Consider the following 51,471-nt stretch of genomic DNA (forward strand, 5'->3'; position numbering starts at 1 on the left):
GCTGGCAGGCGGTTCCACTCGGGAGAAGAGCGTCCGCCCGCCAGCCTCTCGCAGAGCAGCCCGATGGCGAGCAGCATGCCGGTATAGCCCGTTGAGCTCGCGCCATTGTCGGAACCGGACCCCGTCGGAAGGACGGCGCCGGTGAGTTCGGCAAGCGGGTTCTCGCTGCCTCTGCAGATCGCAATCTTCGGCGTGGAAGGCCGGAGCCGCATCACGTCTGAGATTTCACGGCTCTGACCCGATGCCGACAGGGCCACGAAGGCGCCGGCGGCGCTATCTAGCGCTTCGTAGAGATCGGTCGGGCAATAGGGAAAGGATGGGATGCCCAGCGCGCGAAGGTAAACGGCGCCCGCCATGGCGGCCTGATAGCTGGCGCCGATACCGGCAAAGCCTACTGTCTTGCCGGCGAATCCGCTGATATCGAGCCTGGCGAGCGCCTCGCGCACGACGCTCAGGCCTTCCGCCAGGCTTTCCGGCTGGCGGGCAACCGCGTTTCTGTAACCAATGCGTTCCATTTCCGCTTCCTCTGTCTATCCAATCGGTTCAGCCGAGCAGGCGGCGCGCGAGCGCCAGCGCGCCGTTGACCGGGGCTGCGCGCAGCAGGGTGATTTCGCTCTTCGGAGAGACTTCCGCCATCGCCCGGCGAAAGGCCTCGAACAGGCTCGGCTGCTCGACAACGACACCGCCGCCGATGACGACGTGACTGGCGTCCGCACCGCGGCTGATCAGAATGCCGACAAGGCGGGCGAGGGCGGCGGCACCGTCCTCGATCACCCTCGATGCGAGTGGCGATTTCTGCGAGGCAGCGTCGAATACGGCATCGGCATAGCTGCCCCAGACGGCCGCGCCGCGCGTCTCGTTGAGCAGGCGGCCGATCTTCGTCGCATCGTCGGTCTGCAGCTTCGACATCAGACCGGCGACAAGCGGATCACCGCTCTCGCCGAGATCGATCGACTTGCGGATCGCCCGGGCGGCTTCCCTGACGAGCGCTGCGGCACTGCCTTCGTCGCCGAGGATCCAGCCCCAACCACCGGCAACCAGCATCTCGCCTTCGCCGTTGCGTGCAACGGCAATCGACCCGGTGCCGGAGACGACCCCGATACCTGCCTCGAAGCCTGCTGCGGGAACCAGCAGTTCGGAATCGTTGACGACCTTGATCTTGCCGGTGAGGTGAGCGCCGAGGTCGCTTTCCATCTGCGTGCAATGTGGACCGGTATCGCAGCCATGGGCACCGACAGCGATAGCGGCAGGTTCTGCCTTCGCCGTTTCCGTGATCAGCGCTGCGAGTACGGCAGCATCGGCGGGCCGGTCCCATGTTCGCCAGTCCGAGGTGGGCACAACCGTATCAGCAACCACATTGCCGTCTTCGCTGACGAGCAGATGCGTCTTTGTGCCGCCGATATCGATGCCTGCGATCAGGCCGCTTTTCGCCATAGAATATATGCCTTCTGCATGAAGTTCGGTGGGCTAAAAAATATAGTTAGGCAGCTTTACAAACTATCTAGCCAAAAGGCAAGAACTATGATTTGTTAATGATCGTGAACACGCCCTAGAAAACGAAAAGGGGAGCGTAATGAGAGTGAGATCGATAGCAGGGCTGCTGACCGCAGCGACAATTGCCTGGGGGCTTTCCGCTCCCTTCACCTATGCCACGGACATTTCCTTCTGGACCTGGCGCCAAGAAGACAAGGCGGCCTACAACGAGCTGTTTGCCGACTTCACCAAGGAAAATCCGGATATCCACGTGAAGTTCGAATCCTTCCCGGACGAGAACTATCCGACGATCGTCTCGACGGCGCTGGCCGGCGGCAAGGGCGGCGATGTCATCCACACGCATGCGTATGGATGGCTCGAGCAGTTCGTGAAGTCAGGCTATTTCGTCAAGCAGGACAGCTCCAACATGCCGTCGCTGGCAAACATGTCGGCCGATGCGCTCCTGTCAGGCACGTACCGTGCCGACGGTCAGGTCTATTCGTTGCCCTTCGCCTCGCAGACCCTCGGCCTCTTCATCAACAAGGACGTCTTCGAAAAGGCCGGTCTCAAGGCGCCCACCACCTGGGATGAGTTCATCACTGTTTCCAAGGCGCTGAAGGAAAAGGGCATCATTCCGCTCGCCAACGGCCTTGGCACCAGCTGGTTCAACGAAATGTTCGTTGCCTCCTTCACCGGCCCGCTGCTCGGCCAGGATTTCGTCTCCGACCTGAAGAGCGGCAAGGCGACCTTCAAGGATCCGCGCTACATCGCTGCGCTCAACAAGCTGCTCGAACTGCGCGATTACATGTCGCCAGGCTTCGAAGGCATCGATTACGATACCGCGGGCCAGCTCTTCGTCAGCGGCCGTGCGGCCATGCTTGCCGGCGGCAGCTTCGACATCTCCACCTACAAGGGCGAAAACCCGCAGATCAACATGGACTTCATTGCACCGCCGGCTGCAAAGGCAGGCGATGTTCCCCAGGCAACGAAGTTCTATGACGGCGGCTATGCGGTCAACGCAGCATCGCCGAACAAGGAAGCCGCTCTCAAGCTGGTCGCCTGGATGGGCACCAAGGAATTCGGCGACAAGTTCACCGCGCTCCTCGGCAACATCTCGCCGATCAAGGGCGTCGTCGTGAAGGACCCGCTGCTGGCAGAAGTCGCCAAGCTCAACGAGACCGCGATGCCGCATATCAACGTCGTCTATTTCCGCTTCCAGAAGCCCACGGGTTCCGAGTTGCTGCAGAACGACATTACGAAGATGATGTCCGGCAGCATGACGCCGGATCAGCTTGGCGCCGATCTGACTGATGGTCTCGCCAAGTGGTACAAGCCTTTCCAGGGGAAATGACATGAACAATGACCGGCGCCGCACGACGACTTTTCTGCCGCAGCGCCGGTCCTTGTGGATCTGCTTTCTGCTCTTCCCGGCGATGGCCGTGATGACGCTCTTCGTCGTCTGGCCATTGCTCTCCGCCCTGCGTTTTGCCTTCTATGATTTCAACGGCTTGCTGCCGTCGAACTTCATCGGCCTGGAGAACTTCCGCAAAGTCCTCTTCGAGGAGCCCTATAGCGACTGGACCTACAATGCCTTCTGGCACAATGTTATCGTCTTCGTCTCTCTGATGATCTTCGAAAACGGCACGGCTTTCCTCATCGCCTTCGGGCTGTTGAAGGGGTTGCCCGGCCATCGCATCCACCAAGTCATCGTCTTTCTTCCTGTGGTGCTGTCTTCCGTCATCGTCGGCTTTCTCTGGAAGCTGTTCCTGCATCCGCTTTTCGGTATCGTGAACGGCGCGCTGGCGCTGATCCACATCCAGGGACCGGCATGGCTCGGCAATGAGAACACGGCACTCGGCAGCATTATCTTTGCCAATATCTGGCATTGGCTGGGTTTCCCGACGCTGGTGCTGCTGGCCGGCATGCAGCGGATTTCCGCCGAGGTGATTGAGGCGGCGCGGCTCGATGGGGCAGGGGATTATGTTCTCCTGCGCCGCATCATCTGGCCGCTGATCGCCCCCAGCGTCACGATCGTCTGCATCCTGACCTTCATCGGCAGCTTCAACTGGTTCGAGATCCCCTATGTCATGGCGGGGCTGACAGGATCGCCCGGCGGATCGACCGATGTGCTCGGCCTCTATTTCTATCGCACGGCCTTCGGCAGCGTCACCAACGGTATCCAGGATTTCGGCCAGGGCAGCGCGCTCGCCGTCCTGATGTTCCTGTTCGTCGCCGGCTTCTCCTTCGTGGCGCTGCGATTCCTGCGCCGCCGTGAAATCCAGCTCTAGGCCGCCCTTTGTCAGTTTCGGGAAACGACATGAAGAATTCCAACGAGTGGATCAAGAACGGCTTCATTCAGGCGGTGCTGGTGCTGAACGCACTCATCATGCTCTACCCGCTTGTCGTCATGGTACTTTCCTCATTCAAGAAGAATGCGGAGATCTTCACCTCGCCCTTTGCCCTGCCGCAGAGCTTCGGCTTCGACAATCTGCAGAAGGTCTGGGAGCAGACAAATTTCATTCGCTACATGCTGAATTCCTTCGGCGTGACGGCGGCCTCGATCGTCCTCATCCTGACCTTCGGCACGATGGCCGCCTATGCGATCGCCCGCTATGAATTTCGCCTCGGCAGCGCTGTGCTGATGTTCTTCATCAGCGGCATGACGGTGCCATTGAAGCTGGCGATCATCCCGCTCTTCATCCAGCTCGATACGCTGCATCTGGTCGATACCTATGCCGGCCTCGTCCTTGTCTATGTCGCCATGGGCCTGCCGTCGGCGGTGTTCATCATGACGGGTTTCCTGCGCACGCTGCCGCGCGAGCTGGAAGAGTCCGCGCGTATCGATGGCGCCAGTGAATTGCGGATCATGCTGAAGATCATGCTGCCGCTCGCGCGCCCAGCCATGGTGATCGTTGCAATCCAGAATGCGGTGCCGATCTGGAACGACTTCTTCTTCCCGCTGATCCTGATCACCTCGGACAATCTGAAGACATTGCCGCAGGGCCTCACGGTCTTCATCGGCGAGTTCACCACCGATTGGGGCGTGATGTTCACCGGCCTGACGCTGGCCGCATTGCCGATCACGCTTCTCTACATCGTGCTTTCCAAGCAATTCATCGCCGGCATCACCCAGGGCGCCGTCAAGTAATTCCAGGAGATTGGACCCGAATGAGCTCCGTGCAAATCCGCAGCGTCAGCAAGAGCTACGCCCAGACCAACGTCATCAAGGATGTGTCCGTCGATATTCCGGATGGCGAATTCGTCATCCTCGTCGGCCCCTCCGGCTGCGGAAAGTCGACGCTTCTGCGGATGATCGCCGGACTTGAGGATATCAGCGGCGGCGAGATCGCGATCGGCGGCAACGTCATCAACGACGTCGCACCGAAATCCCGGGACATCGCCATGGTGTTTCAGAACTATGCGCTCTATCCGCATATGACGATCCGGGAAAACATGGAGTTTGCGCTTCAGCTGAAAAAGGTCCCGAAATCCGAGATTGATGGCAAAGTGATGCGCGCCGCCGAAATCCTCGGGCTTCAGGATCTCCTGGCGCGCTATCCACGCCAGCTGTCCGGCGGCCAGCGCCAGCGCGTTGCCATGGGCCGCGCCATCGTTCGCGATCCCAAGGTGTTTCTGTTCGACGAGCCGCTTTCGAACCTCGATGCCAAGCTCCGTGTCCAGATGCGTGCCGAAATCAAGGCGCTGCATCAGCGGTTGAAGACCACCACAGTCTATGTCACCCATGATCAGGTCGAGGCGATGACCATGGCGGACCGCATCGTCGTCATGCGCGCAGGCATCGTCGAGCAGGCGGGAACGCCGCTGGAGCTCTACGACAATCCCGCCAACATCTTCGTGGCGCAGTTCATCGGCTCGCCGGCGATGAATATCATCGAGGGGACGGTTGCTGGCGGTGCATTCGAGAGCCTCGACGGCATCAGCTTTCCGCTGCCTGCGAATGCGCCAGCCGAGGGAAGCAGGATCCACTATGGCATCCGGCCGGAGCATATCGTCCTGTCGGACAAGGGCGTGGCCGGTATCGTCCATCTCGTCGAGCCGACCGGCGCCAGCACCGAGGTGATCGTCAGCGTCGGCAAGCATCAAGTCGTCGTCCAGGCACATGAGCGGCTCGTCGTGCAGCCCGGTCAGCAGGTCCATCTGGCCTACGATCCTGCAAAGGTCTGCCTGTTCGACGAGGGCGAGCAGCGCATCCGGATCTAGGAGCAGGCCATGACCAGCAGGAAAACTGTCATCATCACCGGCGCCGGATCCGGTATCGGCGCGGCAACGGCGATCGCCTTTGCCCGCAGCGGCTATGACGTTGCCGTCAATTACAGCCGCAACAGGACAGGCGCGGAAGACGTGGTCCGCCAATGCCTGGAAGCGGGAGCCGACGCGATCGCCATCGCCGGTGATATTGCCGGGGATGAGGATTGCCGGCGGATCGCGGACGAAACGATCCGGCGCTTCGGCAGGATCGACGCGCTCGTCAACAATGCCGGCGTTACGCGCCAGGCCGCAGCCGGAGATCTCGATGCCTCCAACGCTGCAGATTTCGAAGCGATCTTCCGCGTCAATGTCAGCGGCACCTTTCAGATGATCCGCGCCGCCGTCCCCTATCTGCAGAAGGCGCCGCTGGGGTCGATCGTCAACGTCTCGTCGGACTCGGCCATCTCCGGCTCCGGTTCATCGCTGGCCTACGCCGCCTCGAAAGGGGCCGTCAACACGATGACCCGCGGCCTTGCGCGGACACTGGCGCCGCATATCCGCGTCAACGCCGTCTGCCCCGGCTTCGTCGATACTTCCTGGGCGCTGTCCTGGCTCAGCGAAGATGCCTACCGTGAGTTCAAGGCCGGGCTGATTGCCGCAGCACCGCTGAAGAGCATTCCTGAGGCATCCGATATTGCCGATGCGATCCTCTGGCTGACGGACCGCGCCTCGCGGATGACCGGGCAGTGCCTTGTCATCGATAGCGGGGCGAGCCTCGTAGAGTAAGTTCGGCAGATCAGGCGCCGCGGACAGTCTGCGTGAATGTCGCCAACACTTGTGCACGCAATCTTGTTTCCGCATATGCTCGCGACAAACTTGCTGCCGGATGGATCTGCATATGCGTGGCGACAGAGCCAACTCACTGAAGTTGAAGATCGGCTTCCTGCTGGCGCGAAATTTTACGCTGAGCGCCTTTTCCCTGTTCGTCGATACGCTGCGGCTGGGCAGCGATCAGCGCGACAATTCCGGGAGAATTGCCTGCGATTGGCTGGTCATGAGCGCCGACAAGCATTTCGTGACGTCGAGCTCGGGCGTACCCGTGCCACCAAACGCGTCGCTGAAACCACCCGCCGAGTTCGACTATATCGTGGTCGTCGGCGGCCGGATCAACGAGAAGGTCGAGGCGCTCGATAGCGCCGCTGTCTCCTATGTCGTCAATGCCGCGCGTGCGGGCGTCCCGGTGATCGGCCTCTGCACCGGCAGTTTCATTCTGGCGGAGGCGGGTCTTCTCCAGGGAAAGAAGGCCTGTGTCAGCTGGCTGCACCATGGCGAGTTTCGCGAGCGCTTCCCGGACATCTCCGTGACGTCGCACGAGCTGTTCGTCGAGGACGGAAATGTCATCACCTGTGCGGGCGGCAGCAGCGCGGCGGATCTGGCGGCGTTTTTGCTCAACAGGCATGTCGGAGAGTTCGCCGAGAAGAACGCGCTCGAAATTCTGCAGATCGCCAGACGGCGGGACGCCAACGAGATGCAGCCCCGCAATCCGATCGGGCAGGGCAGCATCGACGATGCGAGAGTCGAAAAGGCGCTGCTGACGATGGAGCAGCATATCGAAGATCTGCTCGATATCGAGGACATCGCATCGCAGAGCGGGCTATCGCGCCGCCAGCTCGAGCGCTCGTTCCGGGCGGCGATCGGCACCTCTCCTGCCTCCGCCTATCTGATCGTCCGGCTGGACGCGGCGATGCGGCTGGTGAAGACCACGAAGATTCCGCTCGCCGAGATCGCCATTCGCGCCGGCTTTCAGAATTCCTCGCATTTCATCAGAAAGTTCAGGGAGCGTTTCGAGGCACCTCCGGCCACCGTCCGGAAGAATATCAAGCTGCGCGGACTGAGCGGCTGAACCTGCGGCAATAAAGCCTGAGGAACAGGCTGTATCTTCGATGGCTGATAAACCGGCCGTCAATAAATCCATGTCAGATTTCCGTCATCCCATAGCCGGGATGGAGGAACATGATGCCGTCGCCGTCCCCGGTCAGGAAACGATCAAGCCGAACGGATACCGTCGAGGTCGATCGCATCGATCTTGCGAGCGACGTCTACCATCTCAAGAAGGTCTTCGACAGCTGCTCCAAGGCTGCCCGCATCGGCGCCTGGGAATGCAGCCTTGCCGATGAGCGCCTGTGGTGGACCGACATGGTCTACGAGCTCTTCGATGTCGATCCGGGAACGCCTTTGGTGCGCGATGAGATCGTGACCATGTATTCTGCCGAGACGCTCAGTGAGTTGAAGCGGCTTCGAAGTGCCGCCATCGAGCAGCTCGGCAGCTTTTCGCTCGACGCCGAGGTGATCACCCGAAAGGGAAATCGCCGCTGGATCAGGATCACGGCGCGGGTCGAATCCGAAAACGGCAAGGCGGTGCGGATTTTCGGGCTGAAGCAGGACGTGACGCTCGAGATCATGATGCTGAAGGAAATCCGCCATCGTGCCGATTTCGATCATCTGACGGGACTGGCGACCCGCTTCAGGTTCCATGAGCGCCTCGATACCCTCGTCGGGTCCGGGCTGGCGACCGATTGCGCGCTGCTGCTGGTCGATCTCGACGGCTTCAAACGCGTCAACGACAGCCTCGGCCACCGAGTCGGCGATTCCTGCCTGATCGAGGCGGCGCGCCGGCTGAATTTTGCCGCCGAAGGTGCTGACCTCGTATCCCGAATTGGCGGCGACGAATTCGCCCTCATTTACGGTAGCGCCTCGATCCAGCAGGTGGAGACCGCGGCAAACCGCATCGTCGCCGCCATGCAGTGGAATGCGGGGGACGATATCGCGCTCGGCGCTTCGATCGGCGTCGCATGGGCCGGATCGGGATCCACCTCGGCCTCGCTTTACGAGGAAGCGGACCGGGCGATGTATCGCGCCAAGGCGTCGGGACGAAATCGCTTCGTCGTCCACCAGCCGCCCAGTCTCGACGCCGCCTGATCGCCTAAGATCGCTGTCCGCCTGTACTCTCGCGCACGATCAGCTTGAAGCCGAGATCGATCTGCTCGGCGCCATGGGCGGTGCTGGCGTTGACGGCCGCCAGAACTTTTTCAGCGGCGAGCCTGCCGGTCTCGTAGCGTCTCGATGCGATGGACGATAGCGAAGGGGAGGCGCAGGCTGCAAATTCCAGGTCGTGGAAGCCGATGATCGAGATGTCGCTCGGGATCCGGATATTGTGTTTCCGGCACTCCTGCATGGCGCCAAGCGCAAGGTTGTCGTCGGTGCAAAAGATCGCCTCGGGAATGTTGCCGCGTTCGAACATCTCGGCGCAGAGTGCCGAGCCAAGCGCGATGGAGCTGTGGCGGGGTTTCTGCGTCACGAGCTCGAGGCTTTGATAGTCCGCCTCCTTCATCGCCAGATGGTATCCATCGAAACGCGACTGGGAGCGGTGATCGAGATTGCCGCTGAGGAATGCAATGCGCTGGAAACCGCGCTCGATGAGGTGGCGTGTTGCCGCCCAGCCGGCTTTCTCCTGCGACATGCCGATATTGATGTCGATGGGATCGTCGGAGAGCTCGAATGTCTCGACGACGGGCATATTGGCATGGGCAAGCAGTTGCCGCGCATGTGCCGTGTGGTGAATGCCGGCCATGATGATCGCCTCGACCCGCTGGCCGAGCAGCGCCTTGACGGCATTTTCCTCCTCGAGTTCCGAATAGCGGCTATTGACGACAATGACCTGAAAGCCGGCGCCGACGAGGACTTCATGCAAGGCAAACAGATACTCGGCAAAGATCACGTTGTAGAGCGTCGGCACGATGACGCCGATCGCGTGAGTACGGGCAGAGGCGAGCCGGCTTGCGGCGATATTCGGCACGTAGCCGAGCTCCTTCACCGCGGCGTTGACACGCATGCGCAGGCCCTCGGAGACGGCATCGGGCTTGCGCAGTACCCGTGACACGGTAATCGGGCTGACGCCCGCGAGACTTGCAACATCGTCCAATGTCACGCGTCGCATAAAGTAATTCTCCGGTATGATATATTTCTCTATGTGAAGTCAGAATATCTATAGTTATGCCATAGTTGACAGCGCTAGCAAATAGAATTTGACAGCGCTGTCAACTATGTTACCTTTTTGCCGTTCCGGATATGGATGGGAATGGAGCCTTCCGGATCAAGCATGCCAATCAGATCATACTGGAGAGGCGGCTTCGATCCGCCTCGTGGAGGAGGACATTCATGCCCAAGTCGTTGAAAGCGAAGTCCATCCGGCTCGCTGGCCTTGCCGCGCCCATGCTGGCTCTTTTTTGCAGTGCTGCCTATGCGGAGCCGAAAGTCGTCTCCGGTCCGGCCGCCGATCCGCAATGCATGACGCCATGGGCGTCCGATACGCAATTCCTGCAGTTCCCCAAGAAAGAAGGCCCGTACCGCATCGCGCTGGCGAACGGCTATATCGCCAATACCTGGCGCATTCAGATGGTGCAGACGGCGAAAGCCTATGCCGCACAGCCTGACGTCAAGGCAAAGCTCAAGGAGTTCAAGGTCGTCTCGACCGGTGAGGACGTGCCGGCACAGATCTCGGCGATCAACAACTTCATTGACGCAGGTTATGACGCCGTCGTCGTCGATGCGCAGAACCCGACGGCCTTTGGCCCGGTCATCAAGCGCGCCAAGGAGGCCGGCGTCGTCCTGGTTGCCTTCGACAATACGCTCGACAGCAAGGACGCGATCAACGTCAACGTCGACCAGAAGGGTCTCGGGGTCATCTGGGGCGATTGGCTGGTCAAGCATATGCCTCAGGGCGGCAAGGTTCTGGAGGTCCGCGGCGTTGCCGGTACATCTGTCGATACCGACCGCCACGATGGCATCAAGGAAACGCTCGCCGCATCCGGCAAGAAGTTTGACGTGACCGAAGTGGTCGGCAAATGGGACGACGGCGTCGCGCAGAAGGCCACGGCCGACGCAATTGCCACCAACGGCCCGTTCGACGGGATTACCGCCCAGGGCGGTGATACCGGCGTCGTCCAGGCGATGATCGATGCCAAGCATCCCTTCGTGCCGTTTGGTGGCGAAACCGAAAACGGCTTCCGCAAGCTCTGCGCTGCCCATGCAGGCGATGGCCTGAAATGCACGTCGGCGGGCACCGGTCCGGCCCAGGTTGCGGTCGCCATCAAGACGGCGATTGCTGCTCTTGAGGGGCAGGTGATCCCGCAGGCGATCAAGCTGCCGACGGCGCTCGTGTCCGATCCTGATTTCAAGGAAGGCCAGGATTACTATCCGAAGGAATCCGACAATTTCTTCGTCGGTAATGCCTTCCCCACCTGCGGCATCAATTTCACCGCCCAGGAAATCATGGGGCAGAGCAAGGAAAACCAGTAAGCGGTCCAATTTGCCATATTGACTGCGGGCGTTCGCGCCCGCAGCCTTGCTGTTGCTGCGACCGCGGGAGGTGGACGCATGAATTTGCCTGAACCGTTTTTCCGGATGGACGGCATATCGAAGCGATATGGCGGTGTGATCGCGCTGAAGGATGCGAGCATCGCCATCCGGCCCGGCGCCATCCATGCCGTCCTTGGCGAAAACGGTGCCGGAAAATCGACGCTGATCAAGATCATGGCAGGTGCCGTCGCACCCGATGAAGGGCGCATGCTGCTCGACGGCGGCGAGGTCTCCTTCACCAGTCCGGCTGCAGCAACGGCCGCCGGTATTGTCTGCGTCTTTCAGGAACTCTCGCTGATCCCGGACCTGTCGGTTGCCGACAATATCGTCATCAGTAACCCTCCTTTGCGCTTCGGCCTGATTGACCGGCGCCGGCAAAGGGTGATCGCCGAAGAAGCGCTGGCGCGGGCCGGCGCATCCGACATTCATCCCTCGTCGCTGGTCAAGGACCTGCCGCTGTCGCGCCGCCAGATGGTGGAGATTGCCAAGGCGCTGGCCCGCAAGCCCAGGCTGATGATCCTGGACGAAGCGACGTCGGCCCTGACCCAATCGGATGTCGAGAAGGTTTTCGGCGTGTTGAAGCGGCTGCGTTCGGAAGGCATGGCACTCGTTTACATCTCCCATCGCATGCACGAGATTGCAGCGCTCGCCGACGATTGCACGGTGTTTCGCAATGGCCGCAGCATCGAATCCTATCCGGCCGGCACCAAGACCGATCAGCAGGTGGTCGAACTGATGATCGGCCGCGAATACACCAATGTCTTTCCGCCGAAGCCTGCAAAACCGGCCGATCGCGCCCCGGTGCTCTCCTGCCGCGGGCTTTCCTGGGGAGACAGGCTGTCAAATATCAGCTTCGACATTCGACCCGGCGAGATCATCGGCTTCGGCGGGTTGGACGGGCAGGGGCAGCGCGAACTGCTGCTGGCGCTGTTCGGCGTGCTTCGCGACACCAAGGGCAGTATCGAGGTTGCCGGTCAGCCTTTGGCGTTGAAGAGCCCGAAACAGGCAAAATCGGGCGGCACCTCGATTGCGCTGATCCCTGAGGATCGCAAGACGGAAGGGCTGATGCTGCCGATGACCGTGCGCGAAAACCTGTCGATTGCCGCACTCGGCAGCGTCTCCAGACATGGCGTCATTGATCGCAGTGCCGAGCAGGCGAGGATCGACGAACTCCTGAAGCTCCTGGCAATCAAGGCCGCAACGATCGACATGCCGGTGGGGGCGCTGTCCGGCGGCAACCAGCAGAAGGTTGTCATCGCCAAATGGCTGATGAACCGCCCGAAGATCATCCTGCTCAACGATCCGACGCGCGGCATCGACGTCGGCACCAAACAGGAAATCTATGCGCTGCTGCGCGAGCTTGCCGATGATGGCGCGGCGATCATCTTCTACTCGACCGACTACGATGAGCTGATCGGCTGCTGCGACCGTGTTCTGGTCATGTATGACGGCAGCGTCATACGCTCGCTCGAAGGTGAAGAGATCAACGAGCATGAACTGATCGCCAGTGCACTGAATATCAATCTGCAGGCCGTCGAACAAAGGATCGGGCAATGAGCGCGAAGTCTCCAAGCGACTGGCGGTTCTGGTATGTTCAGCACAAGGGCACGCTGTTGGCCGCGGCACTGTTCCTCGTCATGTTCGTGATCTATGTCAGCAACCATCCGGCCGGCTTCACGCCGAATGTCGTCCAGACGGCGTCGAACAAGGCAACGCTGCTTGCTTTTGTCGCCATGGCGCAGTGCTTCGTGGTCATCACCGCGGGCATCGATCTCTCGGCCGGCATGATCCTGATCCTTTGCAATTGCCTTGCGTCGTGGCTGGTCGTCGGCACACCGCTGCAAACAGGTCTTGGCATTGTCGCGGTGCTGCTGACCGGCCTTGCCTGCGGCCTGCTCAATGGCCTGATCATCATTTTCGGCAGGCTGCAGCCGATCGTCACGACGATCGCGACGAGTGCGATCTTCTTCGGCCTCGCCTTGCTGCTGCGGCCGACGCCGGGAGGATCGGTGAACGAGGATCTGGCCGATGCCTTCACCTCCAAGCTGTTCGGCATCTTTCCAACCAGCCTGATTGTCCTGGCATTGACGATCCTGATCATCTGGGTACCGTTCAGCCGGTCGGTGCTTGGCCGCGCGGCCTATGCAGCGGGTTCGTCCGAAAACGCCGCCTATATGTCGGGCATGCCGATCAAGCGGGCCAAGCTGGCAGCCTATGCGCTGGCCGGGCTCTTATCGGCGATCGGCGGCCTATACCTGACCTTTTTCTCCTATACCGGCGAGGCGGCGTTTGCGAGCGGCAACGCCTATACGCTCTATTCGATTGCCGCCGTGGTGCTTGGCGGCGTGTCGCTGGCCGGCGGCAAGGGCAGCGCCATCGGCGCGGTGTTCGGTGCCCTGGCTTTCCGCACGATCGGCGACCTGCTGTTCGTCTTCGACCTCGATCCGCTTTGGCAGCCCCTTTTCCAGGGGATCGTGCTGATGGCGGCGATCAGCATCGGCTGCATCGGGCTCGCCCGTGTTCGCAACCGGCTGGAGTGGTTCCAATGAGTGAGGATGCATCCTACATGCGCCAGTCGATCATCCCGGTCCGTCTTCGCAGCGTCGATCCGGCCGTCGCCATCGCCTTCGGCTGCATCATTCTGCTGCTGCTCGGCGGCTCGATCTACTCATCGAATTTCCTGTCTCCCGACTACCTGTTGCAGCAGCTGAAGGTCGCCTCGTTTCTTGGAGTGATCGCGACGGGAATGATGATGGTGATCCTGCTCGGCCAGATCGACCTCTCGGTGCCATGGGTGGTGACGGCGGGCGCGATGATGGCCTGTGCGGCAACGGCCTATGGTACGGCGGGCTCGATCGTTGCGATCCCGTTCGGTATCCTCTGTGGTGCTGCAATTGGCGCCTTCAACGGTGCAGCGGTTGCCTATCTGCGTATTCCATCGATGATCATCACGCTCGCGACCAATGCCGTCGTCCAGGGTCTGATGGTCGTCTATACCGGCGGTTTCGCGCCGCAGGACGCGGCCTCTCCAGCGATGCGCTTTCTTGCGACCGGCTACCTCATTCCGGCCATTCCAAACGGCGTGCTCGTCTGGCTCGTCACCGGCATTCTCACCGTTTTCCTCTTGACGCGGACGACATTTGGCCGCTCGCTCTACGCCATAGGCAACCGTGAACGGGCCGCCTACATGTCCGGCATCGATACCCGCCGGATCACGCTCCTCGCCTTTGTCATATCGGGTGCACTGAGCGCGCTCGGCGGCGTGCTGCTTGCCGGATATGCGTCGAAGGCCTCGCAATCGATGGGAGATGCCTATCTGCTGCCGTCGATTGCCGCTGTCGTTCTTGGCGGCACCCATGTGCTGGGCGGCAAGGGCTCATATCTCGGGACGGTTGCAGGCGTGATCCTGATTACCCTGTTGCAATCGATCCTCTCCGTCATGCAGATCGAGGAAGCCGGACGGCAGCTGATTTACGGCACGGTCATCGTCTGCATGCTGCTGCTCTATGGACGCCAGAAGCTTGCCTGATGCAGCGCGGGCCGCGATCCTAACCGAATTTGGTATCAAACCGCGCTTGCAAATCCATGCAGGCGGAATAGACTAACCCCATGACATCGCTCAGACAGTGACCACGGATGTACTGGCACAAGGCTGAAGCGATAAAGGAAGGTCGGTGCGATTGTTCGCCCGGCCTTTTCTTTTGGACGGGAGTGATCCGCATCTCAGATGGCTGACCGCCGACAGGTGTTGAGCAGGCATCTGAAACAGGTCGCGGCAGACTCAAAAATGCCATGTTGAATGGCAAGACCGGAGACAGGCGCGCTCGACTCATCCTTGCGCCTCGTTGCGGTGAAGATTGCGTGCAATCGGTGCCGGGCCCCATCAACGCTCAGAAAGTCACTGATGTCCAAGAAATCCTCCGGCGGGTTGTTCGCCGCTGCTGCCGTCGCAATTACCATGCTTTCGGCACCCGGCGCGTATGCTGCCGAGTCTCTGGCGCGCGTGGTTGCCGACGGCAATCCCTGGGAAATGTATGTCGTCAAGCGCCGGGTATCGAACATCCTGGTTTTCAAACCGGATGGCGGCGGAACGATCAGCGACAGCATGGTCAGCATTCACCCGACCTGGAAAGCCGTGGCGGACGGGATCTGCATCAGGACCGAGCCGCAGGCTGCGGAAAAATGCCTGATGCTGAAGCGGACCAAGGAGGGCATTGAGGCGTCTCAAGGCGGCAAGGCGGTCTTCATATTGAAGCGCTGATATCTTCACCCGTCTTCGCCAGGCGCGCCTGTGTGGCCAGCGCGTCGGCGCGAACATTGCCGGCGATGCCGGAATGCGCCTTGCACCAGTTGACGGTGATCTGGTCGTTCTGCTGAAGCTCGATATCAAGGGATTGCCACAGCGCGCGATCGGCAATCGCCCGCTTTCTGCGGCGGCTGTCAGGCTCGATCTTCTTCCAGCCGTTGCTTCTCCAGATGAAGCGCCATCGATTGCAACCCTCCAGCACATAGCGGGAGTCGGTCAGGATGACGGCCTGCCGGTTAGCGGCATGGGCGTTGAGCCATCGAGCGGCGTTCAGGATTGCGGTCAGTTCGACTGCATTATTCCCTGGAGCAGCCGGGAAGCGCCCGGCGCTTGCAAGCACCTCGACCTCATCCGCATAGACGACGACGGCCCATCCCGCGTGGGCAGAACCGGGCTCGAAGGAGCCATCCGTGAAGATCATCAGCGGTTCGTGACTCTGGGGAATATCCAGCTGGCTGTTCTCCGGTCCGCTCATAAGGTTCGTCGTCATGGCTGCCAGCCTTGATGCCTTTCCGGCAAGCGGTCAACTGGCCGCTGTTGAGGGAAGCGCCGGTTGACACCGGCCAGCACGACACCTAGCTACGTTTGAAAGTGTCCCGAACATGCGCCGGATGGCGCAGGAGATTAAAGTGGCGAAAAAGGCCAAGGAACCGAAGCTTGAACATTCGGAGTTGTCAGGTGAATTCACCGAAGATGGTGTCACCGTGCTTGTGGACATTTTCCGGACCCAGGGCAGCCAGGAAGACTGGACGATGGAAGTCGTGACCCAGTCGGAAGACCTGATCCGCTGGGACGAACCGTTCGAGACCGACCGCGATGCGTTCGACGAATTCCTGGCGACCATCGCCCGCGATGGGATCGCGTCCTTCCTTGAGGACTCGGAGCCGGCCGTCCACTAGCGAGCCGGTTTCAGCGTTTCTCGTCCGGTCGATCAGGATTCGGGAAAGGGCTTTCAACCCGACGATGTAAGACTTCATTAACCAGGCTCGGATAGGAATTGTTAACCGTCCCGCCGGCGAATGGCGGGTGCTCGCTAGCGTCGGCCGACCTGATGAAATCACTGCTTCCGGCATTCTCCCGCCGTCTAGGCCTGTTCACGGCGCTGGCTTCCGTGGCGCTGCCTGTGCACGGCCTTGCCCAATCGGCGTGGTCGGGCAGCTCGGACAACGAATTCAGTAATAGTTCGAACTGGACGCCTGCCGCGCCCGGAGCAGCCGACACCGCTGTCGTCAACACCGGATCTCCGCAGGTCACCAATGGCGTTTCTGTTGGAACGCTCGATGTCGGCGGCGGCAACGTCACCATTACCAATACGGGCGTGCTGAATACGACGAACGGCACCACGATCAGCTCGGGTAGCGTCAGCATCAATACGGGCGGGGTGCTGAACTCGAATGTCAGCCTGGATGGCGGCGCGCTTTCGGTCGATGGCGACCTCAACGGCCGCCTGATGCTCAACAATGGCAATGTGACGGTCAATGGCACGCTCGACAGCGCCGTGGTCGGAACGGCCACCGCATTGACCAACAATGGCGGGATGGATGCCGTCGATGTTTCCGCGGGCGGGACGTTCGTCAACAACAATGGCGCCACCACCCAGACGGTCACCAATGCCGGGACGGCTTCGAATGCCGGGACGATCGGCACTCTGACGAATACGGCGGGCAATTTCACCAACAACACCGGCGGCACGGTGACCGGGAAAACCACGGTTTCCGGCGGCACGATCACCAACAATTTCGTCATCACCGACGCGGACGTTGCCGCCGTTGCCGCCTTCGTCAACAACAATGGAGCCACGGCTGGTGCGATCCGGAATTCCGGCACGCTGACCAATGCCGGAACGATCGGCTCCGTTCAGAACGACGCCGGGTCGTTCACCAACAATTTCGGCGGCGTAGTTACCGGCGGCACCAACGTCTCGGGTGGTACGGTGACAAACAATGCCACCCTTCACAACGTCAATGTCGGTGCAGATGGCACGTTCACAAATGCCAGCGGCGCGGCGGCCGGCGCCGTCACCAATGCCGGTAACACATCGAATGCCGGTACGATCGATGCCCTGACCAACACCGGCGGCACTTTCACCAACAATGCCGGCGGGACGGTGACCGGTAAGACGACTGTTACAGGCGGGACCGTCACCAACAATTTTGTCATCACCGATGCGGATGTCGCTGCGGTCGCCGCCTTCGTCAACAACAGCGGCGCAACTGCCGGTGCGATCAAGAATTCGGGCACTGTGACCAATGCGGGCACGGTCGCCTCGCTTCAGAACGACGGCGGCACGTTCACGAACAACGGCGGTGGTGCAGTCACGGGGGCGACGACCGTGAACGGCGGCAGCGTCGTCAACAACGCAACGCTCGATGACGTTGCTGTCGGGGCAGCAGGCACTTTCACCAACAATAGCGGCGCGGTCGCAGGCGCCGTCACGAACGCTGGCAACGCCTCGAACGACGGCACTATCGCGTCACTCGTCAACAGCGGAGGCACGTTTGCCAACACTGGGATGATCAGCGGGCCGGCAACGGTGTCCGGCGGCGCGCTCGTTAATGACGGAACGATATCCGGCGCGGTCGATATTTTCGGCGGCGGCCTTTTGTCCGGCAGCGGCGCCGTCGGTGGCCTGACGGTGAATTCGGGTGGCATCCTTTCGCCTGGCCCCGGGATTGCAACGCTTGCGGTAACGGGCGGACTGACGTTTCGGTCCGGTTCGACCTATCAGGTCGATATTGATGCTAGCGGCGCTGCCGACAAGGTTGACGCGACGGGCGCCGTTGATATCCAGGGCGGCACGCTGGATATAAGGGCGGCGAGCGGCAATTAAGGGCTGGCGACCGATTACACGATCCTCAGCGCCGGCAACATCACCGGCACCTTCGATGACGTCACGAGCAACTTCGCCTTCCTGTCGCCGACGTTGACCTACGGCACGACCGCCATCGACATGCAGCTCGATCGCAACAGCGTGCAGTTCGCCGATGTCGCGGAGACGGCGAACGGCCGTTCCACAGCGGCTGCTGTCGAGGCCCTGGGTTCGGGAAATGGTGTCTATGACGCCGTTCTGCCGCTGGATATCAGCACCGCCAACAGCGCCTTCTCACAGGTAAGCGGCGAGGTTCACGCCTCGCTCAAAAGCGCTTTGCTGTGGGAAAGCCGCTTTGCCCTCGATGCGATTATCGAGGAAGTGGCATCGCGCGCCGATCAACAGCACGACCAGGCAACATTCTGGAGTGCGGGCTTCCTGTCTTCGAACAGCTGGCAGGACGATGGCAATGCCGCCGGTATCGACACCACGACATCAGGCATCTTCGCAGGCGGCGACGTGCCGGTTTCGGATCACTGGCGTCTCGGCGGGATGGCCGGTTACAGCCACGATGCCCTCGATCAGGCGGATACGGATTCCTATCACGGCGGTCTTTATGCCGCGGGCGATTTCGGTCCCCTCGACCTCGTCGGTGGGGCTATCTATTCTCACAACGACGCATCGACCCAGCGCGACATCGCCTTCGGCACCTTTGCCGATCAGCTGACCGCCGACTATGCCAGCGCCACGAGCCAGGTTTTCGCCGGCATCTCCTGGACGCAGGAGCTGGATGCCATCAAGCTGCAGCCCTTCGCCAACCTTGCCTATGTCAATCTGGATACCGACGGCTTCCGCGAGAGCGGCGGTGCGGCGGCCTTGTCGGCTACGGACGGCGACGACGCGATCGTTGCCTCAACGATCGGCCTGCGCTGGTCGGCGGACTGGCCGCAGGGCGATCTCCCGGTGACGGTCTCCGGCATGTTCGGCTGGCGGCATCTCGCCGGCGACATCACGCCCTATTCGAGCCTGGCCTTTGCAGGCGGCTCGCCGTTCGTCATCGAAGGGGTCGAGATGCCCCAGGATTCCCTGCTGGTGAGGTTCGGCCTCTCCGCAGCACTCACCAAATCCACCTGGCTGACGCTCAGCTATTCCGGCGAGTTCGGCAAGGGCCTGCAATCCAGTACGGTACAGGCGAGACTGGTTGCGAATTTCTAGGAGGGGCCGCACCTCCTGATACGCCCGATAAAATCCGCCGGATTGCAAAACCGGTCTTGAGCCGCCGCGTGCCGAAGACTACCGTCCGAACCGTCGAAAACGCTGAGAGAATGACCATGGCAAACCGCTCGTATTACTCCCCTCCCGGTGGCCTTCCGCCGCAGACCGATCTGCTCTCCGGCAAGGCGGTTTTTACCACGGCATATGCGGTCATCCCGCGGGGCGTGATGACGGATATCGTCACCAGCTATCTGCCACACTGGTCAAAGACCCGTGCCTGGATCATCGCGCGGCCGATGACCGGTTTCTCCGAGACCTTCTCGCAATATATCATGGAAGTGGCGCCCGGCGGCGGCAGCACCAAGCCGGAAAACGAGCCACGGGCCGAGACGGCGATCTTCGTTGTGTCCGGGACATTGGCGATCGGACACGAAGGACGCGTCCATCAGCTTCGCGCCGGATCCTTCGCCTATCTGCCTGCCGGCAGCACATGGACGCTGCAAAACGACGGCGCGGAGCTTGCGACGTTCCATTGGATCAGAAAGGCATTCCAGCCTGTCGAGGGATTGGAGGCGCCACCTGCCATCTTCACCCATGAGGACCAGCACGAACCGGGTGCAATGCCCGGCACGGATGGCAAATGGGCGACGACGCGCTTCATCGATCCCGCCGACATCCGCTACGACATGCATGTGACCATCGTCACCTTCGAACCGGGCGCCGTGATCCCCTTCATGGAAACCCATGTCATGGAGCATGGTCTCTATGTTCTCGAAGGCCGGGCCGTCTACCGCCTCAATCAGGATTGGGTGGAAGTCGAGGCCGGCGATTTCATGTGGCTGCGCGCATTTTGCCCGCAGGCCTGCTATGCAGGCGGCCCCGGCCGCTTCCGCTACCTGCTCTACAAGGACGTCAACCGGCACGCACCGCTGTTCTAGAGGACGTCTTGCGGGCGCGACCCAAATTGTCCCGCCGGCGTGAAACCTTTTGATTTTTGCGCCGTTGTCGGCTCATGACCGAAGCAGAACTGAAACCGAAATCGGTCGACGGCGCCAAACCGGATGGCGCCGCGAAATCGCCTCAGGGCGTGGGGCCGGTTGTCGAGGCTCCACCGCCGCCGGATGCCGTTGAATCCGATCCGGGACTGACGCCAGAAGAAGCCGAGCATGCGCGCAAGCGCTATCTGCTGCGGCGGTTCTGGATCAGCGCCCGCGGCTATTGGGGCCGTCACGGCGACCGGTCGTCATGGCCGTGCTCCATCGGCCTCTTGGCGATGATCATCCTCAATGTCGGCCTCCAGTACGGGATCAACCTCTGGAACCGGCATATTTTCGACGCGATCGAGAAGCGCGATGCGGGCACCATCTATTATCTGAGCGCGGTATTCCTGCCGCTGGTGCTTGCAAGTGTCGCACTCGTCACGGCGCAGGTCTCCGTTCGCATGATGATGCAGCGGCGTTGGCGCTCGTGGCTGACATCGGCCGTCATCCAGCGCTGGCTGGCGAATGGCCGTTATTACCAACTGAACCTGATCGGCGGCGATCACGCAAATCCGGAAGCCCGCATTTCCGAGGATCTGCGGATCGCGACGGAATCGCCGGTCGATTTCGTTGCCGGCGTGCTCGTGGCATTTCTGTCCGCCTCGACCTTCATCGTGGTGCTGTGGACCATCGGCGGTGCGCTGACGCTTCCGGTTGCAGGCTCGATGATCACCATCCCGGGCTTTCTGGTCATTGCCGCCGTGCTCTATGCGGGCATCACCTCCACGTCGATCGCCATTATCGGACGCAGTTTCGTTGCCGTCTCCGAGGTCAAGAACCAGGCAGAGGCCGAGTTTCGCTATCTGCTGACGCATGTGCGGGAAAACGGGGAAAGCATCGCTTTGCTCGGCGGCGAAGAAGAGGAGCGTAACGACGTCGACCGCACTTTCGGCAAGGTTCTGAAGCAATGGGCACTGCTTGCGGGCCAGCATATGCGTACGACACTGGTATCGCAGGGATCGAGCCTCATCGCACCCGTTGTTCCTATCCTGCTCTGCGCTCCGAAATTTCTCGACGGCAGCATGACGCTTGGCGAGGTGATGCAGGCGGCCTCAGCCTTCACCATTGTGCAGGCGGCATTCGGCTGGCTGGTCGACAACTATCCGCGGCTGGCGGACTGGAATGCCAGCGCCCGGCGTATCGCCTCGCTGATGATGTCGCTCGACGGGCTCGAGCGCGCCGAGAACAACGATTCGATCGGCCGCATCCAGCGCGGTGAAACCGAGGGGAATGCCATTCTGAGCCTGAACGAGCTCTCGGTGTCGCTCGATGACGGGACGTCTGTCGTCAAGGAAACGCAGGTCGATATCGAGCCCGGCGAGCGCGTTCTGATTGCCGGCGAATCAGGCTCGGGCAAGAGCACGCTCGTCAGGGCGATTGCCGGCCTCTGGCCGTGGGGGCGCGGCAGCGTCAATTTTCGCGCCGGCAGCCGGTTGTTCATGTTGCCGCAGCGGCCTTACATCCCCTCCGGGACGCTGCGCCGGGCAACGGCCTATCCGCGTGCCGCGGATGACTGGACGGTGGAGGAAATCCTGGCGGCGCTGGAGGCGGTCGGGCTCGGCTATCTCGGCGAGAAGATCGAGGAAGATGCGCCCTGGGACCAGACACTGTCGGGTGGCGAGAAGCAGAGGCTGGCCTTCGCGCGCTTGCTGCTGCACAATCCCGATATCATCGTGCTGGACGAGGCGACGTCGGCTCTGGACGAGAAAAGCCAGGAGCAGATGATGGAAACCGTGATCCGCGAATTGCCGAAGGTCACGATCGTTAGTGTCGCGCACCGGGTCGAGCTGGAGGCATTTCACAGCCGCAAGATCACACTGGAGCGCCGCGACGGGGGCGCCAAGCTTGTCAGCGATATCGATCTGATCCCGCGGCAGAAGAGGCCGAAATCGCTGCTGCGGCGCAGCGCCTCGGCACTGCTCAACACGAAGCGACACTCCGGCCACAAGAACGGCGGCCGGAACTAAACTTGCTGGAGCAAGCCATGACGCGCTGCGGCTATCTGCGGGCAGCGAGTCATGCATCGATTATCAGGATGACGCCTTGGCGACGCCGCCGGAAACGAGGCGTCCTTTGTGGAACGTTGCGCTGCGCGGCGACACGCGGGCGACGGCCTCTGCGGAGCAGCTGGCGCTGGCAAGCGTGAAGCCCGCTTCGTCGCCGGCCTTCGGCCAGGCGCGCTTTCCATCGGCATCGAGCGGCAGGATGCCGCCGGTCGAAATGGCAAGCGACCGCGACAGGTGATACTCGTCGGAACCGCGATACAGCTGAGCGTAGAGATAGGCCTTCTCCAGCATGTCCCCGCTGCCGAATGGCGACCAGTGGTCGATGACGCTGTCGGTTCCGGTCATGACGAAGACGCCGGCCTTGCTGAGTTGCGGCAAGGGCATCATCAATCCGCCGATCGGCACTGTGGAGGCGATGGTCATGCCGTTTGCGGCCAGCCGCGCAGCAGTTTCGTCAAGCGCTTCCGGGGAAAGCGTCGTCAGCGCGAAGGCATGGCTGATGGTCACCTTGTCCTTCAGCACAGGGTTCTTCTCGACAGTGTCGATCATGTAGTTGATCGCGGCGACACCGGCCGGGCTCGTCTCATGCAGGTGAATATCAACGCCCTTGCCGCTGTCGATCGCAATCTGGAACATCGCATCGAGCGACTCTTCCATGGCGCTGTCGACATTCGTCGGGTCGAGACCGCCGACATAGGCGGCGCCCATCTGCATCGCCTCGCGCATGAGGCCATCGACCTTCGAGTGCAGCAGGCCATGCTGGGGGAAGGCAACGATCTCGCAATCGAAGCTGTCCTTGTGCTTTTCCAGCGCGAGTTTCAGGTGTTCCAGGCTCTTCAGGCCGCTGACCGGATCGATATTGCAGTGGCTGCGGGCGACCGTGCTGCCCTTGGATTGGATCAGCGCAATCAGACCTTCGGCCCGCTGCTCGGATGTCGGCAGCAATTGCGGCAGCAGTTTTTCCTCAAGCGCGATCATGTCCATGATCGTCTTGCCCTGCCGGGGTAGAGGCGCCTTCCACAGACCGCCGTAGAAGGTCTTGTCGAGATGGATATGCATGTCGCGCATCTTCGGCAGCGCAAGCTGGCCATTGGCCTGATAGACAGGGACGCCAGCGGGAAGCGTAGCACCGGCTGCATGCAGGGCGGCAATCTTGCCGTCCTTGATTTCAAGCGTATTCAGAGATGTGCGGGTTCCAGTGACGATATCGCCGTCGCGTTCGAAACCGTCTTCGAGGCGAACATCCGTCAGCAGGTAGTGGTTCTCGGTGATAGCCGTGACATCCGCTTCGCTGGCGCAATCGGCAGCAGCGGCCTCGCGGCTCATGCCGCCTGTCAGGCCAGCAAGCGCTGCGGCTGTCGTCATCTGTCCGGTTCGGCTCAGGAAGGCTCTGCGGCTTTGCGATACGGCATTTTGCATGATCGTCTCCTCATCGTCGTGCATGAAATGGATGGGGCACTTTAGGAAATGACGCGGCGCGATGGCAGCGACATATGACAATGGTGACTATTCGATTTGTGAATGATCAGCCGCGCTTCAGGCCGCAAAAGGAAATGAGACGCTCGGCGAGATCGAGGGCCAGCGGCGAGGCGGTGTCGCGGTAAAACAGCGCGAGTTCGAAATTCTCGATCGGCGGCAGACCCTCGGTGGTACCCAGCACGCGATGCCCCTGAAGCCGGCAGGTTGCCGGCAGGAGACTGACGCCAAGGCCAGCGGCAGAGGCTGCGGCAAGCGCCGCGAGCCCGCCGCTGCTATAGCCGACGCGCCACCTGAGGCCGAGGCCTTCAAGCGTCTCGCACAGTTCTTCGCGGTAAAGGCCATTCACCGGAAAGACAGCGATCGGCACCGGGGATTGTTCGATCGCCGGATACTTTTCGCTGTCGAACCAGAGCAGCGGCTCGGCACGCGCGGCCCGGGGCAGATGCACGCGCACCTGCTTGACGAGCACCAGATCCAGTTCCTCCAGCAGATAGGCCCGGTGAAGTTCGCGGCTGAGGCCGCTTGAGACATCCAGCCGCAGATGCGGATGCTCGCGCTTGAATTCGGCGAGAAGGTCGATAGTCGGTACCGTCAGATCCTCAGGCATGCCGAGGCGCAAGATGCCATCCCTCCACGGCCCCGTCAACGCGTCATGCGCCTCCTCGTTGAGCGCGATGATGCGGCGCGCATAGCTCAGCAGCTTGATGCCTTCTTCGGTCAGCCGCACCTCATGCGACGTCCGCTCAAGCAGCGCTTTTCCCAGCAGCTCTTCCAGCCGCCGGATCTGCTGGCTGATGGTCGATTGCGACAGCGAGACGCGATCGGCGGCGCGGGTGAAACTGCTGGTCTCGCAAACCGCGACAAAGCTGATCAGCAATTGCGGGCTGAACATCGGATAGCGTGTCATTTTCTCGCTGTCTCAACCATCGCCGACTCCTGTCTGCCGGCAATTATATACGGGAATGCCGGGCTCGGGTCAGTGCAGGCGGGATCCGGCAGGCCGCCGATTGACCGCAAGCCTGAGAACGCTGATCAAACGCGCGGCCGATCTCATGACTTCGAATGCGATATCAGGGTCGCCGCCGGCGATATCGTCGGCCAGGCGCCGCAGCGTCTGCGACACATCGGTGATGAGCGCACCCATCTGGGCGCGGTCTTCGTCCCGGAGGCCGGCAAGCAGGCTGAGGAGCGTATCGGCAAAGTTCAGCAACGCCGTGGTCGCCTGCGCCGGGGTGAGTGTCGAATGAGATATCTGCGTCATGGGCTCGCTTTCACGGGTTAGGTGTCGCGAGCTAAAGCGATTTCAAGGTTGTACCGTGACGAAGACGCCCCCTGCTTCAAAGTGCCCGGCTAAGGCGGTCGTGGCGCAGTGGAGGCCAGTTGTTCTCACTGGCGTCGTCGGGCTTTTGACCCTTGGTTCTCAGGAGTTCCGTAGCAGCATCAAACCCGACAGCGCGGGAATAGACGAAACCCTGGCCGAGAATGCATCCCATGGCGAGAAGATGCGATGCCTGCTCTTCAGTTTCAATGCCCTCGGCAACGACCTTGATGCCAAGCCGATGGGCAATGCCGATCAGTCCTTCGACGATGGCGGCACCCGGTTCTTCGCTGATCAGGCGATCGACGAAGGACTTGTCGATCTTGATGATATCGACGGGAACGGTCAGCAGATGGGTGAGCGAGGCATAGCCGGTGCCGAAGTCGTCGAGCGCGACGCGCAAGCCCTGTTCGCGAAGCGCCCGGATCTCGTCGCCGACCGTATGATCGCGCGGGCCGAGATAGACGGATTCCGTCACCTCCAGGATCACATGGTCCAGCGGGACGCCTTTGCCGATGAGATGTTCGTCCAGTTTCGCTCGGAGATTGCCGGTGTGAAAATCGGCAGCCGACAGGTTGATCCCGACGTGCTGAAGGGGGAGGCCGAGATCAAGCCAGCGGCGCATGTCTGATGTCACCATATCGAGCATGCGTTCGGTCAGTTGCAGGGCGATCTCGCCGTCCAGCATCGCCTCATGGAAATGGGCCGCCGCGACCGTCTCGCCGGCCGGCGTGCGCATACGGCACAGCGCTTCAAAGCCGACGACCTCGCCCGTGTCCAGCCGGACGATCGGCTGGTAATGAGCTTCGATCCGCCGCTCCGCCAGCGCGATGCCGACATCGCGAATGGCTCGGAAACGCCGGGTCAGCGCGGTGCCCATGCCGGGATAATAGGCGGTGAACTGGCCGCGGTGCCGGGACTTGCCGTGATAAAGCGCGACATCGGCATTCTGGCGGGGATCACCGTCTCCGGCAACGGCGCCGCCCGCCGTCATCGATGGGAAGACCACATGCTTGTCGCACTGGGCGGGCCGCTTGACGGCGCGAAGGATGGCATCGCCGCAGGCTGCCAGCTCCTCCATGCCGCCGCCATCTAGGATCACGGCGAACTCATCGCCACCTAGCCTGAAAGTCCGCTCCGGCGGAACGACCGATGCGATGCGCCTGGCGACCGTCCGGATCAGCGCATCGCCTGCACCATGCCCGAAGGTATCATTGACCAGTTTGAGATTGTCGATATCGGCAAGCAGCAGACCGAAGGTGCGGTTGGCGTTCTGGAGTTCTTCCAGCACTTCGTTGAACCGCGCGCGGTTGGCTTCGCCGGTCAGCGCGTCCGTGTAGGTCAGACGTTCGCGCTCGCGGACCCTTTCATCGCGCTCGATGGCGATGGCGCAGAGATGCGTGCAGGTTTCGATGATTTCCTTGTCTCGATCGTCAGGACGCCGGCACTCCTGAAAATAAAGAGCGAAGGTTGCGATGACCCGGCCTGCGCTGATCACCGGGGTGGACCAGCATGCCAGAAGACCGAGCGGCAAAGCCAGATCGCGATAGGCCGCCCATCTGCCATCGGTTGCGATATCTGTGACGATAACAGGGACACCGTAGAAGGCGGCCGTGCCGCACGACCCCGCAGCCGGTCCGACCTCCAGATTGTCGAGAGCTTGGCTATAGGAATGGGGCAGGGACGGGGCTGCGAGCGGATGGAGCCTGCCGTTTTCAACCCGAAGAACAGAGCATTTGACCTCCGGAAGCCTGATCTCAACCAGCAGGCAAAGCGCCTCCAGCGTTGCCGCAAGCGGCTCGCCCTTGGCAATGCGTTCCAGAACCTTGTTTTGCAATTCGAGCATGTCATCGCCGCGGGGTTAGCAAAACCTAAAGTAGGCGGATGAACGATCAAATCTCGTTTCAGGAATAGCTAAAATTGACGCGATTGCCAGATTTTTGGCAGCGCGTGGACGATCGCACAGGTTTTATCGGTCAGGGACCGCAGCCCGAGGCTTTTGCCGGCCAATCATTCGCTCACACGCACGATCAGTTTTCCGAAATTCTTGCCTTGCAGCAGGCCGATGAAGGCCTGGGGCGCATTTCCCAGACCATCGACGATATCCTCACGGAATTTCAGGCAGCCATCCGCCAGCCATCCGGATGCCTCTTCAAGAAAATCCGGCCGCTGCGCGGCGAACTCGCGCTGAATAAAGCCGCGCACGGTCAGGCTCTTGCGCAAAACGGCGCGCATGAAGCCGGGGAGGCGGTCGAATCCCTCCGCCGCCTCATTGTTGTAATGCGCAATCAGCCCGCAGACGGGCACGCGTGCGAAGTCGTTCAGAAGCGGGAAGACCGCTTCCCAGACATGGCCGCCGACATTCTCGAAATAGACGTCGATTCCATCCGGGCAGGCCAAGGCGAGCTGAGCGGTAAAGTCCTTCGCGCGGTGATCGATGGCGATATCGAAGCCGAGCTCGCCGCTGACATAGGCACACTTCTCGGCCCCACCGGCAATGCCTACGACCCGGGCTCCGCGTATCTTGGCGATCTGGCCAACCACCGCACCGACAGCGCCGCTGGCGGCAGCGACGACGACGGTCTCGCCTTGCTGTGGCTTGCCGATGTTGCGCAGGCCGGCATAGGCAGTGAAGCCGGGCATGCCGAGAACCCCGAGCGCGGTTGTCAGCGGCGCCTGCTGCGGATCGAGCTTGCGCAGCCCCTCACCGTTTGACGTCGCATAGGTCTGCCAGCCCGAATGCGACAAGACGAGATCACCGGGCGCGAAATCGCTGTTTCGGCTGCGGATGACGCGGGCAACGGTGCCGCCCTCCATGACCTGGCCGATGCCAACGGGTACGGCATAGGATTTGGCGTCATCCATGCGTCCGCGCATATAGGGATCGAGCGACAGGAACAGGATCTGCAGCAGCACTTCACCTTCCGCTGCCGCGGGGACCGGCTGCCGCTCGATCTGGAAATTCTCCGGCACGGGCGATCCTTTCGGCCGTGACGCCAGGGTGATCCTTACGTTTTCCAGTGCTTCGGGCATGACAATCCTTTCCATGATGAAGACGGTGTTTCGCGCAGGCCGACGCTAACGCCGTCATGCGCGAGCGGCACGGTCGATTTTTCCCTTCTTTCAACTCCAAAGAGAAAGCGTTTTCTTACGACAGCAATTATCTACTGATTTTATAGACAATATAGAAATCAAAGAGGCGTCGTGATGACATACCTTCTCAGCCTGCTCGACAAGGCCCCGATCGAAGAGGGCGCCAATGCCGCCGAAGCGCTCGTGGCGGCCGTCAAGCTTGCGACCGCCGCTGAAGAGCTCGGCTATCACCGTTTCTGGGTGGCAGAGCATCATAGCATGAGCAACCTTGCAAGCTCGGCGCCGGAGATCCTGATCGCCCATCTTCTGGCAAGGACACGCTCGATCCGCATCGGCTCCGGTGGCGTGATGCTGCAACACTATAGCGCCTACAAGGTTGCCGAGACCTTCAACGTTCTCTCGTCTCTTGCGCCGGGGCGTGTCGATCTCGGTGTCGGAAAGGCGCCGGGCGGCTTTCCGTATTCGACGCGCGCGCTGCAGGTCGCGATCGATCCGGCGCTGAAGCCGAGCTTTGCCGACCAGCTCTCAGACCTGAACGCTTACCTCGCTTTTGAGACGCGTGAAGACCGCGCCGCGGCAACGCCGATCCCGCCGGTCAAGCCCGAACGCTTTCTGCTGGGCGCCAGTGTCGAAAGCGCGGTTCTCGCCGCCGAAAAGGGCTGGCGGCTGGTCTTTGCCGGGCATCTGAACGGCGATCCTGACAATCTCAAGCGTACCTTTGATGCTTACGCCCATGCAACCGGAGGGGATGTTCCGATCCTCGCGCTCGCGGCCTTTGCCGCCGAGAATGCCGAACAGGCCCGTCAGCGGGTCGGCGATCTGCGGATCGTCAAACTGTTCCTGCCGAACGGTCAGACCGTGAATGTCGGCAATGAGGAGCAGGCCGCAGAATATGCCAAACAGGCAGGCGTCGCCGAATTCAGGACCGAGGAGAAGATCCCAAGTGTCCTGCATGGAACGGCACGCCAGGTGCGCGACGCGCTCGACGGCCTCCACTCCCAATATGGCGTCCAGGAATTCGTGCTCGACACGCCGGCTCTGACGCCGAGCGAACGTCTGGCGTCGATCGAGCTCCTCGCCAAAGAACGCCTTACACTAGCTGCCTAACTGCGCTCCGGAGACACATCATGGCTCAGAAACACGTCACTTTCGGTATCATGCTGCAAGGCCCGGGCGGCCACATGAACGCCTGGAAGCATCCAAGCGGCCCGGCCGATGCATCGACCAATCTTCAGTTCTTCATCGATACGGCGCGCAAGGCCGAGGATGTAGGCATCGCCTTCGCGTTCGTCGCCGACGGCCTCTATATCAACGAGCTGTCGATCCCGCATTTTCTGAACCGTTTCGAGCCTCTGACCATCCTGTCGGCGCTGGCCGCCTCGACGTCGAAGATCGGTCTCGTCGGTACGGTCTCGACCTCCTATAGCGACCCCTTCACCATCGCCCGCCAGTTCGCGTCGCTCGATCTCATCAGCGGCGGCCGCGCCGGCTGGAATGCCGTGACCTCGCCGCTGGAAGGATCCGGGCGCAATTATGGGCGCGAGCATCCCGAGCATGAGCTAAGATACGAGATCGCCGAGGAATATATCGACGCGACCAAGGGGCTATGGGATTCCTGGGATGACGATGCCTTCATCCGCGACCGCGACAGCGGGCAATATGCCGACTTCGAAAAGATGCACCGGCTCGATCACAAGGGGCGGTTCTTCCGCATCGAAGGGCCGCTCAATATCCGCCGCTCGAAGCAGGGTCAGCCGGTCGTCTTCCAGGCGGGCGCCTCGGATTCCGGCATAAAGCTTGCTGGAAAGCACGCCGACGCTGTCTTCACCAATGGCGGCCCGATCGAGGAGGCGAAGACCTTCTACAAGCAGCTCAAGCAGAGCGCGATCGCTCAGGGCCGCAGCGCCAGGGAGATCGGCATCTATCCCGGCATCGGCCCGATCGTTGGGGCGACGGCGGAGGAGGCGGAAGCCAAGTATCAGGCAATCCGGGGTCTCGTGACCATCGAGGAGGCCTTGCGCTATCTCGGCCGGTTCTTCGATCACCACGATTTCAGCGTCTATCCGCTGGATGAACAATTCCCGGAACTCGGCGATATCGGCCGCAACAATTTCCGCGCCACCACCGACCGGATCAAGAAGACGGCGCGCGAGAACGGCCTGACACTGCGCGAGGTAGCGCTCGATGCGGCAACGCCGCGCACGGCCTTCATCGGAACCGCCGATCATATCGCCGACGAGATCATCCGCTGGATCGATAGCGAGGCCGCCGACGGCTTCATTCTCGGCTTCCCCGTGATCGCCGAGGGCTTCGACGACTTCGCGCATCACGTCCTGCCCATCCTGCAGCGCCGCGGCTATTTCGATCCCAAGCTGAAGGGCGAGACGCTTCGCGATCATCTGGGACTGCCTTTCCGCACCAGCCGCTATGCCGAAGGCGACGGCGATGCAGACCAGCGAAAGGCCGCCAGCGCCTGAGCGCTGGGGAAACGTCTGATGAACGCAAGAGCTCAAACACCTCTGAAGCATGATCGCGTGGAACTGGGGATAGCCTCATTCCTCAACGAATTCATCGAGCTGCGCCGCGATCTTCACCAGTATCCGGAACTGGCCTTTCGTGAACATCGCACGAGCAAACTCATCACCTCGCGTCTTGCCTCATGGGGCTATGACGTCGAACACGGCATTGCCGGAACCGGTATCGTTGCGACGTTGAGGAAGGGAAGCGGTGGCAGGAAGCTTGCCATTCGCGCCGATATGGATGCGCTGCCGATCGAGGAGGCGACGGGCCTTGCCTATTCGAGCAGCAATCCCGGTGTCATGCATGCCTGCGGACATGATGGGCACACAACCATCCTGCTGGCCGCCGCGCGCTATCTCGCCGAGAGCGGCCGCTTTGATGGCACGCTTCGCCTGATCTTCCAGCCGGCCGAGGAGATCGGCGCCGGGGCGCGCAAGATGATCGCCGAAGGTCTGTTCGATCGCTTTCCTGTCGATGCGGTCTTCGGGCTCCACAATTGGCCTGGCGTTCCCGCGGGGCATTTCGGCTTCGTCGCGAATGCGGCCATGGCTTCGGTCGACCAGGCGGTGATCAGGATCGTGGGCAAGGGTGGCCATGGTGCCGAGCCGCATCGCGGCGTCGATCCGGTGCTCGCATCCGCGTCCCTCATCACGGCACTGCAGAGCGTCGTCTCGCGCAATGTCGATCCGCAGGACATGGCGGTGGTCACCGTCGGGTCGATCCATGGCGGGTCCGCGTCGAATGTCATCCCCGAAAGCGTCGAGCTGAAGCTTACCATGCGCGCCTATAGCGAGAGTGTTCGTGAAAGGCTGGAGACCCGCATTCCGGCATTGGCTCGCGCGCAGGCGGAAAGCTTTGGCGCGACAGCTGAAGTCGATTACCGGCGCGGTTTTCCGGCGCTCATCAACCATCCCGATGAAACGGCATTCGCGAAAGGTGTGGCGATCAAGGCATTCGATCGCAGCGTAACCGAGGATGATTTCCGCCCGCGAACGGCCAGCGAAGACTTCGCCTTCATGCTGCAGGAAAAGCCGGGAAGCTACCTCTTCATCGGCAACGGCGACAGCGCGCCGCTGCACAGCGCCCACTACGATTTCAATGACGCCATCATAGCGCCTGCTGCCCGCTACTGGGTGCAGCTTGCCGAAACCTTCCTCTCCGAAGACAACGGGTAACGACGACATGAGCGACACGTTTCTCTACACAACGCCGCTGGATCCGCAGGCAAAGCCGCTGATCGACGAGCTCATTCACGAATATGACAGCCGCTACGGCAGCTACTTCGATGAGAAGGGTGCGGCGGCCGAGCTCAACCGCTATCCGCCGGAAGCCTTCGCGCCGCCGGACGGGAACTTCGTGCTCTTGATCCGCGATGGCGTGACGATCGGCGGCGGCGCCTTCAAGCGCTACGACGAGCGGACCGCTGAGTTCAAGCGCATCTGGACCCGGTCCGACTTGCGCCGCCAGGGATTGGCGCGAAAGGTTCTCGTCGAGCTTGAGCTGCAGGCGGCCCGCCAGGGCTACCGGCGCGTCTATCTGACGACCGGGTTCAGACAGCCGGAGGCCGTCGGTCTCTATCTGAGCAACGGCTACACGGCGCTGTTCGACATCAATGTCGATCCCGAATTCTACAAGACGCTGCCTTTCGAAAAGGCGATCGCTTCAGGCGTCATGGCGCCGGCGGCGGATATCGACGCAACGCCGCTTCGTGCGGTCGCCAATCTTTGATTTGAGAAGGAGCAGGGCATGGCGCTGACCAGCGAATTTGCGGGTATCGCAAAGCACGAGCACAGAGCGGCGGAAACCTCCGACTATGCGCGCTACAGGATCGTTCCGGCGCGCCACCCGGCGCGTTTTGCGGGCACGGCCTTCGCCGCCGTCGTCATCGCGGCCATCATCTATTCGACATCCACGAACCCGCGCTGGGGCTGGAACGTCTTTGCCGAATGGTTCTTCGCAGAACCGGTGCTGGCTGGCCTCGGCCGCACCCTGCTTCTGACGGCACTCGCCACCATCTCCGGCTCCATCCTCGGAACGGCGCTTGCGCTGGCGCGTGTTTCCCGGTCGCCGCTGCTGTCCGGTCTCTCCTGGGGCTATATCTGGCTGCTGCGCTCGATCCCCGTCATCGTCCTGCTGCTGGTTCTCAATAACCTCGGCTATCTCTATGAAACCATTACGATCGGCATTCCCTTTACCGACACGGTCTTTGCGAGCTATCCGACGACGCAGCTTTTGACGCCGTTCGCCGCAGCCTTTCTTGGGTTGACGTTGAACCAGTCGGCTTTCTTCGCTGAAATCGTGCGCGGCGGCATTCTCTCGGTGGACCAGGGGCAGCTCGAGGCGGCCGCTTCTCTCGGCCTCTCGCATCGCCGCCAGGCCTTCCGCATCATCCTGCCGCAGGCCATGCGCTCGATCCTGCCGACAGGCTTCAACGAGGTGATCGGTCTCGCGAAGGCCACCTCGATGGTTTACGTGCTCGCTCTGCCGGAACTCTTCTACACGGTGCAGGTCATCTACCGGCGCAATCTGGAAGTCATTCCGCTGCTGATGGTCGCGACCGCATGGTATCTGGTCATCATGACCGTGCTGTCGATCGCTCAGCACTATATCGAACGGCATTATTCGAAGGGCGCCCTGCGCAATCCGAAGCCTTTGCCGTTCCAGGCCTTCTTCTCGCGCTTCACCCACAAGACGGCGGCAGCGGATTTTGTGTCTGACACGACGGTTGCCCATGCGGGGTTTGCCGATGCCGCGGTTCTGCGCGCCGGCGGGGCAATCAGCATCCAGAAAATTTCGAAAAGCTTCGGCTCGCTGAAGGTGCTCGATGGTATCGATCTCAATCTACCGGCAGGCAGCGTGACGGCAATCCTTGGACCCTCAGGTTCCGGTAAATCGACGCTGTTGCGCTCGATCAATCATCTGGAGCGCGTCGATGCGGGCTTCATTGCCGTCGACGGCGAACTCGTCGGCTACGAGCAGAAGGGCAATCTGCTTTATGAGCTGAAGGAAAAGGAGATCCTGAGGCGGCGCGCCGATATCGGCATGGTGTTCCAGAGCTTCAATCTCTTCCCGCATCTGACCGTGCTTGAGAATCTGATCGAGGCGCCGATCCAGGTGCGCGGTGCCAAGCGCGAGGAAGCCGTTCAGCTTGCTCAGGAGCTGCTCGCCCGGGTCGGGCTTGCCGACAAGATCAATGCCTATCCCCGTCAGCTCTCGGGCGGCCAGCAACAGCGCGTGGCGATTGCCCGGGCGCTGGCACTCCGGCCCAAGGTTCTGCTGTTCGACGAGCCGACATCGGCGCTCGATCCGGAACTGGTCGGCGAAGTGCTCGATGTCATCAAGGAGCTTGCCCGGACCGGGACGACGCTTGTCGTGGTGACGCACGAGGTCGGCTTTGCCCGCGAGATTGCCGATACCGTCGTCTTCATGGACGGCGGCAGGATCCTCGAATCCGGTCCGCCATCGAAGATCTTCACCTGGGCCGAACATTCCCGCACCAGAGAGTTTCTCGCCAAGGTGCTCTGAGCTTTCCGCAGAAAAAGAATTTCCGGCCGCGACGGGCGTCCGGATCGCATGCCAACACCCACAATCTAAAGAAGAAATAGAGTAGGGCCATGACATTCAGAAATAGTGCAATCCGCCTGCTAGCCGGCGCCGTTGCAGCGGCGACCCTGGGGATCGGCTCAGCACAGGCGGCCGAGAAGTTCAACTTGAGCCCGGATACCTCGAACCGCATCCGCGCCGAAAAGGACGAAGCCGCGATCAAGGCGATCTCTCCGTCTTTCAAGTTCGTCCAGAAGGGCAAGTTCACCGTCGCCATCAACCCCTGGGATCCGCCGGTCGCGACCTACGCAACGGATGCGAAGACCGTCGTCGGTACCGATCCCGAGATCGCCCAGCTTCTCGCCGATTCCTTCGGCCTCGAGCTGAATCTTGTTCCCGTTGCCTGGGAGGACTGGCCGCTCGGCGTCTCCTCCGGCAAATATGACGCCGTCATCTCCAATGTCACGGTGACGGAGGAACGCAAGGAGAAGTTCGACTTCTCCACCTATCGCAATGACGTACTCGGCTTCTACGTGAAGGCCGACAGCAAGATCAGCGCGATCAAGGAGCCGAAGGATGTCGCCGGTCTGAAGGTCATCACCGGCGCCGGTACCAACCAGGAGAAGATCATTCTCGAATGGGATCGTGAAAACGTCGCGGCGGGTCTGAAGCCGATCGAGGTTCAGTATTACGACGACCGCGCCGCCGCCGACCTCGCTATCCAGTCCGGCCGCGCCGATGTCGAGTTCAATCCGAACGCCACGCTTGCCTACAGCGCCTCCATCAAGGGCTCGACCAAGCTGGTCGGTACCGTGAGCGGTGGCTGGCCGGTTGCTGCCGAGATCGCGGTGACGACCAGGAAGGGTGCCGGTCTGGCCGACGCGGTAACACTCGCTCTCAACGACCTGATCAAGAACGGAAAATACGGCGAGGTGCTGAAGCGCTGGAACCTGACATCCGAGGCGACGGCGGAATCGAAGACCAACCCGCCAGGTCTGCCGAAGAGCGGTTCCTAAGGCTGGTTGAGCGGACCGGCGCGAGGGATGCGAGCCGGTCCGCACGTTTGTTTTCAGGAGATTTGAAATGATGTCTTTTGCTTCCTGGCGCCCCGCGCTGCTCTTGAGCGCAATGATGCTGTCAGGCTTCGCCACTGCGCATGCCGGTGACGAATTCGATCTGAGCCCCGAGCAGCCGGCCCGGGTTCACGCGGTGAAGAACGAGGCCGCGATCAACTCGATCCCGAAGAACTTTTCCTTCGTGACACCGGGCAAATTTACCGTCGCGATCAGCCCGGGCGGACCGCCGCTCGCGACCTATGCAACCGATGCGAAGACGGTCGTCGGCGCCGATCCGGAATATGCCGGCGCCATTGCCGAAAGCCTCGGGCTGGAGCTGGAGATCGTTCCGGTTGCCTGGATCGACTGGCCGCTCGGCCTGGTCTCTGGAAAATATGATGCGGTGATTTCCAATGTCGGGGTTACCGAACAGCGCAAGGAGAAGTTCGATTTCTCCACCTACCGCAAGGGGCTGCACGGTTTCTTCGTCAAGGGCGACAGCGCCATCACCTCCATTAAGGAACCGAAGGACGCTGCCGGTCTCCGGATCATCGTTGGTGCCGGCACCAACCAGGAGCGGATCCTGCTGAAATGGAGCGACGGGGACACCGCTGCCGGTCTAAAGCCGATCGAACTTCTCTATTTCGATGATGAGGCGGCAAGTCTGCTGGCGCTGCAGTCCGGCCGGGCCGACGTCATCGTTCAGCCACATGCGCAGCTGGTCTTCATTGCGGCGCGCGACAAGAACATCAAGCGGGTGGGAACGCTGAGCGCCGGCTGGCCTGATCGCTCCGATGTCGCGATCACCACGCGCAAGGGCAGCGGCATCGCCGATACGCTTACGATCGCGACGAACGGTCTGATCAAGGATGGCACCTATGCCAAGATCCTCGATCACTGGCATCTGTCAGAGGAGGCGTTACCCGCATCCGAGACGAACCCGCCCGGCCTGCCGAAATTCTGAGTTCCAGAGATGATCAGCAATTCCATCGCGATAAAGCATGTCGGTTTCCTGACACCCGGAAACTACCCCGAAGACGATCCCCATCGCGGGCTCGAAGAGACCCTTCAGCTTCTCAAGCATGGCGAAGAGCTCGGTTTCAACAGCGCCTGGGTCAGGCAGAGACACCTGGAGCCGGGCATCTCCTCGGCGACCGCCTTTCTCGCTGCGGCCACCCAGCGCACCAGCCGGATAGAGCTCGGCACGGCCGTCATCCCGATCGGCTACGAAAGTCCCTACCGGCTGGCCGAAGATCTCTCGACCGTCGATGTCCTCTCCAGGGGGCGGCTCAATGTCGGCCTGAGCGCCGGACGGCCGCTTCATGCCGATCTGATCGGGCCTCTTGCCTTCGACGGTGACTGGGAAAGCCACGATTTCTCGCATGCCCGCGTATTGAGGTTCGCTGACAATCTGAAGGGCAGCTATCTCGGGGACGAAGGGACGCGCATCAAGACGCCGTTCGGTCCGCAGCGTCCACGGCTCAATCCCCATGCGAAGGGACTGATCGACCGCATCTGGTATGGCGGAGGGTCGCTTCGCTCGGCAGCCTGGGCGGCGCAGAACGGCTTCAACCTTCTGATCGGCAATGTGACGACGGGGGAGGAGACCGATGCGTTCTTCGTCGCTCAGGGACGGCAGCTTGAGCGCTACAAAACGTCCGGCGGCGCTGGGCGCCGGGTGGCGCTCGGAAGGGTGATCGTTCCCTTCGACAGTGCCGGCGCGGCAACGCGCAAGCGCTACGCCGCCTATGCCGCAGGCCGTCACGAACGGACGCTCTCGCCGCAGGGGGAACGGCGGACCCTCTTTGCCCGCGATCTCGTCGGGACCGCGGACCAAATTCTGGAGGCGCTGCACGCCGATCCGATCCTGCCGCATGTGGAGGAATTCCGTCTGGAACTTCCTTATGAATTCATCGACGAGGATTACCGGCAGATCCTACACGACTTCGTGACGCTGATCGGTCCCGAACTCGGTTGGCGCGCCCCTGCGCTTCAGCCATTATCGCCGCGCGCCGGTGACGTGAGATCTTTGAAATCAGGATATTAGCAATGACCAAGTCCCTCGAATATTTCTTCTCCATCGGTTCTCCCTGGTCCTATATCGGCCTCGATGCCTTCACCGATATCGCCAAGCGACATGAGGTCGAGATCGAGCCCTTCCTGACCACTGTCATCGAAGAAAACGGCGGCATCTTCTCGCGCAACCGGCCGGAAATCCGCCGCGCCTACTGGATGAGAGACCTGAAGCGCTGGGCGAAGGTGCGCGGCAAGGAGATCTGGCTGGACAAGCGCCCGGAACTCGGCGATCCCACACCTGCTTCCTTTCTGGTAATTGCTGCCTATCTCGACGGCAAGGACTGGGTTGGCGTCACCCGCGCCCTGCAGGCGGCCTATTGGGCCGACGCACGCGATATCGGCAAACCTGAGGTCCGCGCCGAAGTGGTCACCAGAGGCGGCTTTGACGGCGAGGCACTGTTGAAGCGCCAAGGCGATGACGACGTTCAGAAGAAATGGAGCCGCGACCGGGAGCGCGCCCGAAACAGCGGCGTCTTCGGTTTCCCGACATTCATCTATGACGGCGAGACCTATTGGGGTCAGGACAATTTGCCGTTCCTGGAAAGGCATTTCGAGGGCGACAGACCCTGACGGCGGGCGTTCCGAGCGCATTTGCGTTGCCATCCGATAGAAGGGGAAGCGGTGCGAAACGCCTCTTGAACCGGCCTCGTGCCGTCGCCAAATTCCTCTAGCCGCAACCCGTTCAGCCGCACGCAATCATGGTCAGGTTCATTGACTGAGAAACAGCTTCACCTTGGCGCCTTCATGCGCCCCGTCAGCCTCCACACCGGAGCCTGGCGCTATCCCGGCTCCTATCCGGACGCCAATTTCAACTTCGGGCATATCGTCTCCTTCGCCCAGAAGCTCGAGGCCGCGAAGTTCGATGCGTTTTTCATGGCCGACCATCTCGCGGTCCTGAATATGCCCGAGGAGGCTTTGAAACGCAGCCATACGGTGACGTCCTTCGAGCCTTTCACCTTGCTCTCGGCGCTGGCGGCGCTGACGAGCCGCATCGGCCTTGTCGCCACCGCGTCGACGACATTCGACGAGCCCTATCACGTGGCGCGGCGCTTCGCCTCGCTCGATCATATCAGCGCCGGCCGCGCCGGCTGGAACATCGTCACGACGGCCAATCCGGATGCCGCCCTCAATTTCGGGCTCGAGGAGCACGTCGCCCACGGTGAGCGCTATGAACGCGCCCGCGAGTTCTACGACGTCGTTACCGGCTTGTGGGACAGTTTCGAGGACGATGCCTTCATTCGCGACGTCAAAAGCGGCGAATATTTCGATCTCGCCAAAATGCATGTCCTCAATCACAAAGGCCCCGAACTTTCGGTGCGAGGCCCGCTCAACATCGCCCGGCCGCCGCAGGGCTGGCCGGTGATCGTCCAGGCCGGACAATCCGAGCCCGGCCGCCAGCTTGCCGCCGAGACCGCAGAAGTGGTTTTCTGCGCGCCGCGCGATCTTGCCACCGGACAGGCGCTCTATGCCGATATCAAAGGGCGGATGGCCAGGCTTGGGCGCGACCCGGGGCACCTGAAGATCCTGCCGGCGGCATTCGTGGTGATCGCAGACACGATCGAAGAGGCGAAGGCCAGGCGCGCGGACCTCGACAGCCTGGTTCACTACGACAGCGCGATCGCCTCGCTTTCCATCGCGCTTGGTCATGACGCGTCGAAATTCGATCCCGACCAGCCGCTTCCGGATGTGCCGGAAACCAATGCCAGCAAGAGCGGCCGCGAGCAGGTGATCAGGCTCGCCCGCCAGGAGCAGCTGACCGTTCGCCAGCTGGCGCAGCGCTACGGCGGCTATTCAGGCCTCGCCTTTGTAGGAACGCCGGCGACAATCGCAGACGAGATGGCGGAATGGTTGCACAGCCGCGGATCCGACGGTTTCAACGTCGTCTTCCCCTATCTGCCGCAGGGGCTCGATGACGTTGTCGATCGCCTTGTTCCCGAGCTGCAGCGCCGCGGGCTATTCCGCTCGGAATATGAAGGCGCTACGCTGCGCGATCATCTCGGGCTGCCGCGGCCGAAAAGCCGTTACCTTTGACCCTGGGCGGTCTGCGCCCAATTCTACCGGAACCCGATCTGCACCGGATGCGTTTGCTCTTGGCATTTGAGGGATTTGAATGATCTACGACGCGGTACTGGTGGGGTCCGGTTTTTCGGCCATAGCAACGCTCTGCAACCTCATCGAACTTCTTCCCGTAACGGCGGCGGTTGCCGTTATTGGGGATGATCCGGGTTTCGGCCGCGGAACGGCCTATCGCTCGGAACTCTATCTTCACCGGTTGAACGTGCCTGCGGGCCGCATGAGCCTGTTTCCCGACAGGCCGGACGGGTTCGTCGAATGGCTTGCGGAGCGAAAGCGGCCTCTCCGGGAAGGCGACTTTGCCTCCCGTCAGGATTATGGCCTCTATGTTCGCGACAGTCTTGCAGCCCTGCTGCGCAGCAAGCGCTCGCAATGCAAGGTCGATTTCATCAGGGCCAAGGCGACGGGTTGCGTCGAGCGCTACAATGCTACGCTCGGCTTTCTGCTCGACAATGGCGGCGAGATTGCCGGGCGCAACGTTGTGCTGTGTCTTGGTGTCGGCAATGCACCGCTGCCCGTGAAGATTTCCGGCTTGTCCGGCGAGGCGAAGGACAGGGTGATCGAGAATCCGTGGCGACTGTCCTGGCTGAGGCGGGTCGGCCTTAATGACCGTGTGTGCATACTCGGCTCCGGGCTGACGATGATCGACCAGGTTCTGGCCCTCCACGCCCGCGGTTTTCGCGGCAAGATCGACGTTCTCTCGAGGCGCGGCCTCGTTCCGCACGGCCACGCGAAAACGCCGGAGCCGCCGGCCGATTTCGATCCCGCGACCCTGCCTGCAACGATGAGCGCGCTTCTCCACCGTCTGCGCAGGGAAAGCCGGGTTGCGGGTGATTGGCGCTCTGTCATGGACCGGTTGCGCCCACACACCCAGGCCCTGTGGGCTCGTTTGCCGGCATCCGAGCGCGGCCGTTTCCTCCGTCACGCGCTGCCATGGTGGAACATCCACCGTCATCGCGTGGCGCCCGATGTCCATGCCAGGTTCCAACAGTTGCTGACGAGCGGCCAGGTCGCTGTGCATGCCGGTTTTCTGTCGGGTGTCGCCGGGCGCGAAGGCGGGCTCGCCATCAGCTATCGACCGAAGGGGACGCGGTACATCGAGAGCCTCGACACCGGTTGGCTGATCAATTGTACGGGCGTCGAGAGGGCAGGGATCTCGCATTCTCCCCTTCTTGCGGAGATGAGGCGTCAGGGCCTCATCAAGGCCGATCCGCAGGGACTCGGCATCGCCGTCGACCACGGTTCGAAGGTGATCGGAGACGTCGCCGTCAATGCGCAAGTCTATGCAGTAGGCGCGCTCACGGCAGGGCAGTTCTGGGAAATCACCGCCGTTCCCGATATTCGCGTCCAGGCGCGCGCGGTTGCGTCCGAAGTCGTCGCGGCAGTCGCATCACCTGCTGCAGCCGCCCACTCAGCGCCCGCGTGATGCCTTCGGATTGGCAACCGGCAGATAGGACAATGGAAGCTCGGTGGTGAATTTCAGTTCCTGCATGGCAAAGCGCGAGCTGACATCGCCGATCTCGACCTTGGCCACCAACCGCTTGTAGAAGGCGTCATAGCCTGCCACATCGGGCACGACGACGCGCATCAGATAATCGACATCGCCGCTCATGCGGTAGAATTCGACAACCTCGGGGAAACTCGCCACCACCTCGGAAAACCGGCGCAGCCACTCGGGGGAATGGCTCCTGACGCGAATGGAGACGAAGACCGTCACCGCAGCGTTGATCTTTGCCGCATCGAGAAGCGCCACCCGGCGGCGGATGATCTTTTCCTCCTCGAGCTTCTGCACCCGTCGCCAGCAGGGCGTCGTCGATATGCCGACGGCCTTTGCAAGCTCGGGGCCGGGAATGTCCGCATTGTTCTGCAGTTGCGCCAAAATCTTGCGGTCGACTCTATCCATATTGTCCTCTGGCCTTGCCTGTTCGCCGTTCGCAATTGGACTGGCTCTACCGCTTCAGCAGCGGCAGAAGCTTGTCTCCCTGGCGCTTGATCTCTCCGAGATAAGGTGTGTCCGAGAGCACGAAATGCGTGATGCCGAGCGCCTCGTATTTGCGCAGCGATGCGGCGACGTCTTCGGCTGAGCCGACGAGCCAAGTCGTGCCCGCGCCGCCGCCGCCGAATTTGCCCGGCGCGGTGTAGAGATTGTCGTCGAGCACATCGCCGCGTTCATGGAGTTCCAGCAGGCGGCGCTGGCCGACGGCGACGGTGCGGCGATGGTCCTGCCAGTTGCCGCCCTGGCCGGCCGCCATTTCGGCAACCTTCTTTTCGGCGTCGGCCCAGGCTTCCTCCCGCGTATCCCTGACGAGGGTCGTGATCCTCAGGCCGAATTCCAGCGGTGCGAGATCTCGGTCGAGGTCGCGGCTCAGCGTCTTCAATCTCTCGATGCGCTCCTTCACGCCCTCGAGCGGTTCGCCCCAGAAAAGCTGGACGTCAGCCTCCGTCGCCGCCACTTTCTCGGCAGCCTCGGAGGCGCCGCCGAAATAGAGCTTGGGATGGCGGCGCCCGGCGCGCTCTGCAATGCGCGGCTGAACGGTGGAGCCTTCGACGCTGAAATGCTCGCCTGCAGCGGTGACGTTCTCTTCGGTCCACAGGCGGCGGACGAGGCGCATGAATTCCTTCGTGCGGGCGTAGCGGTGCGCCTGATCGCCCTCGCTGTCGCCGTAGGCCGCAAGATTGTCCTGGCCGGAGACGATGTTCACGCGGACGCGCCCTCCGCTCAGGTGATCGAGCGTTGCGGCAGCCGAGGCGAAATTCGCCGGGCGCCAATAGCCGGGGCGGATGGCGATCAGCGGCTCGAAGGTCGCCGTGCGTGCCGTCAGCGCGGCTGCGACGGTGAACGTGTCCGGCCGCCCCCAGCCGGTACCGATCAGCGCGCCCTTCCAGCCATGATCTTCAAGCGCGCGGGCGTGTTCCGTCAGCGTCTCCAAACTGTTGTGATTGACGGTCGCGCTGTCGCCGCGGTGACCGGCTGTGACATCGTTAGGTATGTACCAGAGGAATTCGGAACTATCGGTCATGCGTCTGCCTGCTTGTCGATCTGAGTGATTGTATCGGATGGCCGGGCGGCGCGGCTTATTTGAGCGGAAAGCCGAGCTTGCGAATGACGCCCTTCAGCACGTGCCTGCCATTGAGCGCAGCGACAGTGCCGATGCGCTTTCCGACCTGCTCGGTCCAGTCGATCCTCGGCATGGACTGTTCCGCCTGGAATGTGGAGAGCGCCTGATTGTAGTCGCCAAGAAGAGCCCGATGCGCGGACGGATCGTAGCGATTGCGATGAACGACCGCCGCCTGGGCGAGACGTGGTTTGACATCCGCAGGACGGGCGGGATCGGGATAGCCGACGGTCAGGCCGAAAACCGGGAATACCCCGTCAGGCAGCCCGAGCGCCTGTGATACGGCTTCGGGATCGTTGCGGATGGCGCCGATATAACAGGTGCCGAAGCCGAGGGATTCCAAAGCGACGACGGCATTTTGTGCCGCGAGAGCGGCATCGATGACCCCCAGCAGAAAACTTTCGACATAGTCGAGACCTTCGGTGGTGCTGCCCCGTTCTTCCGCGATGCTACGCGGCCGGGCAAGATCGGCAAGCCAGACCAGGAGAAGTGGCGCTTGCGTAATCTGCCGCTGATTACCGGCGACGGCGTTCAGCCTGTGCTTGATATCCTTGTCCTCGACGGCAACCACGCTCCAGGCCTGCAGGTTCGAGGAACTGGCCGCCGACTGCGCCGCCGCGACGGCGATATCGATGACATCAGCCGGGACCGCCTGCGGACGATAGTCGCGGACGCTGCGGTGGGACAGGATTGCCTCGAGCGCTTCGTTCCACGGGGCCGACAGCGTCTGGCCGTTGCGATAGCGGCTGGCGGCCAGCGTGGTCAGCCTGTTGTGATCCGGTGTGACGGGCGCGGACAAAGTCATTCAGATCTCCTCAAGCGGTGCGGCGGTCGCACGGACGTGACGGGACCATGCCCGCTCGGGCGCGGGCTTTCCAATTACAAAAGTTCCTTCAATGCGCCGGAAATAGAATATAATTTCTATAGATTATTCTGATCTGATCGCGCTGAGCACGCATGACGGCATTGGCGATGCGCTGGGGGATCTGATCGAGGCCGGACGCGCCGCTTCGCGTCATCCGGCATTCCGTAGCGGCGCGATCGTTTATCATCTTTTCGAGAGATATGATTGCACTCGCTGCGAAATATGCGACGTTGTCTCATTGGGGCGGTTCGGCCGTCTCGATGACAATAGCCGTTTGAAATCGAGCAAAAAGCGCGCGTGAAACGCAGCGCGATGGGGAGAGAACAATGGCAGATGCAGAAATGATGTTGCAGATGACCGGCAAGGCAGGTTTCATCGCTGCTCTCGACCAGAGCGGCGGATCGACGCCTGGCGCCCTGCGTCTCTACGGCATTGCCGACAGCGATTATGGCAGCGAGGAGGAGATGTTCCGCCTCATGCACGAGATGCGCGTCCGGATCATGACCGCTCCCGCCTTCTCCGGCGACAAGGTGATCGGCGCCATCCTCTTCGAGAAGACCATGGATGGGGAAGCCAGAGGAAAGGCGGTTCCTTCGTTTCTCTGGGAGGAGCGGGGCGTGGTGCCGTTTCTCAAGGTCGACAAGGGTCTTGCTGCCGAAGAAAACGGTGTGCAGGTGATGAAGCCGATGCCCGATCTGGATGCGCTGCTCGATCGCGCCGTGAAGAAGGGGATATTCGGGACGAAGATGCGCTCGGTGATCGCCAATGCCGACCGCACCGGCATCGCCGCCGTCGTCAAGCAGCAATTCGCGATCGGCCGGCAGATCCTCGGCTATGGCCTGGTGCCGATTATCGAGCCTGAGGTCTCTATCAAGAGCCCGACCAAGCAGGAAGCCGAAGCCATTCTGCTGGATGAGATCACCCGCGAGCTCGATGCCCTGCCATCTGGCGAACGGGTCATGATCAAGCTGACCATCCCGACGGTTGCGGATATCTACAAGCCACTCATCGACCACAAGTCCGTTGCCCGGGTCGTGGCGCTTTCGGGCGGATACAGCCGCGCCGACGCCTGCGAAAAGCTCAGCCACAACCACGGAATGATCGCCAGTTTCTCCCGCGCCCTGACGGAAGATCTGCGGGTGACGATGAGCGACGCGGAGTTCGATTCCAGTCTCGCCAGGACCATCGACCAGATCTACACAGCGAGCGCCACGAAAATCTAGGCGCCTGCAGCAAATCTTGGCACGGGCTGCGCTGCTTCAAAAAAAGGAGCGGCGCAGATCTGCCGTTAATCTATCCCTTCACAGCGCCTGCAGTCATCGAGCCGGAGATTTGCCGGTACATGAGAAGGCCGAGCAGGGCGGGCGGAAGCGCGCCGAGCGCCATGACGGCCGAGGCCACGCCCCATTGCACGCCGCCGCCGCTGGCGGCGAAGAAAAAGGAGGCGCCGACCGTCATCGGCACGGCCTTGTTGGTCGTCAGCATCAGGCCGAACAGGAATTCGTTCCAGGCGGTGATGAACCCGAAGATGAACGCGGTGACGAGCGCTGGACGGATCACCGGCGCGATGACGCTCACCATCGCCTGAAACGACGAGGCGCCGTCGATCCGTGCCGCCTCGTCGAGTTCCAGCGGCACGTCATTGATGGCGTTGACCAGCATGACAAGCGCAAGCGGGATGTTGACGATCGTCAGGATCAGGCCAAGGCCGATCTGGGTGTCGAGGAGACCCAGCCACTGATACATCATGTAGAGCGGGATCGCGAAGATGATTAGCGGAACGGCGCGCAGGTTGATCACCAGCGGCATCAGCACCCGCCGTCCCACCTCGCTGCGGGCAATCGCATAGGCTGCCGGCAAGCAGAGAAGGATCGCAAGCCCGGTTCCGAGCACAGCGGCGATCGTGCTGTTCAGCAGGTAGGAATAGATGTTGAAGCGATCCGTCTGCCTCAGGATGCTTGCATAGTTTGCAAGCGTTGGCTCGCTGATCCACAGGCCGGCATTGCTGGAAAGCTCGCGGGCGCTCTTGAACGAGGTGACGAGGGTTACGATGATCGGGAAGTTCATCGCCGCCGCGGCAATGGCGAAGACGGTCCAGCGAAGAGCGTTGATCATGTTGCTTTCCTCCGGCGCCCGGCGAGCCAGTTCAGGCCGTGAAGCACGGCAAGCGACGCGACGAAAAGCACGACCGAAGCGGCCACGGCCTTGCCGATCGAGCCATCCTTGAAGAAGGACTGATAGATATAGATGGATAGCGACGTGGTGGAGCCGCCGGCGCCGCTTCCGGTCAGCGCGTAGACATTGTCGAACACGCGGAAGCCGTCGATGAAACGGATGAAGAAGGCGATGACCAGCGTCGGCATCATCAGCGGCAGGTCGATCCACCACAGGATACGCCAGGCCGATGCACCGTCGAGCGCAGCTGCCTCGCGCACATCGAGCGGAATGGCCGAATAGGCGACGTAGAAGAGCAGAATGGCGAATGGCGTCCACTGCAGCGCTTCGATGACGACAAGCGTCTTGAAGGCATTGTTGACGTCGAGAAAGGCAGGGCTGTCGCCGAACCAGAGAAAGAGATAGTAGGGCACCGGCCCGGCGAATTCATGCAGCACGAGCCGGTACATCAGGCCGATCATCGCAGGCGCGACCATTAGAGGCAGCATCAGCGGGGCCATCAGAGCCGAACGCTTCGCCAGCAGCGGCGCGAGGAAGATCGCCAGAAACAGGCCGATCACACATTCTGCAATTGCCGTCAGCATCCCGAAGCGGAAGGAAAAGAAGGTCGCCTGCCGGAAGCCGCGGTCCTGGATGACTGCAAGATAATTCCCGAAGCCCGTGATCGTGGGGCTGCGCAGGTTCTGGAAGCTGACGGTCGAGACCGAATAGACCAGATTGACGAGGGCCGGAAAGCCCAGGAAGAGCAACAGGAAGCCGATCAGCGGCGCCAGATAAGCCCTGCCTTCGGCACGTGATACGATAGCCATTGCGGTCCGCCGGATGGGAGGGATGCCGGGCTCGCCCGGCATCCGGTACAAGGTTACTTCTTGAGGAGATCCTGCATGCCGGCCTTTGTATGGGCAAGCGCGTCCTCAAGGCTTTGCTGGCCCGACCAGTAGCCGGTGAATTCCTTGGCCTGCAGCTCATATACGGAGAGTGCATTGGCCGAGGTGGCGCCGTTCATCACATAGCCGTATTTGCTGGCAAATTCGCCAAGCTTGACGAGATCTGGCCGCTCCGAAGCGATCTTCGCCACGACCTCGGGCGTCAAGGCCGGCGAACCGCCGCCGCGGGCATAGGTCAACGCCGCATCTTCGGTTGCCAGCCATTTCAGGAACTTGACGGCGCCTTCCTTGTTCTTGGCATTCTTGTTGAGGCCAAGACCAAGGCCGTGGATATGATCGGCGCGGCCGTTCGGGCCGGCCGGCGGCGCGACGATGCCGGTAACGCCGGCCACAGCCGGAGACTTCTCGGCATTGGTCAGGTCGGCGGCCGCGGCGTTCCACTGCAGCGCGGTGGCTGCCTGACCGGCGGCAAAGGCGGCGTTGGTTTCCGGATATTCGTAGCTTAGCGAATCCTTCGGCGAGGCACCGGCATCATAGAGCGTCTTGTAGAGCTGCAATCCGGTCTTGTAGGCGTCGGAATCGACCGTCACATTGCCGCTGGCATCCATCCAGTCTCCACCATAGGATCGCGGCAGGGACTGGAAGACCATCATGTTGAAGAGCAGGTTCTTCATCTGCAGCACGGTGCCATAGCGAACCGGGCTATCGGGATTGGCCTGCTTCGAGAAGTAGAGTGCGGTCGCCGCCCAGTCGTCCCAGGTCCAGCTGTCTGGATCCTTCGGCTGCAGATCCTTGCCGAGAACCTTTTTGGCGAGCTCGGAATAGGTCTTCTTCGCCGCATCGTCCTTCAGCAGCGCGTCGATCAGGTCCTTGCGGTAATACATGAAGTGAAGCGAAAGGTCGGTCGGCACGCCATACTGCTTGCCGTCGAACTGCATTGTCTTGAGAACGGAATCGCCGAAGACCTTGGCGGCATCCGGTCCGAGATCGACCGGCTCCATGTAGGGCGCGTAACGGCCGATCGAATAGGTGGCGACGAGGTTGATGTCGAAGGCGCTCGAACCGGCCGCCATATCGGCCTGCAGCTTGTCGTAGAAGCCGTCGCGGTTGAAGAACAGCAGTTCGACCTTGTCGGCATCGGCAGCGGTCTTGTTATAGGCGTCGACGGTCCCGCGCAGCGCCGTTTCTTCCGATCCGCCGGGCCATCCGAGCACGGTCACCGTTGCATTGGCGAGACCTGGCAGGGCGGCACTCGCAAGAAGCGCGGCGAGAGCCGGAGCGATTATCTTTTGCAGTTTCATCGTTGTTCCCTTTCTTTGTTTAGCTTGATTATCCGGTGGTCTTCAGCGGTGCTGCCGCGCAAGGTCGGCAACGCCGATAATGCCTGCGTGACTGCCGAGTTCAGCGGGGGCGAGCTCGGGCCTGATCCTTGACCTGAGGTCAGCGACCTGACCGCGCACCCGATCGAGATATCCGGGGGCAAGGCCGATGCCGCCGCCGATGACAATGCGTCGGGGGTCGAACATCAGCTTGATATCCCGGCAGAGCAGTGCGACCTGGGCGGCGGATTCCTCGACAATGGCTGTGGCCCATGCCGATCCGGCCGCGGCTTCGGTAAAGACCGTGATGGCGTCCGCCTCATGTCCGGCGCGCTTCGCCTGTCTGGCGATCCAGAGGCCCGAGGTCGTATCTTCAAGAGGCTCGGCTCCATGCGAGGCCATGCGGGTCAAGCCGAAATGACCGGCAAGGCCCGGCAGAAGCTTGCCATTGGCGACGATACCGCCGCCGATGCCGGTGGAGATTGTCAGGAAGACGATATCCTCTCCCTTGCCAGCACCGAACCGGTATTCACCCCAGGCGGCCGCCTGGGCATCGTTGATGGCTGAGACCGGTGTGCCGAGCCGGGCGGCGGCGCGATCGATCAGCGGATAATTGTCCGGAATTCCAAGCGTCACCGGGTTCATTGCCGACCAGCAGCCATCCTCGACGAAACCGGTGACGGCGATGCCTGCGTGTGAGAATTGGCCGCGCCATCCGTCAATCTCGGCGGCAATCGCGTCAAGCCAGGCGTCGGGTCCTTGATCGCGCAGCGTCGGGACAACGCGTTGGTCGATAACCGCTCGGCCCTGGACCAGAGCCGCCAAGGTCTTGGTGCCGCCGATGTCGATGGCAAGCACCGGCCTGCCATTGGCCTCGCGAGCGGAAAATGCGGCCGCTATGGCCTCATGGAACCAGGCTGTCGCATGTTCTGTGCGCGTGATCGCCGAGCCGACCACGACGGCAAGGGCGCCGGCGGCAGCGGCCTGTTCAGCCTGTTCCGGCGTGCGGATGCGGCCCTCCGCGATCACGAAGGGGGTGAGTGCGCGCATGGCAGCAATCAGCGCGATATCGGGTTCGATTGGCTCCGGTCCGCCGGCATAGCCCGACAGGGTCGTCCCGACGAAGTCGACACCGGCGGCAAGCGCCTGCCTGGCATCCTCGAGCGAGGAACAGTCGGCCATCGTCAGCTTGCCCCTGGTCTTGGCCGCAGCAATCAGGGCATCGATCGAAGCGGGGCGGATACGGTCCGTGGCGTCGAACGCGATGATATCGGCACCGGCATCGGCAAGCGCCTCGACATCGGCAACGAAGGGCGTGATGCGCACCGGGCTGCCATCGAGATCGCGCTTGACGATGCCGATAATCGGCACGGCGACATGCGGGCGGGCAGCCTTCACATAATCGACGGATTCGATGCGCACTGCCGCAGCACCCGCGGCTGCAGCCGCATTTGCAAAACCGATGACGAACCGGGCATCATCCATCGGGCCATCGGGAACCGGCTGGCAGGAAACGATGAGGCTGTTCTTGAGGTCTTCGCGCTGCACGGGATGCTCCATTTCGGGCATCACGATATCTTTAAAATACCAGATGGCAACCAGTTTATAACTGGTATTATCGCTGCAATTCGAAGACGAAGTCGTAGACCTCGCCCTTGTACCGCGTCTCGCAGAGCTCGACGATCTGGCCGTCCGCCAGGAAGCAACGGCGCTCGGTGACAAGAAGCGGGGCGCCGGGATCGCAATTCAGGTGAACTGCGTCGTCGGCTGACGCGGCACGCGACCGCATGCGCTGGACCGCGCGCTCGGGCATGAAGCCACGGTCCTGGAGAACGGTGTAGAGCGATTGGTCGATCAAATCGGGGGAGGGAACGAAGCGCACCGGGACGACCGACGTTTCCACGGCGATCGGAAGTCCGTTGGCCGTTCGCACCCGTTTCATCCGGATGACATTGGCGTTTCCGGCAATGCCGAGCGCCATCATCTCGGTGGAGGACGCACGGCTGATCTGCTTCGATATCCAAATGCATCCAGGCACTTGCCCGCGGGCGCTGATATCTTCCGAGAAGCTCGTCAGCGTCGACATCGACTTTTCGACACGCGATCCGATTTCCGTCTTCGAGCCGTGCCGGCGGCTGAGCAGTCCTTCCTGTTCGAGAAGGGAGAGGGCTTTGCGGACGGTAACCCGTGAGAGCGACAGGGAACCGGCAATCACGCGTTCGCCGGGCAGCACGCTCCCGGATTGAAAGGCCTGCGTCTGGATGGCCTGTTCGATCGCCAGCTTCAGCCGCTTGTACAAGGGAATATCGAGGGGTATTTGCGCCAGAGATTTCTCGATGGCGGTGACGACCTGGTTCTCGGGCATAAAAATTCCGCCAACTTCCCTGTAAAAAATCCTCTGGACTTATACTGGTATTATCTTCCGGGCACGAAGGAATGGCAAGAGCGCAATGGCGGCAGGGAGAGTTGACGCCGCGAAGGGCGTCAGCTCGTTGATGTCAACGGCGAAGAGCCGGGCAGCCGCGCGCATTGGCAAAGCTGATTTCATCCGGGCCGCGGCGCGTCCAGCCCTGAATGACGACGCGGCGCGGCGTGATGTCGACGACATGCGCGCGCCGGAAACCAAAGTCCCGGGCGCGGTCTTCAGCCAGGCGTGGATCGCAGCCACGCGACGGGCGGCCATAGCCGGGTGGCGGCGGGGGCGGCCTGTTCCAATCCTGTTGGGGAGCGAAGCGCGGAGGCGGTGCCCGGCCGTATTCGTCGTAATACTGCGCCGAGGCGAAGCCGGCCGTTGAAATGAAAGCGCTCACCGCAAGCAGTGCGCCAAGGGCAATTTTGGTGCGTTTGATCATGAATGGGTCTCGAATCCTGTCTTTTGCGCGGACACGATAAAACGGCATTCGTGGCGAACTCATGGCTGGGATCGGGTGAAACGTGGGCTTGAATCAAAGCCTCTGCGGTCGCTGTTTCGAGCGACGTTGCTGGGACGTCGCCGCCAACAGCGCATTATACCCTCTTGTCATCGACGGGCCCGTCATTGTCTTGGATGCCGACCTTGCCATTGGATAGTCGACCGCGAGTTCCATAAGATAGATTATGCGATTTTGATGTGTAGCGGCATTTTAGAGATGCGACATATAGGCTAGTTGAGATGCGACAGTCGTCGCTTCTTGGGATGCTAGCTGAACGTCAGCATTGGGAAGCAAGACAAGCGACGTGCATCGTGGTCGAGGCCATTTATGTTCGGAGTCGTCATGTCSTGTTTGATTGTSATGTCGCAGAAGGAATTGCATCGTCTTGAACATATTCGGCAGGTTCGCCAAGGCAGCCTGACGGTCACGCGGGCGGCTGAGCTACTTGGGCTCAGTCGCAGCCAAGTCCATCGGCTGTTGCAGGCCTATGATCTGGACGGGCTCGACGGTCTCGTCTCGAAGAAGCGCGGCCGCCCGAGCAACCGGCGCCACAGTGAGGATTTC

General features: G+C 61.6%; 48 protein-coding genes (1 of these 48 cut by a window edge). 30 read left to right on the forward strand and 18 right to left on the reverse strand.

All coding sequences use genetic code 11. The features are described 5' to 3' along the window. A protein-coding gene (locus tag AC1DV9_RS25250; RefSeq protein WP_112389970.1) for an SIS domain-containing protein crosses the window boundary here: on the reverse strand, positions 1-515 show its 5' portion. Its footprint begins 511 nt before the window's first position; only the first 515 of its 1,026 coding nucleotides appear in the window; its start codon is at positions 513-515; the stop codon falls past the left edge of the window. Between the two features lie 28 nt (positions 516-543). Continuing rightward, positions 544-1,434 (reverse strand): N-acetylglucosamine kinase, encoded by an 891-nt coding sequence (locus AC1DV9_RS25255; RefSeq protein WP_477950405.1) that lies wholly within the window; start codon positions 1,432-1,434, stop codon positions 544-546. A 139-nt stretch (positions 1,435-1,573) separates the two neighbouring features. Between AC1DV9_RS25255 and AC1DV9_RS25260 the strand changes: the two genes are divergently transcribed. The 7 genes from AC1DV9_RS25260 to AC1DV9_RS25290 all read left to right on the forward strand — a co-directional run bounded on the left by AC1DV9_RS25260 (position 1,574) and on the right by AC1DV9_RS25290 (position 8,661). Beyond that, positions 1,574-2,824 carry an extracellular solute-binding protein gene (locus AC1DV9_RS25260; RefSeq protein WP_477950406.1) on the forward strand — a complete coding sequence of 417 codons (1,251 nt, stop codon included), beginning with the start codon at positions 1,574-1,576 and terminating at the stop codon, positions 2,822-2,824. 1 nt (position 2,825) lies between these two features. Next, positions 2,826-3,761, forward strand: a complete 936-nt coding sequence (locus AC1DV9_RS25265) for a carbohydrate ABC transporter permease (RefSeq protein WP_442209488.1) — start codon at positions 2,826-2,828, stop codon at positions 3,759-3,761. 29 nt (positions 3,762-3,790) lie between these two features. Continuing rightward, on the forward strand, positions 3,791-4,621 hold the full coding sequence (locus AC1DV9_RS25270) for a carbohydrate ABC transporter permease (RefSeq protein ID WP_477950407.1): 831 nt from the start codon (positions 3,791-3,793) through the stop codon (positions 4,619-4,621). Between the two features lie 20 nt (positions 4,622-4,641). Continuing rightward, positions 4,642-5,694 (forward strand): ABC transporter ATP-binding protein, encoded by a 1,053-nt coding sequence (locus AC1DV9_RS25275; protein ID WP_477950408.1) that lies wholly within the window; start codon positions 4,642-4,644, stop codon positions 5,692-5,694. A gap of 9 nt (positions 5,695-5,703) precedes the next feature. Further along, the gene (locus AC1DV9_RS25280) at positions 5,704-6,468 is read left to right on the forward strand and encodes an SDR family NAD(P)-dependent oxidoreductase (RefSeq protein ID WP_477950410.1); all 765 of its coding nucleotides are present in this window, start codon (positions 5,704-5,706) and stop codon (positions 6,466-6,468) included. Positions 6,469-6,580: 112 nt separating this feature from the next. Beyond that, on the forward strand, positions 6,581-7,585 hold the full coding sequence (locus AC1DV9_RS25285; RefSeq protein WP_442209484.1) for a GlxA family transcriptional regulator: 1,005 nt from the start codon (positions 6,581-6,583) through the stop codon (positions 7,583-7,585). Positions 7,586-7,695: 110 nt separating this feature from the next. Further along, entirely contained in the window at positions 7,696-8,661 is a 966-nt protein-coding gene (locus tag AC1DV9_RS25290; RefSeq protein WP_477950412.1) for a diguanylate cyclase domain-containing protein, read from the forward strand. A gap of 4 nt (positions 8,662-8,665) precedes the next feature. Here AC1DV9_RS25290 and AC1DV9_RS25295 read toward each other — a convergent pair whose 3' ends face one another. Further along, positions 8,666-9,679: a LacI family DNA-binding transcriptional regulator gene (locus AC1DV9_RS25295; RefSeq protein ID WP_112389962.1), complete on the reverse strand. Its 1,014-nt coding sequence runs from the start codon at positions 9,677-9,679 to the stop codon at positions 8,666-8,668. Positions 9,680-9,900: 221 nt separating this feature from the next. Between AC1DV9_RS25295 and AC1DV9_RS25300 the strand changes: the two genes are divergently transcribed. From AC1DV9_RS25300 to AC1DV9_RS25320, 5 genes are all read left to right on the forward strand, one after another. Next, entirely contained in the window at positions 9,901-11,040 is a 1,140-nt protein-coding gene (locus AC1DV9_RS25300) for a sugar ABC transporter substrate-binding protein (protein ID WP_477950414.1), read from the forward strand. Positions 11,041-11,118: 78 nt separating this feature from the next. Further along, positions 11,119-12,657 carry a sugar ABC transporter ATP-binding protein gene (locus tag AC1DV9_RS25305; RefSeq protein WP_477950416.1) on the forward strand — a complete coding sequence of 513 codons (1,539 nt, stop codon included), beginning with the start codon at positions 11,119-11,121 and terminating at the stop codon, positions 12,655-12,657. Next, positions 12,654-13,649 carry an ABC transporter permease gene (locus AC1DV9_RS25310; RefSeq protein WP_112389959.1) on the forward strand — a complete coding sequence of 332 codons (996 nt, stop codon included), beginning with the start codon at positions 12,654-12,656 and terminating at the stop codon, positions 13,647-13,649. Before AC1DV9_RS25305 ends, AC1DV9_RS25310 begins: the two co-directional genes overlap by 4 nt. Further along, entirely contained in the window at positions 13,646-14,629 is a 984-nt protein-coding gene (locus tag AC1DV9_RS25315) for an ABC transporter permease (RefSeq protein ID WP_477950418.1), read from the forward strand. Before AC1DV9_RS25310 ends, AC1DV9_RS25315 begins: the two co-directional genes overlap by 4 nt. Positions 14,630-15,004: 375 nt before the next feature. After that, entirely contained in the window at positions 15,005-15,361 is a 357-nt protein-coding gene (locus tag AC1DV9_RS25320; protein WP_112389957.1) for a hypothetical protein, read from the forward strand. On the opposite strand, the gene AC1DV9_RS25325 is transcribed toward AC1DV9_RS25320, so the two are convergent. Then, positions 15,345-15,896 (reverse strand): ribonuclease H family protein, encoded by a 552-nt coding sequence (locus tag AC1DV9_RS25325; RefSeq protein WP_477950419.1) that lies wholly within the window; start codon positions 15,894-15,896, stop codon positions 15,345-15,347. The genes AC1DV9_RS25320 and AC1DV9_RS25325 overlap by 17 nt on opposite strands. A gap of 121 nt (positions 15,897-16,017) precedes the next feature. On the opposite strand from AC1DV9_RS25325, the gene AC1DV9_RS25330 reads away from it, so the two are divergent. From AC1DV9_RS25330 to AC1DV9_RS25350, 5 genes are all read left to right on the forward strand, one after another. After that, positions 16,018-16,305, forward strand: coding sequence for a hypothetical protein (locus AC1DV9_RS25330; protein ID WP_112515300.1), 288 nt, complete (start codon positions 16,018-16,020; stop codon positions 16,303-16,305). Between the two features lie 152 nt (positions 16,306-16,457). Further along, positions 16,458-18,236 carry a beta strand repeat-containing protein gene (locus tag AC1DV9_RS25335; protein WP_477950421.1) on the forward strand — a complete coding sequence of 593 codons (1,779 nt, stop codon included), beginning with the start codon at positions 16,458-16,460 and terminating at the stop codon, positions 18,234-18,236. Positions 18,237-18,257: 21 nt separating this feature from the next. Then, complete coding sequence (locus tag AC1DV9_RS25340) at positions 18,258-19,430, forward strand: autotransporter outer membrane beta-barrel domain-containing protein (protein ID WP_477950471.1); 1,173 nt, start codon at positions 18,258-18,260, stop codon at positions 19,428-19,430. Between the two features lie 116 nt (positions 19,431-19,546). Next, positions 19,547-20,368, forward strand: a complete 822-nt coding sequence (locus AC1DV9_RS25345; RefSeq protein WP_477950423.1) for a bifunctional allantoicase/(S)-ureidoglycine aminohydrolase — start codon at positions 19,547-19,549, stop codon at positions 20,366-20,368. 74 nt (positions 20,369-20,442) lie between these two features. Continuing rightward, on the forward strand, positions 20,443-22,437 hold the full coding sequence (locus tag AC1DV9_RS25350) for an ABC transporter ATP-binding protein/permease (protein ID WP_477950425.1): 1,995 nt from the start codon (positions 20,443-20,445) through the stop codon (positions 22,435-22,437). A gap of 63 nt (positions 22,438-22,500) precedes the next feature. Here the strand turns inward: AC1DV9_RS25350 and AC1DV9_RS25355 are convergent, their stop codons facing one another. The 5 genes from AC1DV9_RS25355 to AC1DV9_RS25375 form a co-directional block, all read right to left on the reverse strand. After that, positions 22,501-23,895 (reverse strand): amidohydrolase family protein, encoded by a 1,395-nt coding sequence (locus tag AC1DV9_RS25355; protein WP_477950426.1) that lies wholly within the window; start codon positions 23,893-23,895, stop codon positions 22,501-22,503. Between the two features lie 106 nt (positions 23,896-24,001). Next, on the reverse strand, positions 24,002-24,862 hold the full coding sequence (locus tag AC1DV9_RS25360; protein WP_477950428.1) for a LysR family transcriptional regulator: 861 nt from the start codon (positions 24,860-24,862) through the stop codon (positions 24,002-24,004). A gap of 69 nt (positions 24,863-24,931) precedes the next feature. After that, complete coding sequence (locus tag AC1DV9_RS25365) at positions 24,932-25,216, reverse strand: hypothetical protein (RefSeq protein ID WP_112389950.1); 285 nt, start codon at positions 25,214-25,216, stop codon at positions 24,932-24,934. Between the two features lie 76 nt (positions 25,217-25,292). After that, positions 25,293-27,119, reverse strand: a complete 1,827-nt coding sequence (locus AC1DV9_RS25370) for a bifunctional diguanylate cyclase/phosphodiesterase (RefSeq protein ID WP_477950430.1) — start codon at positions 27,117-27,119, stop codon at positions 25,293-25,295. 164 nt (positions 27,120-27,283) lie between these two features. Continuing rightward, positions 27,284-28,306 carry an NADP-dependent oxidoreductase gene (locus AC1DV9_RS25375; RefSeq protein WP_477950432.1) on the reverse strand — a complete coding sequence of 341 codons (1,023 nt, stop codon included), beginning with the start codon at positions 28,304-28,306 and terminating at the stop codon, positions 27,284-27,286. Positions 28,307-28,480: 174 nt separating this feature from the next. Between AC1DV9_RS25375 and AC1DV9_RS25380 the strand changes: the two genes are divergently transcribed. The 11 genes from AC1DV9_RS25380 (at position 28,481) to AC1DV9_RS25430 (ending at position 41,059) form a co-directional block, all read left to right on the forward strand. Further along, complete coding sequence (locus AC1DV9_RS25380; protein ID WP_477950434.1) at positions 28,481-29,473, forward strand: MsnO8 family LLM class oxidoreductase; 993 nt, start codon at positions 28,481-28,483, stop codon at positions 29,471-29,473. A 20-nt stretch (positions 29,474-29,493) separates the two neighbouring features. After that, positions 29,494-30,843: an LLM class flavin-dependent oxidoreductase gene (locus tag AC1DV9_RS25385; protein WP_477950436.1), complete on the forward strand. Its 1,350-nt coding sequence runs from the start codon at positions 29,494-29,496 to the stop codon at positions 30,841-30,843. Positions 30,844-30,861: 18 nt separating this feature from the next. Further along, entirely contained in the window at positions 30,862-32,061 is a 1,200-nt protein-coding gene (locus AC1DV9_RS25390) for a M20 aminoacylase family protein (RefSeq protein WP_477950438.1), read from the forward strand. Positions 32,062-32,068: 7 nt separating this feature from the next. Beyond that, positions 32,069-32,614 carry a GNAT family N-acetyltransferase gene (locus tag AC1DV9_RS25395; protein ID WP_477943768.1) on the forward strand — a complete coding sequence of 182 codons (546 nt, stop codon included), beginning with the start codon at positions 32,069-32,071 and terminating at the stop codon, positions 32,612-32,614. Between the two features lie 18 nt (positions 32,615-32,632). Further along, positions 32,633-34,411, forward strand: coding sequence for an amino acid ABC transporter permease/ATP-binding protein (locus AC1DV9_RS25400; RefSeq protein WP_477950439.1), 1,779 nt, complete (start codon positions 32,633-32,635; stop codon positions 34,409-34,411). Between the two features lie 89 nt (positions 34,412-34,500). Continuing rightward, positions 34,501-35,445 (forward strand): ABC transporter substrate-binding protein, encoded by a 945-nt coding sequence (locus AC1DV9_RS25405; RefSeq protein WP_477950441.1) that lies wholly within the window; start codon positions 34,501-34,503, stop codon positions 35,443-35,445. 112 nt (positions 35,446-35,557) lie between these two features. After that, positions 35,558-36,448 carry an ABC transporter substrate-binding protein gene (locus AC1DV9_RS25410; RefSeq protein ID WP_477950472.1) on the forward strand — a complete coding sequence of 297 codons (891 nt, stop codon included), beginning with the start codon at positions 35,558-35,560 and terminating at the stop codon, positions 36,446-36,448. A 9-nt stretch (positions 36,449-36,457) separates the two neighbouring features. Beyond that, the gene (locus tag AC1DV9_RS25415) at positions 36,458-37,531 is read left to right on the forward strand and encodes an LLM class flavin-dependent oxidoreductase (protein WP_477950443.1); all 1,074 of its coding nucleotides are present in this window, start codon (positions 36,458-36,460) and stop codon (positions 37,529-37,531) included. A gap of 2 nt (positions 37,532-37,533) precedes the next feature. Further along, entirely contained in the window at positions 37,534-38,130 is a 597-nt protein-coding gene (locus AC1DV9_RS25420; RefSeq protein WP_477950444.1) for a DsbA family protein, read from the forward strand. Between the two features lie 141 nt (positions 38,131-38,271). Continuing rightward, positions 38,272-39,591, forward strand: a complete 1,320-nt coding sequence (locus AC1DV9_RS25425; RefSeq protein ID WP_477950446.1) for an LLM class flavin-dependent oxidoreductase — start codon at positions 38,272-38,274, stop codon at positions 39,589-39,591. 79 nt (positions 39,592-39,670) lie between these two features. Then, positions 39,671-41,059 (forward strand): FAD/NAD(P)-binding protein, encoded by a 1,389-nt coding sequence (locus AC1DV9_RS25430; RefSeq protein WP_477950447.1) that lies wholly within the window; start codon positions 39,671-39,673, stop codon positions 41,057-41,059. Here the strand turns inward: AC1DV9_RS25430 and AC1DV9_RS25435 are convergent. The 3 genes from AC1DV9_RS25435 to AC1DV9_RS25445 are packed head-to-tail and all read right to left on the reverse strand — an operon-like array spanning position 41,045 to position 43,554. Continuing rightward, positions 41,045-41,536, reverse strand: coding sequence for an Lrp/AsnC family transcriptional regulator (locus tag AC1DV9_RS25435; RefSeq protein ID WP_112389936.1), 492 nt, complete (start codon positions 41,534-41,536; stop codon positions 41,045-41,047). The two genes, AC1DV9_RS25430 and AC1DV9_RS25435, sit on opposite strands and share 15 nt — an antisense overlap. A gap of 46 nt (positions 41,537-41,582) precedes the next feature. Next, positions 41,583-42,653 (reverse strand): LLM class flavin-dependent oxidoreductase, encoded by a 1,071-nt coding sequence (locus AC1DV9_RS25440; RefSeq protein WP_477950448.1) that lies wholly within the window; start codon positions 42,651-42,653, stop codon positions 41,583-41,585. 55 nt (positions 42,654-42,708) lie between these two features. After that, the gene (locus AC1DV9_RS25445; RefSeq protein ID WP_477950450.1) at positions 42,709-43,554 is read right to left on the reverse strand and encodes an NADPH-dependent oxidoreductase; all 846 of its coding nucleotides are present in this window, start codon (positions 43,552-43,554) and stop codon (positions 42,709-42,711) included. A 386-nt stretch (positions 43,555-43,940) separates the two neighbouring features. Here AC1DV9_RS25445 and AC1DV9_RS25450 point away from each other — a divergent pair, with 386 nt between their 5' ends. Next, positions 43,941-44,837, forward strand: coding sequence for a fructose bisphosphate aldolase (locus tag AC1DV9_RS25450; RefSeq protein ID WP_477950452.1), 897 nt, complete (start codon positions 43,941-43,943; stop codon positions 44,835-44,837). 70 nt (positions 44,838-44,907) lie between these two features. On the opposite strand, the gene AC1DV9_RS25455 is transcribed toward AC1DV9_RS25450, so the two are convergent. The 6 genes from AC1DV9_RS25455 to AC1DV9_RS25480 form a co-directional block, all read right to left on the reverse strand. Then, positions 44,908-45,729, reverse strand: a complete 822-nt coding sequence (locus AC1DV9_RS25455; RefSeq protein ID WP_477950454.1) for a carbohydrate ABC transporter permease — start codon at positions 45,727-45,729, stop codon at positions 44,908-44,910. Next, positions 45,726-46,598, reverse strand: coding sequence for a carbohydrate ABC transporter permease (locus AC1DV9_RS25460; RefSeq protein ID WP_477950455.1), 873 nt, complete (start codon positions 46,596-46,598; stop codon positions 45,726-45,728). Before AC1DV9_RS25460 ends, AC1DV9_RS25455 begins: the two co-directional genes overlap by 4 nt. A gap of 53 nt (positions 46,599-46,651) precedes the next feature. After that, positions 46,652-47,977, reverse strand: a complete 1,326-nt coding sequence (locus AC1DV9_RS25465) for an extracellular solute-binding protein (protein WP_477950457.1) — start codon at positions 47,975-47,977, stop codon at positions 46,652-46,654. 42 nt (positions 47,978-48,019) lie between these two features. Then, positions 48,020-49,564, reverse strand: coding sequence for a putative N-acetylmannosamine-6-phosphate 2-epimerase (locus AC1DV9_RS25470; protein ID WP_477950459.1), 1,545 nt, complete (start codon positions 49,562-49,564; stop codon positions 48,020-48,022). 46 nt (positions 49,565-49,610) lie between these two features. Continuing rightward, complete coding sequence (locus AC1DV9_RS25475; protein WP_477950461.1) at positions 49,611-50,360, reverse strand: GntR family transcriptional regulator; 750 nt, start codon at positions 50,358-50,360, stop codon at positions 49,611-49,613. Positions 50,361-50,493: 133 nt separating this feature from the next. Beyond that, positions 50,494-50,847 carry a hypothetical protein gene (locus tag AC1DV9_RS25480; RefSeq protein WP_477950463.1) on the reverse strand — a complete coding sequence of 118 codons (354 nt, stop codon included), beginning with the start codon at positions 50,845-50,847 and terminating at the stop codon, positions 50,494-50,496. 402 nt (positions 50,848-51,249) lie between these two features. On the opposite strand from AC1DV9_RS25480, the gene AC1DV9_RS25485 reads away from it, so the two are divergent. After that, a partial coding sequence (locus tag AC1DV9_RS25485) for a helix-turn-helix domain-containing protein (RefSeq protein ID WP_477950464.1) occupies positions 51,250-51,471 on the forward strand: 222 nt, incomplete at its 3' end.

The sequence above is a fragment of the Rhizobium sp. 01L410 genome (assembly GCF_056400165.1).

What these genes read in the sequence shown, in the direction of transcription:
- AC1DV9_RS25255 (WP_477950405.1), bottom strand. Translation starts at nt 1,434, where the DNA reads ATGGCGAAAAGCGGCCTGATCGCAGGCATCGATATCGGCGGCACAAAG.
- AC1DV9_RS25260 (WP_477950406.1), top strand. Translation starts at nt 1,574, where the DNA reads ATGAGAGTGAGATCGATAGCAGGGCTGCTGACCGCAGCGACAATTGCC.
- AC1DV9_RS25265 (WP_442209488.1), top strand. Translation starts at nt 2,826, where the DNA reads ATGAACAATGACCGGCGCCGCACGACGACTTTTCTGCCGCAGCGCCGG.
- AC1DV9_RS25270 (WP_477950407.1), top strand. Translation starts at nt 3,791, where the DNA reads ATGAAGAATTCCAACGAGTGGATCAAGAACGGCTTCATTCAGGCGGTG.
- AC1DV9_RS25275 (WP_477950408.1), top strand. Translation starts at nt 4,642, where the DNA reads ATGAGCTCCGTGCAAATCCGCAGCGTCAGCAAGAGCTACGCCCAGACC.
- AC1DV9_RS25280 (WP_477950410.1), top strand. Translation starts at nt 5,704, where the DNA reads ATGACCAGCAGGAAAACTGTCATCATCACCGGCGCCGGATCCGGTATC.
- AC1DV9_RS25285 (WP_442209484.1), top strand. Translation starts at nt 6,581, where the DNA reads ATGCGTGGCGACAGAGCCAACTCACTGAAGTTGAAGATCGGCTTCCTG.
- AC1DV9_RS25290 (WP_477950412.1), top strand. Translation starts at nt 7,696, where the DNA reads ATGATGCCGTCGCCGTCCCCGGTCAGGAAACGATCAAGCCGAACGGAT.
- AC1DV9_RS25295 (WP_112389962.1), bottom strand. Translation starts at nt 9,679, where the DNA reads ATGCGACGCGTGACATTGGACGATGTTGCAAGTCTCGCGGGCGTCAGC.
- AC1DV9_RS25300 (WP_477950414.1), top strand. Translation starts at nt 9,901, where the DNA reads ATGCCCAAGTCGTTGAAAGCGAAGTCCATCCGGCTCGCTGGCCTTGCC.
- AC1DV9_RS25305 (WP_477950416.1), top strand. Translation starts at nt 11,119, where the DNA reads ATGAATTTGCCTGAACCGTTTTTCCGGATGGACGGCATATCGAAGCGA.
- AC1DV9_RS25310 (WP_112389959.1), top strand. Translation starts at nt 12,654, where the DNA reads ATGAGCGCGAAGTCTCCAAGCGACTGGCGGTTCTGGTATGTTCAGCAC.
- AC1DV9_RS25315 (WP_477950418.1), top strand. Translation starts at nt 13,646, where the DNA reads ATGAGTGAGGATGCATCCTACATGCGCCAGTCGATCATCCCGGTCCGT.
- AC1DV9_RS25320 (WP_112389957.1), top strand. Translation starts at nt 15,005, where the DNA reads ATGTCCAAGAAATCCTCCGGCGGGTTGTTCGCCGCTGCTGCCGTCGCA.
- AC1DV9_RS25325 (WP_477950419.1), bottom strand. Translation starts at nt 15,896, where the DNA reads ATGACGACGAACCTTATGAGCGGACCGGAGAACAGCCAGCTGGATATT.
- AC1DV9_RS25330 (WP_112515300.1), top strand. Translation starts at nt 16,018, where the DNA reads ATGGCGCAGGAGATTAAAGTGGCGAAAAAGGCCAAGGAACCGAAGCTT.
- AC1DV9_RS25335 (WP_477950421.1), top strand. Translation starts at nt 16,458, where the DNA reads ATGAAATCACTGCTTCCGGCATTCTCCCGCCGTCTAGGCCTGTTCACG.
- AC1DV9_RS25345 (WP_477950423.1), top strand. Translation starts at nt 19,547, where the DNA reads ATGGCAAACCGCTCGTATTACTCCCCTCCCGGTGGCCTTCCGCCGCAG.
- AC1DV9_RS25350 (WP_477950425.1), top strand. Translation starts at nt 20,443, where the DNA reads ATGACCGAAGCAGAACTGAAACCGAAATCGGTCGACGGCGCCAAACCG.
- AC1DV9_RS25355 (WP_477950426.1), bottom strand. Translation starts at nt 23,895, where the DNA reads ATGCAAAATGCCGTATCGCAAAGCCGCAGAGCCTTCCTGAGCCGAACC.
- AC1DV9_RS25360 (WP_477950428.1), bottom strand. Translation starts at nt 24,862, where the DNA reads ATGACACGCTATCCGATGTTCAGCCCGCAATTGCTGATCAGCTTTGTC.
- AC1DV9_RS25365 (WP_112389950.1), bottom strand. Translation starts at nt 25,216, where the DNA reads ATGACGCAGATATCTCATTCGACACTCACCCCGGCGCAGGCGACCACG.
- AC1DV9_RS25370 (WP_477950430.1), bottom strand. Translation starts at nt 27,119, where the DNA reads ATGCTCGAATTGCAAAACAAGGTTCTGGAACGCATTGCCAAGGGCGAG.
- AC1DV9_RS25375 (WP_477950432.1), bottom strand. Translation starts at nt 28,306, where the DNA reads ATGCCCGAAGCACTGGAAAACGTAAGGATCACCCTGGCGTCACGGCCG.
- AC1DV9_RS25380 (WP_477950434.1), top strand. Translation starts at nt 28,481, where the DNA reads ATGACATACCTTCTCAGCCTGCTCGACAAGGCCCCGATCGAAGAGGGC.
- AC1DV9_RS25385 (WP_477950436.1), top strand. Translation starts at nt 29,494, where the DNA reads ATGGCTCAGAAACACGTCACTTTCGGTATCATGCTGCAAGGCCCGGGC.
- AC1DV9_RS25390 (WP_477950438.1), top strand. Translation starts at nt 30,862, where the DNA reads ATGAACGCAAGAGCTCAAACACCTCTGAAGCATGATCGCGTGGAACTG.
- AC1DV9_RS25395 (WP_477943768.1), top strand. Translation starts at nt 32,069, where the DNA reads ATGAGCGACACGTTTCTCTACACAACGCCGCTGGATCCGCAGGCAAAG.
- AC1DV9_RS25400 (WP_477950439.1), top strand. Translation starts at nt 32,633, where the DNA reads ATGGCGCTGACCAGCGAATTTGCGGGTATCGCAAAGCACGAGCACAGA.
- AC1DV9_RS25405 (WP_477950441.1), top strand. Translation starts at nt 34,501, where the DNA reads ATGACATTCAGAAATAGTGCAATCCGCCTGCTAGCCGGCGCCGTTGCA.
- AC1DV9_RS25410 (WP_477950472.1), top strand. Translation starts at nt 35,558, where the DNA reads ATGATGCTGTCAGGCTTCGCCACTGCGCATGCCGGTGACGAATTCGAT.
- AC1DV9_RS25415 (WP_477950443.1), top strand. Translation starts at nt 36,458, where the DNA reads ATGATCAGCAATTCCATCGCGATAAAGCATGTCGGTTTCCTGACACCC.
- AC1DV9_RS25420 (WP_477950444.1), top strand. Translation starts at nt 37,534, where the DNA reads ATGACCAAGTCCCTCGAATATTTCTTCTCCATCGGTTCTCCCTGGTCC.
- AC1DV9_RS25430 (WP_477950447.1), top strand. Translation starts at nt 39,671, where the DNA reads ATGATCTACGACGCGGTACTGGTGGGGTCCGGTTTTTCGGCCATAGCA.
- AC1DV9_RS25435 (WP_112389936.1), bottom strand. Translation starts at nt 41,536, where the DNA reads ATGGATAGAGTCGACCGCAAGATTTTGGCGCAACTGCAGAACAATGCG.
- AC1DV9_RS25440 (WP_477950448.1), bottom strand. Translation starts at nt 42,653, where the DNA reads ATGACCGATAGTTCCGAATTCCTCTGGTACATACCTAACGATGTCACA.
- AC1DV9_RS25445 (WP_477950450.1), bottom strand. Translation starts at nt 43,554, where the DNA reads ATGACTTTGTCCGCGCCCGTCACACCGGATCACAACAGGCTGACCACG.
- AC1DV9_RS25450 (WP_477950452.1), top strand. Translation starts at nt 43,941, where the DNA reads ATGGCAGATGCAGAAATGATGTTGCAGATGACCGGCAAGGCAGGTTTC.
- AC1DV9_RS25455 (WP_477950454.1), bottom strand. Translation starts at nt 45,729, where the DNA reads ATGATCAACGCTCTTCGCTGGACCGTCTTCGCCATTGCCGCGGCGGCG.
- AC1DV9_RS25460 (WP_477950455.1), bottom strand. Translation starts at nt 46,598, where the DNA reads ATGGCTATCGTATCACGTGCCGAAGGCAGGGCTTATCTGGCGCCGCTG.
- AC1DV9_RS25465 (WP_477950457.1), bottom strand. Translation starts at nt 47,977, where the DNA reads ATGAAACTGCAAAAGATAATCGCTCCGGCTCTCGCCGCGCTTCTTGCG.
- AC1DV9_RS25470 (WP_477950459.1), bottom strand. Translation starts at nt 49,564, where the DNA reads ATGCCCGAAATGGAGCATCCCGTGCAGCGCGAAGACCTCAAGAACAGC.
- AC1DV9_RS25475 (WP_477950461.1), bottom strand. Translation starts at nt 50,360, where the DNA reads ATGCCCGAGAACCAGGTCGTCACCGCCATCGAGAAATCTCTGGCGCAA.
- AC1DV9_RS25480 (WP_477950463.1), bottom strand. Translation starts at nt 50,847, where the DNA reads ATGATCAAACGCACCAAAATTGCCCTTGGCGCACTGCTTGCGGTGAGC.